The organism is Streptomyces scopuliridis (genome assembly GCF_042790125.1).
Lineage (GTDB): Bacteria > Actinomycetota > Actinomycetes > Streptomycetales > Streptomycetaceae > Streptomyces > Streptomyces scopuliridis_A.
On the sequence record NZ_JBHTZS010000005.1, the window covers coordinates 55,958 to 109,542 of the forward strand.

The 53,585-nt window shown below is 69.1% G+C and carries 59 protein-coding genes and 7 pseudogenes (2 of these 66 running past the window's edge); 38 read left to right on the forward strand and 28 right to left on the reverse strand.

Translation table 11 applies throughout. The features are described 5' to 3' along the window. Nucleotides 1-718, forward strand: partial view of a hypothetical protein gene (locus ACFRKB_RS09310; RefSeq protein WP_383104613.1) — the 3' portion only. It extends 98 nt beyond the left edge of the window; the window shows 718 of its 816 coding nt (coding positions 99-816); the start codon falls outside the window, past its left edge; the stop codon is at nt 716-718. Between the two features lie 126 nt (nt 719-844). Here the strand turns inward: ACFRKB_RS09310 and ACFRKB_RS09315 are convergent, their stop codons facing one another. Together ACFRKB_RS09315 and ACFRKB_RS09320 are read right to left on the reverse strand one after the other, a co-directional pair. After that, a complete protein-coding gene (locus tag ACFRKB_RS09315) occupies nt 845-1,069 on the reverse strand; it encodes a hypothetical protein (RefSeq protein WP_383104615.1) in 225 nt (74 codons plus the stop codon). Between the two features lie 166 nt (nt 1,070-1,235). Then, the gene (locus ACFRKB_RS09320; RefSeq protein WP_383104617.1) at nt 1,236-1,703 is read right to left on the reverse strand and encodes a MarR family winged helix-turn-helix transcriptional regulator; all 468 of its coding nucleotides are present in this window, start codon (nt 1,701-1,703) and stop codon (nt 1,236-1,238) included. A gap of 77 nt (nt 1,704-1,780) precedes the next feature. Between ACFRKB_RS09320 and ACFRKB_RS09325 the strand changes: the two genes are divergently transcribed. Beyond that, a complete protein-coding gene (locus ACFRKB_RS09325; protein WP_383104618.1) occupies nt 1,781-2,107 on the forward strand; it encodes an HGxxPAAW family protein in 327 nt (108 codons plus the stop codon). Between the two features lie 122 nt (nt 2,108-2,229). Here the strand turns inward: ACFRKB_RS09325 and ACFRKB_RS09330 are convergent, their stop codons facing one another. The 3 genes from ACFRKB_RS09330 to ACFRKB_RS09340 all read right to left on the reverse strand — a co-directional run bounded on the left by ACFRKB_RS09330 (nt 2,230) and on the right by ACFRKB_RS09340 (nt 4,407). Next, a complete protein-coding gene (locus tag ACFRKB_RS09330; protein WP_383104619.1) occupies nt 2,230-3,045 on the reverse strand; it encodes a hypothetical protein in 816 nt (271 codons plus the stop codon). A 253-nt stretch (nt 3,046-3,298) separates the two neighbouring features. Next, nucleotides 3,299-3,682 carry a VOC family protein gene (locus ACFRKB_RS09335; RefSeq protein ID WP_383105111.1) on the reverse strand — a complete coding sequence of 128 codons (384 nt, stop codon included), beginning with the start codon at nt 3,680-3,682 and terminating at the stop codon, nt 3,299-3,301. 419 nt (nt 3,683-4,101) lie between these two features. Beyond that, complete coding sequence (locus ACFRKB_RS09340) at nt 4,102-4,407, reverse strand: NUDIX domain-containing protein (RefSeq protein WP_383104621.1); 306 nt, start codon at nt 4,405-4,407, stop codon at nt 4,102-4,104. A 649-nt stretch (nt 4,408-5,056) separates the two neighbouring features. Between ACFRKB_RS09340 and ACFRKB_RS09345 the strand changes: the two genes are divergently transcribed. The 14 genes from ACFRKB_RS09345 to ACFRKB_RS09410 all read left to right on the forward strand — a co-directional run bounded on the left by ACFRKB_RS09345 (nt 5,057) and on the right by ACFRKB_RS09410 (nt 14,931). Further along, nucleotides 5,057-5,836, forward strand: a complete 780-nt coding sequence (locus ACFRKB_RS09345; protein ID WP_383104622.1) for a DNA-formamidopyrimidine glycosylase family protein — start codon at nt 5,057-5,059, stop codon at nt 5,834-5,836. A 461-nt stretch (nt 5,837-6,297) separates the two neighbouring features. Further along, nucleotides 6,298-6,813, forward strand: coding sequence for an SRPBCC family protein (locus ACFRKB_RS09350; RefSeq protein ID WP_383104623.1), 516 nt, complete (start codon nt 6,298-6,300; stop codon nt 6,811-6,813). Continuing rightward, a complete protein-coding gene (locus ACFRKB_RS09355) occupies nt 6,810-8,444 on the forward strand; it encodes a phytoene desaturase family protein (protein WP_383104624.1) in 1,635 nt (544 codons plus the stop codon). Before ACFRKB_RS09350 ends, ACFRKB_RS09355 begins: the two co-directional genes overlap by 4 nt. A 365-nt stretch (nt 8,445-8,809) precedes the next feature. Continuing rightward, nucleotides 8,810-9,190 (forward strand): gas vesicle protein GvpO, encoded by a 381-nt coding sequence (locus ACFRKB_RS09360; RefSeq protein ID WP_383104625.1) that lies wholly within the window; start codon nt 8,810-8,812, stop codon nt 9,188-9,190. A 36-nt stretch (nt 9,191-9,226) separates the two neighbouring features. Then, on the forward strand, nt 9,227-9,676 hold the full coding sequence (locus ACFRKB_RS09365) for a gas vesicle structural protein GvpA (protein ID WP_383104627.1): 450 nt from the start codon (nt 9,227-9,229) through the stop codon (nt 9,674-9,676). A 3-nt stretch (nt 9,677-9,679) separates the two neighbouring features. Then, nucleotides 9,680-10,393, forward strand: coding sequence for a GvpL/GvpF family gas vesicle protein (locus tag ACFRKB_RS09370; protein ID WP_383104628.1), 714 nt, complete (start codon nt 9,680-9,682; stop codon nt 10,391-10,393). A 15-nt stretch (nt 10,394-10,408) separates the two neighbouring features. Beyond that, nucleotides 10,409-10,720 carry a gas vesicle protein GvpG gene (locus ACFRKB_RS09375; RefSeq protein ID WP_383104630.1) on the forward strand — a complete coding sequence of 104 codons (312 nt, stop codon included), beginning with the start codon at nt 10,409-10,411 and terminating at the stop codon, nt 10,718-10,720. After that, entirely contained in the window at nt 10,707-11,255 is a 549-nt protein-coding gene (locus tag ACFRKB_RS09380; protein WP_383104632.1) for a hypothetical protein, read from the forward strand. The genes ACFRKB_RS09375 and ACFRKB_RS09380 overlap by 14 nt, the downstream gene beginning before the upstream one ends. Beyond that, nucleotides 11,248-12,192 (forward strand): SRPBCC family protein, encoded by a 945-nt coding sequence (locus ACFRKB_RS09385; RefSeq protein ID WP_383104634.1) that lies wholly within the window; start codon nt 11,248-11,250, stop codon nt 12,190-12,192. Before ACFRKB_RS09380 ends, ACFRKB_RS09385 begins: the two co-directional genes overlap by 8 nt. 27 nt (nt 12,193-12,219) lie before the next feature. Beyond that, nucleotides 12,220-12,672, forward strand: a complete 453-nt coding sequence (gvpJ, locus tag ACFRKB_RS09390) for a gas vesicle protein GvpJ (protein ID WP_383104635.1) — start codon at nt 12,220-12,222, stop codon at nt 12,670-12,672. 8 nt (nt 12,673-12,680) lie between these two features. Further along, on the forward strand, nt 12,681-13,523 hold the full coding sequence (locus ACFRKB_RS09395; protein ID WP_383104636.1) for a GvpL/GvpF family gas vesicle protein: 843 nt from the start codon (nt 12,681-12,683) through the stop codon (nt 13,521-13,523). After that, on the forward strand, nt 13,520-13,807 hold the full coding sequence (locus ACFRKB_RS09400) for a gas vesicle protein (RefSeq protein WP_383104638.1): 288 nt from the start codon (nt 13,520-13,522) through the stop codon (nt 13,805-13,807). The genes ACFRKB_RS09395 and ACFRKB_RS09400 overlap by 4 nt, the downstream gene beginning before the upstream one ends. Continuing rightward, nucleotides 13,804-14,214 (forward strand): gas vesicle protein K, encoded by a 411-nt coding sequence (locus ACFRKB_RS09405; protein WP_383104640.1) that lies wholly within the window; start codon nt 13,804-13,806, stop codon nt 14,212-14,214. The genes ACFRKB_RS09400 and ACFRKB_RS09405 overlap by 4 nt, the downstream gene beginning before the upstream one ends. 318 nt (nt 14,215-14,532) lie before the next feature. After that, on the forward strand, nt 14,533-14,931 hold the full coding sequence (locus tag ACFRKB_RS09410) for a VOC family protein (RefSeq protein WP_383104641.1): 399 nt from the start codon (nt 14,533-14,535) through the stop codon (nt 14,929-14,931). Between the two features lie 342 nt (nt 14,932-15,273). Here ACFRKB_RS09410 and ACFRKB_RS09415 read toward each other — a convergent pair whose 3' ends face one another. The 3 genes from ACFRKB_RS09415 to ACFRKB_RS09425 are packed head-to-tail and all read right to left on the reverse strand — an operon-like array spanning nt 15,274 to nt 16,924. Further along, nucleotides 15,274-15,705 (reverse strand): hypothetical protein, encoded by a 432-nt coding sequence (locus tag ACFRKB_RS09415; protein ID WP_383104643.1) that lies wholly within the window; start codon nt 15,703-15,705, stop codon nt 15,274-15,276. Beyond that, on the reverse strand, nt 15,702-16,367 hold the full coding sequence (locus ACFRKB_RS09420; protein ID WP_383104645.1) for a hypothetical protein: 666 nt from the start codon (nt 16,365-16,367) through the stop codon (nt 15,702-15,704). The genes ACFRKB_RS09415 and ACFRKB_RS09420 overlap by 4 nt, the downstream gene beginning before the upstream one ends. Then, nucleotides 16,358-16,924 (reverse strand): RNA polymerase sigma factor, encoded by a 567-nt coding sequence (locus ACFRKB_RS09425; RefSeq protein ID WP_383105112.1) that lies wholly within the window; start codon nt 16,922-16,924, stop codon nt 16,358-16,360. Before ACFRKB_RS09425 ends, ACFRKB_RS09420 begins: the two co-directional genes overlap by 10 nt. Nucleotides 16,925-17,170: 246 nt before the next feature. On the opposite strand from ACFRKB_RS09425, the gene ACFRKB_RS09430 reads away from it, so the two are divergent. From ACFRKB_RS09430 to ACFRKB_RS09445, 4 genes are all read left to right on the forward strand, one after another. Continuing rightward, nucleotides 17,171-17,647, forward strand: coding sequence for an Asp23/Gls24 family envelope stress response protein (locus ACFRKB_RS09430; RefSeq protein WP_383104647.1), 477 nt, complete (start codon nt 17,171-17,173; stop codon nt 17,645-17,647). An 81-nt stretch (nt 17,648-17,728) separates the two neighbouring features. Next, the gene (locus ACFRKB_RS09435) at nt 17,729-18,010 is read left to right on the forward strand and encodes a hypothetical protein (RefSeq protein ID WP_383104649.1); all 282 of its coding nucleotides are present in this window, start codon (nt 17,729-17,731) and stop codon (nt 18,008-18,010) included. Between the two features lie 630 nt (nt 18,011-18,640). Next, complete coding sequence (locus ACFRKB_RS09440; RefSeq protein ID WP_383104651.1) at nt 18,641-19,159, forward strand: DUF6286 domain-containing protein; 519 nt, start codon at nt 18,641-18,643, stop codon at nt 19,157-19,159. A 42-nt stretch (nt 19,160-19,201) separates the two neighbouring features. Beyond that, a complete protein-coding gene (locus ACFRKB_RS09445; protein WP_383104653.1) occupies nt 19,202-19,801 on the forward strand; it encodes an alkaline shock response membrane anchor protein AmaP in 600 nt (199 codons plus the stop codon). A gap of 473 nt (nt 19,802-20,274) precedes the next feature. On the opposite strand, the gene ACFRKB_RS09450 is transcribed toward ACFRKB_RS09445, so the two are convergent. The 3 genes from ACFRKB_RS09450 to ACFRKB_RS09460 all read right to left on the reverse strand — a co-directional run bounded on the left by ACFRKB_RS09450 (nt 20,275) and on the right by ACFRKB_RS09460 (nt 21,459). Next, the gene (locus tag ACFRKB_RS09450) at nt 20,275-20,604 is read right to left on the reverse strand and encodes a DUF6479 family protein (protein WP_383104654.1); all 330 of its coding nucleotides are present in this window, start codon (nt 20,602-20,604) and stop codon (nt 20,275-20,277) included. A gap of 90 nt (nt 20,605-20,694) precedes the next feature. Then, nucleotides 20,695-20,865, reverse strand: coding sequence for a hydrophobic protein (locus ACFRKB_RS09455; RefSeq protein ID WP_383104656.1), 171 nt, complete (start codon nt 20,863-20,865; stop codon nt 20,695-20,697). A 135-nt stretch (nt 20,866-21,000) separates the two neighbouring features. Further along, on the reverse strand, nt 21,001-21,459 hold the full coding sequence (locus ACFRKB_RS09460) for an SRPBCC family protein (RefSeq protein ID WP_383104657.1): 459 nt from the start codon (nt 21,457-21,459) through the stop codon (nt 21,001-21,003). A 509-nt stretch (nt 21,460-21,968) separates the two neighbouring features. On the opposite strand from ACFRKB_RS09460, the pseudogene ACFRKB_RS09465 reads away from it, so the two are divergent. Beyond that, nucleotides 21,969-22,925: pseudogene (locus ACFRKB_RS09465) on the forward strand (TIGR03557 family F420-dependent LLM class oxidoreductase). A 4-nt stretch (nt 22,926-22,929) separates the two neighbouring features. Here ACFRKB_RS09465 and ACFRKB_RS09470 read toward each other — a convergent pair. The 4 genes and pseudogenes from ACFRKB_RS09470 to ACFRKB_RS09485 form a co-directional block, all read right to left on the reverse strand. Further along, a pseudogene (locus ACFRKB_RS09470) lies at nt 22,930-23,086 on the reverse strand (iron-containing redox enzyme family protein); the annotation flags it as partial. Between the two features lie 179 nt (nt 23,087-23,265). Continuing rightward, nucleotides 23,266-24,368, reverse strand: a pseudogene (locus ACFRKB_RS09475) (pectate lyase family protein); the annotation flags it as partial. Between the two features lie 447 nt (nt 24,369-24,815). After that, nucleotides 24,816-25,472 (reverse strand): hypothetical protein, encoded by a 657-nt coding sequence (locus tag ACFRKB_RS09480; protein WP_383104659.1) that lies wholly within the window; start codon nt 25,470-25,472, stop codon nt 24,816-24,818. Between the two features lie 132 nt (nt 25,473-25,604). Next, nucleotides 25,605-25,856: pseudogene (locus ACFRKB_RS09485) on the reverse strand (hypothetical protein); the annotation flags it as partial. On the opposite strand from ACFRKB_RS09485, the gene ACFRKB_RS09490 reads away from it, so the two are divergent. After that, nucleotides 25,855-26,292: a glutaredoxin domain-containing protein gene (locus ACFRKB_RS09490; RefSeq protein ID WP_383104661.1), complete on the forward strand. Its 438-nt coding sequence runs from the start codon at nt 25,855-25,857 to the stop codon at nt 26,290-26,292. The pseudogene ACFRKB_RS09485 and the gene ACFRKB_RS09490 sit on opposite strands and share 2 nt — an antisense overlap. A gap of 197 nt (nt 26,293-26,489) precedes the next feature. Then, on the forward strand, nt 26,490-27,104 hold the full coding sequence (locus tag ACFRKB_RS09495; protein WP_383104662.1) for a dihydrofolate reductase family protein: 615 nt from the start codon (nt 26,490-26,492) through the stop codon (nt 27,102-27,104). Nucleotides 27,105-27,193: 89 nt separating this feature from the next. On the opposite strand, the gene ACFRKB_RS09500 is transcribed toward ACFRKB_RS09495, so the two are convergent. Then, complete coding sequence (locus ACFRKB_RS09500; protein WP_383104664.1) at nt 27,194-28,048, reverse strand: nucleotidyltransferase domain-containing protein; 855 nt, start codon at nt 28,046-28,048, stop codon at nt 27,194-27,196. A 64-nt stretch (nt 28,049-28,112) separates the two neighbouring features. Continuing rightward, the gene (locus ACFRKB_RS09505) at nt 28,113-29,561 is read right to left on the reverse strand and encodes an aldehyde dehydrogenase family protein (protein WP_383104665.1); all 1,449 of its coding nucleotides are present in this window, start codon (nt 29,559-29,561) and stop codon (nt 28,113-28,115) included. A 329-nt stretch (nt 29,562-29,890) separates the two neighbouring features. On the opposite strand from ACFRKB_RS09505, the gene ACFRKB_RS09510 reads away from it, so the two are divergent. After that, nucleotides 29,891-31,333 (forward strand): APC family permease, encoded by a 1,443-nt coding sequence (locus ACFRKB_RS09510; protein ID WP_383104667.1) that lies wholly within the window; start codon nt 29,891-29,893, stop codon nt 31,331-31,333. A gap of 331 nt (nt 31,334-31,664) precedes the next feature. Next, nucleotides 31,665-31,859 (forward strand): annotated as a pseudogene (locus ACFRKB_RS09515) (IS5/IS1182 family transposase); the annotation flags it as partial. An 89-nt stretch (nt 31,860-31,948) separates the two neighbouring features. Here the strand turns inward: ACFRKB_RS09515 and ACFRKB_RS09520 are convergent. Next, entirely contained in the window at nt 31,949-32,974 is a 1,026-nt protein-coding gene (locus ACFRKB_RS09520; RefSeq protein ID WP_383104669.1) for an SGNH/GDSL hydrolase family protein, read from the reverse strand. A gap of 191 nt (nt 32,975-33,165) precedes the next feature. On the opposite strand from ACFRKB_RS09520, the pseudogene ACFRKB_RS09525 reads away from it, so the two are divergent. Together ACFRKB_RS09525 and ACFRKB_RS09530 are read left to right on the forward strand one after the other, a co-directional pair. Then, nucleotides 33,166-33,401: pseudogene (locus tag ACFRKB_RS09525) on the forward strand (IS5/IS1182 family transposase); the annotation flags it as partial. Then, nucleotides 33,384-33,910, forward strand: a pseudogene (locus tag ACFRKB_RS09530) (glycoside hydrolase). The pseudogenes ACFRKB_RS09525 and ACFRKB_RS09530, both read left to right, overlap by 18 nt. On the opposite strand, the gene ACFRKB_RS09535 reads toward ACFRKB_RS09530, so the two are convergent. Both ACFRKB_RS09535 and sigJ read right to left on the reverse strand, forming a co-directional pair. After that, entirely contained in the window at nt 33,890-34,099 is a 210-nt protein-coding gene (locus ACFRKB_RS09535; protein WP_383104670.1) for a hypothetical protein, read from the reverse strand. The pseudogene ACFRKB_RS09530 and the gene ACFRKB_RS09535 sit on opposite strands and share 21 nt — an antisense overlap. A gap of 75 nt (nt 34,100-34,174) precedes the next feature. Beyond that, nucleotides 34,175-35,107 (reverse strand): RNA polymerase sigma factor SigJ, encoded by a 933-nt coding sequence (sigJ, locus tag ACFRKB_RS09540; protein ID WP_383104672.1) that lies wholly within the window; start codon nt 35,105-35,107, stop codon nt 34,175-34,177. Between the two features lie 183 nt (nt 35,108-35,290). On the opposite strand from sigJ, the gene ACFRKB_RS09545 reads away from it, so the two are divergent. The 3 genes from ACFRKB_RS09545 (at nt 35,291) to ACFRKB_RS09555 (ending at nt 37,002) form a co-directional block, all read left to right on the forward strand. Then, nucleotides 35,291-35,701, forward strand: coding sequence for a hypothetical protein (locus ACFRKB_RS09545; RefSeq protein ID WP_383104674.1), 411 nt, complete (start codon nt 35,291-35,293; stop codon nt 35,699-35,701). Nucleotides 35,702-35,786: 85 nt separating this feature from the next. Continuing rightward, the gene (locus ACFRKB_RS09550; RefSeq protein WP_383104676.1) at nt 35,787-36,500 is read left to right on the forward strand and encodes an SDR family NAD(P)-dependent oxidoreductase; all 714 of its coding nucleotides are present in this window, start codon (nt 35,787-35,789) and stop codon (nt 36,498-36,500) included. A gap of 85 nt (nt 36,501-36,585) precedes the next feature. Next, nucleotides 36,586-37,002, forward strand: a complete 417-nt coding sequence (locus tag ACFRKB_RS09555) for a YybH family protein (protein WP_383104677.1) — start codon at nt 36,586-36,588, stop codon at nt 37,000-37,002. 27 nt (nt 37,003-37,029) lie between these two features. On the opposite strand, the gene ACFRKB_RS09560 is transcribed toward ACFRKB_RS09555, so the two are convergent. After that, on the reverse strand, nt 37,030-37,725 hold the full coding sequence (locus tag ACFRKB_RS09560; protein WP_383104679.1) for a type 1 glutamine amidotransferase domain-containing protein: 696 nt from the start codon (nt 37,723-37,725) through the stop codon (nt 37,030-37,032). Nucleotides 37,726-38,200: 475 nt separating this feature from the next. On the opposite strand from ACFRKB_RS09560, the gene ACFRKB_RS09565 reads away from it, so the two are divergent. Continuing rightward, on the forward strand, nt 38,201-38,350 hold the full coding sequence (locus ACFRKB_RS09565; protein WP_383105114.1) for a VOC family protein: 150 nt from the start codon (nt 38,201-38,203) through the stop codon (nt 38,348-38,350). Here ACFRKB_RS09565 and ACFRKB_RS09570 read toward each other — a convergent pair. Beyond that, nucleotides 38,340-38,693 (reverse strand): DUF1330 domain-containing protein, encoded by a 354-nt coding sequence (locus ACFRKB_RS09570; protein ID WP_383104681.1) that lies wholly within the window; start codon nt 38,691-38,693, stop codon nt 38,340-38,342. The two genes, ACFRKB_RS09565 and ACFRKB_RS09570, sit on opposite strands and share 11 nt — an antisense overlap. A gap of 91 nt (nt 38,694-38,784) precedes the next feature. Next, nucleotides 38,785-39,828, reverse strand: coding sequence for an NAD(P)-dependent alcohol dehydrogenase (locus tag ACFRKB_RS09575; RefSeq protein ID WP_383104683.1), 1,044 nt, complete (start codon nt 39,826-39,828; stop codon nt 38,785-38,787). A gap of 117 nt (nt 39,829-39,945) precedes the next feature. Between ACFRKB_RS09575 and ACFRKB_RS09580 the strand changes: the two genes are divergently transcribed. Further along, nucleotides 39,946-40,869, forward strand: coding sequence for a helix-turn-helix domain-containing protein (locus tag ACFRKB_RS09580; RefSeq protein ID WP_383104685.1), 924 nt, complete (start codon nt 39,946-39,948; stop codon nt 40,867-40,869). 70 nt (nt 40,870-40,939) lie between these two features. On the opposite strand, the gene ACFRKB_RS09585 is transcribed toward ACFRKB_RS09580, so the two are convergent. Next, nucleotides 40,940-41,704: a S1 family peptidase gene (locus ACFRKB_RS09585; RefSeq protein ID WP_383104687.1), complete on the reverse strand. Its 765-nt coding sequence runs from the start codon at nt 41,702-41,704 to the stop codon at nt 40,940-40,942. 358 nt (nt 41,705-42,062) lie between these two features. Here ACFRKB_RS09585 and ACFRKB_RS09590 point away from each other — a divergent pair, with 358 nt between their 5' ends. Further along, complete coding sequence (locus ACFRKB_RS09590) at nt 42,063-44,843, forward strand: ATP-binding protein (protein ID WP_383104689.1); 2,781 nt, start codon at nt 42,063-42,065, stop codon at nt 44,841-44,843. Between the two features lie 55 nt (nt 44,844-44,898). On the opposite strand, the gene ACFRKB_RS09595 is transcribed toward ACFRKB_RS09590, so the two are convergent. The 4 genes from ACFRKB_RS09595 to ACFRKB_RS09610 form a co-directional block, all read right to left on the reverse strand. Beyond that, complete coding sequence (locus ACFRKB_RS09595; RefSeq protein ID WP_383104691.1) at nt 44,899-45,318, reverse strand: ATP-binding protein; 420 nt, start codon at nt 45,316-45,318, stop codon at nt 44,899-44,901. 329 nt (nt 45,319-45,647) lie between these two features. After that, entirely contained in the window at nt 45,648-46,031 is a 384-nt protein-coding gene (locus tag ACFRKB_RS09600) for an SLOG family protein (RefSeq protein WP_383104693.1), read from the reverse strand. A 164-nt stretch (nt 46,032-46,195) separates the two neighbouring features. After that, nucleotides 46,196-47,062, reverse strand: coding sequence for a GNAT family N-acetyltransferase (locus ACFRKB_RS09605; protein ID WP_383104694.1), 867 nt, complete (start codon nt 47,060-47,062; stop codon nt 46,196-46,198). A gap of 80 nt (nt 47,063-47,142) precedes the next feature. After that, nucleotides 47,143-47,328 (reverse strand): hypothetical protein, encoded by a 186-nt coding sequence (locus ACFRKB_RS09610; RefSeq protein WP_383104696.1) that lies wholly within the window; start codon nt 47,326-47,328, stop codon nt 47,143-47,145. Between the two features lie 259 nt (nt 47,329-47,587). On the opposite strand from ACFRKB_RS09610, the gene ACFRKB_RS09615 reads away from it, so the two are divergent. The 5 genes from ACFRKB_RS09615 to ACFRKB_RS09635 form a co-directional block, all read left to right on the forward strand. Next, the gene (locus ACFRKB_RS09615) at nt 47,588-48,661 is read left to right on the forward strand and encodes a PP2C family protein-serine/threonine phosphatase (RefSeq protein ID WP_383104698.1); all 1,074 of its coding nucleotides are present in this window, start codon (nt 47,588-47,590) and stop codon (nt 48,659-48,661) included. A 268-nt stretch (nt 48,662-48,929) separates the two neighbouring features. Further along, the gene (locus tag ACFRKB_RS09620; RefSeq protein ID WP_383104699.1) at nt 48,930-50,441 is read left to right on the forward strand and encodes an aldehyde dehydrogenase family protein; all 1,512 of its coding nucleotides are present in this window, start codon (nt 48,930-48,932) and stop codon (nt 50,439-50,441) included. A gap of 220 nt (nt 50,442-50,661) precedes the next feature. Continuing rightward, nucleotides 50,662-52,335, forward strand: a complete 1,674-nt coding sequence (locus ACFRKB_RS09625) for an ABC transporter substrate-binding protein (protein WP_383104701.1) — start codon at nt 50,662-50,664, stop codon at nt 52,333-52,335. Then, a complete protein-coding gene (locus ACFRKB_RS09630; protein ID WP_383104702.1) occupies nt 52,332-53,276 on the forward strand; it encodes an ABC transporter permease in 945 nt (314 codons plus the stop codon). Before ACFRKB_RS09625 ends, ACFRKB_RS09630 begins: the two co-directional genes overlap by 4 nt. Next, nucleotides 53,261-53,585 carry the beginning of an ABC transporter permease gene (locus ACFRKB_RS09635; RefSeq protein ID WP_383104703.1) on the forward strand. Its footprint extends 596 nt past the window's final position, so the window shows 325 of its 921 coding nt (coding positions 1-325); it begins with the start codon at nt 53,261-53,263; the stop codon falls past the right edge of the window. Before ACFRKB_RS09630 ends, ACFRKB_RS09635 begins: the two co-directional genes overlap by 16 nt.

Here is a 53,585-nt window from a genome sequence, read left to right on the forward strand (position 1 = left end):
CAACGCGCAGGAGATGAAAGAGCTACTGGCCGAGTCGTCCCCGCCCAGTTCCAGCTCAACCCCCTATGAGCCTTCAGAGACTGTCGACACACCAGACACCCCTGAGACCAGCGATGCGGACACAAGCGATTCGGATTCGTACGACGACTCCAGCGGCGGATCCGACGAACCCGAGTCCGAAACATCGTCACCCACTCCGGATCCCACCGAAGAGTCATTCACGGCTGTCTCGGCGGGCGACTGCCTGGAGATCTACGACACCGGCCGCCGCGCCGACAGCATCGAATGGAGCGCCGACGTTCCGCCGGACCCCGTGCCGTGCAACAGCCAGCGGGCGGGCCTCGTCCAAGTCACAAGCACCACGGACACCAACTGTCCCAGCGGTGCGGGGAAGGCATCGTGGATGTACACGTCTGCCGTCTCGGGCAGAACCACGAAGCTCTGTGTCACCCGCATCTACCAGAAATACTACTGTGTGCTCGGCAAGCAGGTTGGCGACAAGACCGAGTTGGGATCGATGACGGCCGTGGACTGCAAGGCGCGGCAGATTCCCGCCGCGTACAACCGGATCATCCACATCATCGGCGTCTATCAGGCCCCGGCGAACGCGAGCTCCCGCAACTGTGTGGAGGGGCCGGACGACAGGACGCAGTACCTGGCCTGGTTGATGAACGACGACAGGACACTGCTCTGCGGGACGATCTATAACGGCGGCTGACAGCCGGCAAAGCGCGAAGGCGCCGGGGTCGGGGCCCGAGGAACGCGCGGGTCACAACGTGCGCCTGCGTCGAGGGCCGACGCCATGCCCCCGAGCACGGCGAACGGAACGGTCGCGTTCCCCGCGTTACTCTCGGCGCGCATCGAGCGCATCGGCCGGGACGCGCTGGCCGGTATCGCCGACCGCATCACCTGCCCGACATTCGTCCTCGACGCCGAGAACGACCAGTTCTTCAAGGGCCAGCCGCAGCGCCTGATCGGCGAGCTGACCTGCCAGAAGGAACTGATCCTCTTCCGTGAGGACGAAGGTGCCGGCGAATACTGCCACGAGGGCGCGCTCTCCCTGTTCCACCAGCGCACCTTCGACTGGCTCGACACCCTGCCGGCCACCCGGAACTCGACTCTGGAGAGGCCCCGTTGGGACGCGTCCGTCGGGCGGGCGCTGGCCGCGAACCGCGGCTCGCGTCACTCACGTCGGCTCCGGACGAAGCCTCACACTACGCGGCCGCCCTCACGCCCTAACACGACTCCTCCAAGTAGGTACGCACCAGCGCCCCGGCGCGTGTGAGCCAGTCGGTGAGTACGGCGATCTCGTCCGGCGAGTATTCCGTGCAGAGCTCGGTGAGCAACGTGTAGTACGGCCCGTATGCGGCCTGCACACGCTCGGCGGCGGCCGGGACCGCGGTGACGCGCACCCGGCGCCGGTCGGCGGGGTCCGGGCGACGGACCACGAAGCCGCCGCGCTCCAGGCGGTTGAGGATGCCGGTCACCGCACCCGTCGTGACGTGCACGCGCCCGGCCAGCTCCCCTGCGGTGACCGGGGCGCCCTCGGCCTTCAGGACGTGCGCGAGACAGACGAGGTCCTTGACGCTCAGCCCCAGAATCCGGGCGAACTCCTGACGGCCGACGAGGTTCGTCGCGACGAGATCGTCCAACGCGTCGATCGCCTCCGCAGCGGAGGCGGTGGGGCGTGGTGTGCCCTCCATGGACATTCCTTAGTACATAAGATAAATTCCTCACTTGCTAAGACATCATAACGCCGTAGGTGTGAGGGGGCAGGTACGTGAGTGGAAGCCACGACGAGGGGCACACCATCGCGGGATGGGTCGGCTCCGCCGTCACCATGGTCGGGTCCCTGGCCGTCGGCCTGGGCGTCATCGGCTGGCGCCCGGGAATATGGTTGGGGCTGATAACCGTGGTGGCGGCGGCGCTGATCACGTGGGGCCTGCATCTCGCGGGCTGGGGCAAGCCGCCCAACCCGCGAAGCGCCGATCAGCAGCGACTCACGGTACGGGACCACTCCGCGCGTGAGGGGCACACGAACTGCCGCGGGTGCCGACTGGCAGGACGGCGCGGCGGGCGGCCGTTGGACATGCATGGTGATTCCTGAGCACGGACGTCATGACGCTACGTCACCGAGACCGGACCCCACAGAGCGTCTTCACGGAATGCGCGCCTGATCCCCTCATGGGTCCTGGCTGGCCATCTCTGGAGCGCACAGTGTGAGTGCCTTCAGGCGTGGCAGTGGAGCCGGACGAGGATGGTGTCGCCGGGAAGGCCCGCGAGGTACGCCTCGCTGCCTGGCCACACGGTGGGCCTCGGAGGGTCGTGACGGCAGAGGTCAGGCTCGCAGAAGGCGTGGACGGCGTTGGTGCCGCCCTCCAACCACCAGCCGTCCAGGGTGAGCACATCCGTATCCGGCGGGTTTGACCACGTGAGATCACGGATGTACGCGGCACGGGTTCCGTCGTAGCTGATGACGGGGTGTTCCTCGGGATCGCGAGGGCCCAGGAAGCCCAGATACCCCCTGTCGAGGCTGAAGGGGTGGTCGAGGTATGCCCCGATCAGCGGCTGGGCCCGGTAGGCGGAGAGCATCTCGTCTCCCCACCGGTCACCGGGAAACGCGTCCGGATCGTTTCGCCAACGGTCCACGAAGTCCGCCAGGGGAATGGCCGGAGGGTGCACGGCGGACAGGCTGTGCCACAGGTCCCAGGAAGCGGCGACCGCACGCTCGGAAGCAAGGTGCGGCTGCGAGAAATCGAGCAGGGCGCGCGGTCCGCCGGCGCAGACGCCCGGCGCGCTGGGGCATGGCGCGCCGCCGTATCCAGGGTCGTCGTGGATGAGTCTCGGATCGTCCGTGTATCCGGGGGCGACCGCAAAACCCATGCCGTTACTGCCGCCATGGATGCGGCGTTTGTCCCACATGCCACGGTCCACGGGGTTGTCACCCGTGTCCAGGCAGAAAGGCGCGAGGGCCTCCGCAAGCGCCCCTTCGATATCACCCGCGGCCTCGGCCGGCAGACAGACCGTCACCCATACGCCGGCCATCCACCCCTCCCTTGCCGTGTCGGCGAACAGCATGATCGCACGCGCGCGGTTACGCGCCACAGGTCAGCCTGGAGTTCTCCTCTGTCATCAGCGTGGACTTCACCGCGTGCGGGGCGCACCAGCCAGGCGGCGTCCAGACGGCGCCGGCCGACTACTGGCTCGGCCGCTCGCGCGGCGGGCCGACCACCAAGCCGCACCTGGCCGTCGGGCAGCCGGGACTTCGGACTTACTCGTCCAGGACGGCGCCTGAGCGTCAGGAGTTCGTGCCGGCTCGGTCGGACTCACTGCGCAGGACGCAGAACTCGTTGCCTTCGGGATCGGCGAGAATCGCCCAGCCTGAGCCATCGGGATTCCGGTGATCGGCGACAAAGGTGGCACCGAGACCCAGCAGCCTGTCCACCTCCTGATCGCGCGAGGTCTCAGGGCGCAGACACAGATGGATCCGGTTCTTGACCGTCTTGCCCTCGGGCACCTGGTTGAAGTACAGCACTGGGCCTTCCGCCAGCAGCACCTGAGCCTCCCGGGCGCCCGGTCCGTCCTCCGGATCCAGCGGACGGCCGGTCACACCGCTCCAGAACCGAGCGAGCTCGTAGGCATCCGCACAGTCGATCGCCACATTCTGCAATACCGAGACCATGCGCACGAGCCTTCCTGATCTCCACGCCAAACGCCACCGGGTTACGCTCATTCCTCGCGCGCAGAGCCAAGGCTCCTGGGAGCACTTTCGATCCACGCCCCGGCTTGATCTTCAAGGAACACACACGTCCAGCATGAAGGCCGTGAGGATGCGTCTGCTGCGTCACGGTGTCCGGCGAGAGCCGTTGGCGGAACCATCACGCAAAGCCCAGCAACCCCCGTCCCCGGTCGGCCGTACTCGGTCCACCTCCCCTTCCTGCTGAAGGACTTGCTGCGCTACCCCGGCCCGGACACCACGGTGAAGAACTACAAGAGCGAACCGGCGGGCGACGGACAGTCGCGGCAAGGTGTTCGGGGGCTGAGCCAAGCACCCGGCCGATGCGTCCCTGGGGGCTCCCTGTGAGGTCGATCCCGAGAGAGTTATCGCCTTGGCGACGTAGATGCCGCGGTGGCGTTCTGGTCGGCCAGGAGCAGGGCCATTGGTCCGGCTGGCAGGAGGAAGCGGCCGTCTTCCGCGGCCGTGAGCGCATCGCCGATGGGCCACCACGTGAGCCTGAAGTCGGCTTCGGTGGGGGTGAGTTCCTGGGATCCGCAGGTGAGATCGCGGGCCTCGAACAGGTGGATGCGGGCGGTGGAGCCCAGAGTCATGGCATACGAGCCGAGCAAATGCCACGTCTCGGCGGTGACGCCGGCTTCCTCACGCAGTTCACGGTGTGCGCACTCCAAGGGGGTTTCGCCGTCTTCGCGGCGTCCGCCGGGCAGGAAAGGTACTCGCCTCCGTGGGCGGGAAGGTGGGCGCTCAGCAGGGCGACCAGACCGTCCGCGTCACACGCCACGACCACGGAGGCATCGCGCATCACTCCATCGCTCATGGGAGCGATGTTAGCGGCCAGCCCTGCGCCCAGGACCCGTATGGCACGTTGCACACGGCGGCGTGGGCGGTGCCCCGGCGGCCTACGAGGCCGTGGCGTGCGTGCTGCTGTCGAGGTAGTGCCCGTGCGGCACGTGGTAGTCCAAGGGCTCGCCGACGCGTACGACTCCGTGACAGCGGGGCAGCTCCGACAAGAACAACCGCAACCCACCCCTGGCGACCTGGACGAACGTGCGAAGCCACGACAGGGCGAACGTTGCTTGATGCGGCGCTAGCCACAACCCGGTCACGGGCGGGAGACAGAGCACGACAACCGGACTCACCCTTCACCGGGCTGCCGCGGCCTCCGCCCGAGAGCAGGTCCGGGCGCGCTCGGCCGAGCCGTAACACGGCGGGACATCGGCAGTGATGCGCACCGGGCGCCTCGACCGTTCGGATGGGCCACCCGGCCGAAGAACTCCCCCGTAGTGGCGACGGAAGCACTGCGCCGGGGAAGAGTGACGCATGCCCGAGCTGCCCGATGTCGAAGCGTTTCGCTCCTGTCTCGCGTCCTGTGCCCAGGGGCGGACGATCGAGCGCGTCGAAGTGTACGACGCCGGTGTACTGCACGGTGTGAGTGCGCGGCGGCTCCGTCGCGAACTGGAGGGGCGGAGCTTCGCCGAGCCCGAGCGGCGGGGGAAGTGGCTGCTCGCCCGGACCGACGGGCCCACCGTGCTTCTGCACTTCGGCATGACCGGACTGCTCGTGTGCTGCCGCCCGGCCGAAGAACTCCACACGCATGACCGCGTCGCGTTCACAGTGGGACACGACCGGCAGCTGCGCTTTCGCGACCAGCGCAAACTCAAGGGCCTCTGGCTGGCGGAGGAGTCCGGCGTCGCCCGGATTCTGAGCGGTCAGGGGCCGGACGCGACAGAGATCGCCCGTGGAGACTTCGACAAACTCCTCAGCGGACGGCGCGGAAGCGTCAAACCGCTCCTCATCGACCAGTCCCTGCTGGCAGGGCTCGGCAATCTGCTGGCCGACGAAATTCTGTGGCGGGCCCGGCTGAATCCGGCTCACCGTGCCGACACGCTCACGGAAGAGCAGCGTGGCCGGCTCTACTCGGACATGCGGCGCACTCTCCGGTCCGCGGCGCGCGCCGGCCGTGTACCACCGCGCGATTCCTGGCTCACCGGGCATCGGGACCGTACCGGCGCATCGTGCCCGCGCTGCGGCGAGTCCCTGCGCCGGGGGCGCGTCGCGGGGCGGGGAACGGTGTGGTGCCCCCGGTGCCAGCCGGACTGATCACGGGGCTGGTGCGTCGCGGCCCGTGGATGGCCAACGCGGGAGACCGGCCGGGCTCGGCCCGTCACGACCGACTGGGCCGCGTGGCTGCCGCCCGTACGGCCCTCCGCTCTCGCGGAAGAGGGCCACCGGACGTCCAGTAGAACCCGGGAAGCGATGACCGGCGGTCGAGGCGAGGGCGGTGGTTCTGTTGGTACGCGATTCCACGACCTCGTCATGGGAATGCCGGACGCGGCTACAGCCGCCTCGGACACCTGCCGATCCGGACCGTATGCCCGTGACAACGCGGCCCGGACGCGCGCACGGCATATGGCGCGAGCCCGGGCCGCCAAATCGTCCATATGGTGCTTTCATCGACGTACGGCGGCTCACGCACCCCGCCCGAAGGGTTTCCGCCTTCCGGGACTCGGACCCGCACTCATCACAGCTCACAGCTCACAGCGATTCGCCAGGGAGGGCACATGGCCGTACGGCACCAGCTCATCGCCCGTGAACCGGCCGCTGTCTGGAGGGTCCTCTCGGACCCGGCGCGATATGCCGACTGGGTGGTCGGCACGGCACGCTCCTTCCCCGGGGAGGGGAGCTGGCCCGAGGTCGGCTCCTCCCTCACGTACACGGTGCGGCTGGGCACCAAGGAGTTCCGGGGGCGTACCGTCGTCCGACGTCATGAGCCCCCGCAGTGGCTGGAGTTGGAGGCGCACAGCGGGCCGCTCGGCACCGCGCGCATCGCCTTCGACATCCGGTCCTGGGGTGACGAAACGCTGGTGATCGTCGACGAGCACCCACTGCGCGGCTTCGCCGGTGCGGCCCACAACCTTGTTCTGGACGCGTTCCTCCAGATCCGGCACCGCGACATGCTCGGCCGGCTCGCGAAGGCGGTGGAACACAACAGCCCCGCGTCGCCCGGCTCTTCCGAGGCCGCCACGTCCGCCCCGCACGGAGGAAGCACGGCAGCAGGAGAGGGGACGGAGCGATGACCGACGCCGTGGTGATCGGAGCGGGGCCCAACGGCCTCGTGGCGGCCAACCTGCTCGCCGATGCCGGCTGGAGTGTCGAGGTACTGGAGGCACAGAACGTGCCCGGCGGCGCCGTACGCAGCGACCGCGGAGTCCATCCCGACTACGTGAGCGATGTGTTCAGCGCCTTCTACCCGATGGCCGCGGCCTCACCCGTACTGGCCGGGCTCGACCTGTGCGCGGAGGGGCTGCGCTGGAGCCATGCCCCTCATGTCGTGGCGCACCCCCTGCGGGACGGCCGCTGCGCGCTTCTCGACCGCGACCGCCGGGTGACGGCGGCCGCACTGGACACGTTCGCGCCTGGCGACGGCCGGGCCTGGAGCGACCTCTGCCGGATCTGGGACCGGCTGCGGGAGGACCTCCTGCGCGCGCTCTTCACCCCCTTCCCACCCGTACGGGCAACGGTCGGGCTCGCAGCCCGGCTGCGCGGGGCGGGCGGGCTGCGGTTCGCACGCAGCATGCTCCTGCCGGTGCGGCGCCTCGGCGAGGAGGAGTTCGCCGGCGAGGGCGGCCGACTGCTGCTCGCGGGCAACGCGCTGCACGCCGACCTGGCGCCGGAGTCCGCGGTCAGCGGCGGGTTCGGCTGGCTGATGTCCATGCTCGGCCAGACGTACGGGTTTCCGGTGCCGGTCGGTGGATCGGGTGAGCTGACGGCGGCGCTGGTAAGCCGCCTGCGCCGGCGCGGTGTCGTCGTCCGCTGTGGGGAGCGGGTGACGCGGGTCGTCGTACGGGGTGGCCGGGCGGTGGGGGTGCACACTGCCACGGGCGAGGCCGTCCCCGTACGCAGAGCCGTCCTGGCGGACGTATCGGCGCCGGATCTGTACCGCGAACTCGTCGGCGCCGACCATCTGCCGTCCCGGGTCTGGGACGATCTGCGCCGCTTCCAATGGGACTGGGCCACCTTCAAGGTCGACTGGGCCCTTGGCGGTGCCGTGCCCTGGACGGCGCTGGAGGCGGCCTCGGCCGGTACGGTGCATCTCGCCGACGGGGTGGACGACCTCACCCGGTTCGCGGCGCAGCTCGCCATGGGCCGGATCCCCGACCGTCCGTTCACACTCCTGGGCCAGATGACGACGTCCGACGCGACCCGCTCACCCGCCGGCACCGAGTCGGCGTGGGCGTACACCCATGTCCCGCACAGCGTCAGGGGAGATGCCGGTCCCGACGGCCTGAAGGGACGGTGGGACCGCGGCGAACGGGAAGCCATGGCCGACCGTATCGAGGAACAGGTCGAGCGGTACGCCCCCGGGTTCCGCCAACGCATCCTGGCCCGCCGCGTCCTCGCGCCGCCCACACTCCAGGCCGCCGACAGCAATCTGCGCGACGGAGCGGTCAACGGCGGTACGACCGCACTCCACCAGCAGGCGGTGTTCCGGCCGCTCCCCGGGACGGGTCGTCCCGAGACGCCCGTGCGCGGCCTCTACCTCGCCTCCGCATCCGCCCACCCCGGCGGCTCGGTGCACGGCGCGCCCGGTGCCAACGCGGCCCGCGCCGCACTCCGCGCCCATGGCGCAGGCCGGCCGCTCACCATGGCACAGCGTGCACTGGCACGCCGGGGCCGCGGAGGCGAGACCGACGGCGACGGCGCGTAACGCCGCGCACCGCGCCGAACGAGTAGAGCCAGTGGGGATGGCTCCGAGGCCGTCTTCGCTATGCCGTAGACGTGGCAGAACAGCCGCGCCGACGAGCGCGGCGCGTCCGCCCCGCTCCCCCGCATCGCCGGTATCGGCCAGGACTTCTCCGTGTTCGCTGCGGCGCTTGAGCAATTCCGCGGTGGAGCCGCGGGCAGCGGCGGCCGGCGCGAGGGACCGACCCGCGGCCGCGTGGCCCCGCGCTTCGCCACCTCCCGCGTTGCCCGCCGCATGCCACGAGTGCTTCACTGGACATATCGCGGCTTTTTTGGACAAGAGTCTCAAATTGCGCAAATTGCACATGAATGATGTGGAGCGGGAACAACATGGCCGGCAGCGAGCGGAGGGACATCGACGGCACGGGACGTCCGAAGACATCCGACAGCCGCCGCAGGGCAGCGCGTGCGGGCCGGGGCGGGGGGGAGGAGAAGAGGGATCGCCAGTTCCGCCCCTTGGCGATGGGCGGGGCGATGCACGAGGCCACGGAGCAGCTCGCGGGGCTTCTGGGGAAGCAGCCCGAATCGGTGTCGGCGGTCAAGCGCACGGAGGACGGGTGGCAGGCCGATGTGGAGGTGCTCGAAATCTCGCGGGTGCCGGACACCACGAGTGTGATGGCGAGCTACCGGGTGCGGCTGGACGAAGAAGGCCGGCTCACGGAATACGAGCGCCGTCGGCGATACGCACGGGGTCAGATCGATCGCAGGTGACCGTCGGCAGCGGCGGGGTCACTGAAGGGAGTCGTTGTGACTGTAGTGCCGCAGCAAAGCGGTCAGATCGCCGCAGGTGGCGGTGGAAACCTCTATGACGTCCTGGAGCTGATCCTGGATCGCGGCCTCGTCATCGACGCCTTCGTCCGCGTATCCCTGGTCGGTATCGAGCTTCTCAAGATCGACGCGCGCATTGTCGTCGCGAGCGTCGATACGTATCTCCGCTTCGCCGAGGAGTGCAACCGCCTCGACCTGGAGGCCGGTCGCAAAGCACCTGAAACGCTGACGGACATGGTCGGTGAAGTGACCGAGGGCGGAGCGCGGGGCAAGAGCAAAGGTGCCCTGACCGGGGCGGTCGAAGCGATCACCGACTCCTTCCAGGGTGACAGGACCGACGAGACCGCTGAGGACGAGGAAGAACCGGAGCCGGAACCGAGGCGGCACAGTGCGAGGAAGCACCCGGTCAGACACCGTGAGGAGGAGTAGCCGATGTCCGTATACGTCTACGCCATCACCTCCTCCGAGTGCCATCCACAGCTGGATGACCTGCACGGTGTGGGAGAAGAGACTCCTCCGCTGCGTACCGTCACCGAAGGAGCACTGCAGGCGGTCGTCAGTGACGCCCCCGAGGATTTGCGGGCCAAGCGCAGGGATCTCAGCGCCCATCACGAGGTGCAGGAGCGGCTGTTGTCCGAGCGTGCGGTTCTGCCCATGCGCTTCGGTCTCACCGCCGCGGACGACGACGCGGTCCGAGCGGCGCTCAGCGAGCATGCGGATTTGTACAGCGAGCGGCTCGCGGAGCTGGAGGGGCGGGTGGAGTTCAATCTCAAGGCGTCGGAGGACGAGGGAGCGCTGCTGCGGCAGGTGATCGAGGAGTCCGACGAGGTACGCCGGCTGAACGAGGCCACGCGGGGCGGCGGCGGAACGTACGAGGAGCGGCTGGCGCTGGGCGAGTTGGTCGCCCAGGAGGTGGGGGCGCGGCAGGACAGCCTGGCGGCGGAGGTGACCGAGGCACTGCGCCCGTGCGCCAGTGCCGAGTCGGAGGGCGGCGCGACGTCCGAGTACTTCCTCAACGTGTCGTTTCTCGTGGAACGGGGCCGGGTGCTGGAGTTCACCTCGGCCGCGGAAAAACTGGCCGAGCGCTACGGGCCGGACATCGGACTGCGCCTCAGAGGGCCGTTGCCGCCCTACAGCTTCGTATGACGTGAGGAGCCCGCGATGGGCCTGCTGACTCAGATCCTGACCGTTCCGCTGGCACCGGTACGAGGCGTCGGATGGGTGGTGAAGCGGGTGGCCGAGGTCGCCGAGCAAGAGGCGTACGACACCACTCCCATCGAGCACAAGCTCGCGGAACTGGAGCGGGAACTGCTGGAAGGCCGCATCAGCGAGCGGGAGTTCGACCGGCGAGAGGACGAACTCCTCGACCGGCTCGAAGCCATCCAGCGTGCGCGCGTCGGCGACGCCCCAGAGCCGCGGGGAGAGGAACGAACCGGGGAAGCAGAGGAAGGAGCGGGACATGACGGCCAATAGCAGGATCTGCGCGGCGATGTTGGGCGGTTACGCACTCGGCCGGGCGAAGAAGGGCAAGCTCGCCATCGGCCTCGGCCTGTGGCTGATGGGGAAGAGGATCGGCATCGATCCGAAGCAACTCGGTACGACAATCGCACGCTCCCCCGTCCTCGGCGGGTTGAGTGGACAGGCCCGGGAGAACCTGCTTGAGGCGGGCAAGGCTGCGGCCGGCACGGTGCTGGCCGCGCGTGCGGACAGCCTCGCCGACACCCTCCACGAACGCACACGCGAGCTGGAGAGGCTCGACGAGCAGGACACGGATGACGAAGAAGCGCCCGGCGCGGGGGACGTCGAGGACACGGAGGAGGGCGAGGGGCGACGCCGTCAGGCACGCAGGAAGGCGCCCGCTCCGGCCCGGAGCAAGGCGACCTCGAGTCCGGGCCGCGGGTCGAAGGCGAAGGCACCGAAATCCAGCGCGTCCGCCGCCAGGAGGTCCGCCGTGCGTGACAAGGCCAGGAAGACGGGAAGCGGTAGCAGGAGGTCGGAGAATGACTGACAGCGCATCGTCCAAGGAAAGCGCCGACCGTCTGGTGGAGGAACTCCAGAACTATCTGCGGGTCCGCGCCGAACATGCCCTGGTGGACGTGGGCGAGCGGCTCGGTGATACGGCCGCACGCCTGGCCGAGCCGGGCACGGGTCTCGGTTCGATGTTGGGGAGCGCGGCCAAGGGCGGTGTCTCCTCGGGCGGGGCACTCGTCAAGGACCTCCTGAAGCAGCAGTTCAAGAAGGTCACCGGCAAGCTCACCGGCGGAAGCGAGGACGGCAAGAAGAGCGGCGGCAAGGGGAAGACCACGACCGTGGTCGAAGACATCGACATCGGGGTACCGGTGAGCGATGTCTACAACCAGTGGACGCGGTTCAACGAATTCGAATCCTTCACCAAGGGCGTCACGGGCGTCGACCAGCGCGACGAGACGACCAGCGACTGGCATGTGAAGGTGGCCAGGTCGCACCGGAGCTGGAAGGCCCACGTGGAGGAGCAGGTTCCGGACGAGCGCATCGTCTGGACATCCGAGGCTCCCAAGGGCTCGACCCGTGGCGTTGTCACTTTCCACCCACTCGGCGACAGCCTCACCAAAGTCCTGCTGGTTCTCGAATACACCCCGCAGGGTCCGGTGGAGAAGATCGGCAACCTCTGGCGGGCGCAGGGACGCCGGGCGCGGCTCGACCTGAAGCTGTTCCGCGCGTACATGATGACCCAGGGCGAACAGCCCGAAGGCTGGCGCGGCGAGATCCGTGAAGGCGAGGTCGTCAGCGAACAGCCGGAGGACGAGGAGTACGAAGCAGAGGAGGAGGACGAGGCGGAGGACGGCGCAGAGAACGAAGCAGAGGAAGGCGAGGAGTACGAGGACGAACAGTACGAGGAGGACGAGGAAGAAGGAGAGGACACCCGGGAGCGCGGGCGGCGCCACCGTACCCCCGCCGCGCACTGAGCGAAAAGGATGGAGGCCTGATGCATCGTGACGGATCCGGCATTCGCCCGACGGCCCGTCCCGCGGCCCGCGCAGACCGTGTCGCCGTACGGGCAGGGATCGTCCGCGAACCTCGCCGACATTCTTGAGCGGGTTCTCGACAAGGGCATCGTCATCGCCGGGGATATCCAGATCAACCTCCTCGACATCGAACTGCTCACCATCAAGCTCCGGCTGCTCGTGGCCTCCGTCGACAAGGCCAAGGAGATGGGCATTGACTGGTGGGAACACGACCCGTCGCTCTCGTCCCGGGCCAGAGAGGACAGCGGAAGGCCGTCCCTGGCGGAGGAGAACCGCCGGTTGCGCGCCGAGGTGGAAAACCTGCGCAGACGCTCTCTGGCCCCCGCCGACAGCCCTGCTTCCCGGGACGAGGAGGCTGTGCGGCGCGAGGAGAGCGACCCGGATCAGGGCACTCGCCGACGCGGGAGCGATGACCGATGAGCGTGTATATGAGCTATAGCTACGCGGTGGCCCGCGCGGACGCCTCGCTGGAGGAAAGCCTGTCCCGGACGCGAGGAGTGGCGGGAGGACCGGTTCGCCTGGTGCGCGCGCAGGGGCTGGCCGTGGTGGTGTCCTCCGTACCGGAGAGCGACTTCGGGGAAACCGCGTTGAAGGCCCGGCTTGAGGATCTGGACTGGCTGGAGTCGGTGGCACGAGCCCATCACGCCGTCGTCGAGACCCTCTTCGCCCATACCGCCGTGCTCCCCCTACGGCTGGCCACGCTCCACCTCGATGACAACCGCGTACACGACATGCTGGGCCGGCGCGCGGACGAGTTCGCCTGGTTGCTGGATCAGCTCGCCGGCCATGTGGAGTGGGGAGTCAAGGTCTACGCGCTGCCCCCCGCTCCCGGATCACCGGCCCCGGCCGCCGTGCCGGGCTCGGCCGACACGAGTCCGGGCCGCGACTACCTGCGCAGCCGTCAGCGCCAGCGCAGGTCTGGCGAGGACGCTTGGCGGGCGGCTCAAGACGCGGTCCTGAGCATCGACGCCGCCGCCCGTGGCCTTGCCGTCGACCGGGTTCAGCACCGCCCCCAGGAGGGGGAGCTCGCCACGGGCCCGGGCTTCAACGTTTCCAACAACGCCTATCTCCTGCCCCGGGAAAGCGGCGAGGAGTTCCAGGCACGGCTCCTTGGCGCCGCCGAGGGTCTGCACGGCATCCGTGTGGACATCACCGGACCGTGGGCTCCCTACTCGTTCACCGCCTCGGACGAGACCGACGAGGCCGAGGAGACCCACCGCGAAGGTGGCGCCGAAGCCGAAGCGACGGAACGGAAGGCGGGAACCCAGTGACCCACAGCGCCCGCCCCGCGGCACCGCCTGTCGATGGTCCGCCATGGGCCGACGACGACGCACACCCTCTTGCCGGCCGGCAGATCGCGCTGATCGATCTCCTCGACCGGCTGCTCACCGGAGGTGTGGTGCTGACGGGCGACCTGACGCTCTCCATCGCGGACGTCGATCTCGTACGGATCTCTCTGCGCGCCCTCATTGTCTCCATCCGCGCGGAACAGCGATCGCTGGAGACCTCCACTGCGGGCCGTCGTCCCGGGCAGATGACGGGGGGAGCGCCATGAACCGCCGCGATCGGGAGCACGAATCGCCGATTCATGACCTGGATGAGGTCACCCAGGCGGCCTCCGACGTCTTCCGCCTGCTGCCCGCGAGCCCGGACGATCTCCCTGCCCCCGAGGAGCGGGCCCAACGGCTGTCCCGGCGACTTCATACCGACCGGGACACCGTCGAACGTGACCTGGTGAAACTGGTGCTCACCATCGTCGAGTTGCTACGGCAGTTGATGGAGCGGCAAGCCCTTCACCGGGTCGACCAAGGTGACCTGACCGAGGCTCAGGAAGAGCGCATCGGGATGACTCTCATGCTGCTCCATGACCGCATGACGGAACTGTGTGAACGCTACGACCTCACGATGGAAGACCTCAATCTGGACCTCGGCCCGCTGGGCACCCTGCTGCCCCCGCCATGAACCGGGCCGTCGCGGCCTTTGTGATCCTCGCTGCGTCGTTTGCCCGGCCCCGCCGAGGTGTATTTGAAGTGCTTCACCGCGTTGGTGAGGTACGTCTCTCTACGGTCTGCGTCGCGCCCGCGTAGAGCGGGCAGCCTTCGCAGCTGGCCGCGCTCGAAGCAGAGGCCGGATCGAGCGGCTCGCTCGTTGTGCTCTCCGGCCGCTCATCAGACCACCGATGGCAAGGGCCCAGACAGACCCTTGCCATCGGTCATCGCATCTCACGGGTGCGGGGTGCCCCGATCAGAGGGTCCAGTGAAACAGCGTACGCTCGTCCTCATGCTGAGGCTCGGAATCCCTGTCATCGGTGTCACGGACGTTCCCCGCGCAGTGGCCTTCTGGACCGCGGCGTTGAACCTGGTTGCTACTGAGGAGCGGAAGAGCGAAACGTGGCGGACGCTCAATCACCCCGATGGCTCCGGCCGGGCCCTTGGCCTGCTGCACAGTACATCCCCGGCCGAGCCGCGCCCCCGTCTCCACCTGGACCTCTTCACCGATACGGCCGAGGAACAACAGGCGGAGGTGCGGCGACTGGTCGGTCTCGGTGCGCGAACAGTCGACTGGGACCTCTACCCGCCTGAACCCGACTTTGTTGTTCTCGCCGACCCGGACGGCAACCTCTTCTGCGTTGTGGACCTGAGCCATGCGCCCAGCGACGGTTACGAGTCGGCACCCTGACAGGCCGTGCGTTCCCCCGCCGAATCGCGGCGCTTCCCGACCTCGCACCCGGAAGCGAGCTGATTCTGGCCCAGCTGGGGGCCCTGGTGTTGTCGTCTGTTGTGCTGTCCGAACCTTCACCGCATGCGTGTATGCCCTCCTCGGCCTGCCACACGGATCCGTCTGGCTCTGGGTGTCCTGCTGATGGCGCAAGGCTACGTCGGACCACTGATGGCCGCCGCCGTGCCCAGCGGTGTCCGGGCCGGCCACCGCAGTGGACGCGACGCTGCGCTGAACGGCTTGCAGGCGCGCATACCCGCGGGGCCGGACGGCACTGGACCGCCGCCCTTAATGCACGGCTGCTCACACGGGGCTGACGGGCGTCCCCGTCGGTGTTACGGGCCGGTGGTCCCAGGGTTGGAGTGACGGGCGGTGTCCGGTGATACGTGTGACGGTAACGACGACGATTACGGGTTCCGGTACGCCGTCACGGGTTACCTGTGAACCGACCGCCGAACGGACGCTGTCGCGGACATCGCGTGCGGTGTCCAGAGCGCGGCGGTCGTCGGTGAGTACGCAACGGACTTCGACGTGCCAGGCACGGGTTCCGGGGGTGTGTTCGACGTGGATGCCGGCCTCGGTGGACAGCGCCGGGGAGCCGATGGCCTCCCGGACTCGGGTGGCGGCGCCGGCCAGGGCCTGGCGGAGGCTGGGCTGTAGTTCGGCCACGCCGGGGACCGCCAGCGCCGCCCGGGCGGCGGTGCGCGCGATGCGTGTTGTGTTTCCGGTAGTCACGGTCCGCTCCTCCTCCGTTCCGCGGGTTCGGCAGAGGCTGTGGGCGTCAGGGGTTCCAGTACGGACACGATTCTCAGGTCGATGCCACTGACGGCGAGACCGAGCCCTTGTGCAGCGGCGTAGGCGACGGCCCGGCGCACCGCGGTGGCCCGCCCGGGGAGGGGCTGGTCGAGGGTCATGGCGAGGGTCATGGTGATGGTCACCTTTGTGCCGCTGTCGTCGGGGCTGAGGCGACAGCTCGCTGCGCGCACTCCGGGGATCCGGTCGGCGGCCCCGCGCAAGGCCTGCGCCGCCGCCGTCTCCGCGATCCGCAGTTCTTGTGCGGGATCGTCCAAGGGCAGCAGTCGACCGAGCCGCACCTCTGCGCGTACCGCGCGCATGACCCGCCGCGCGACGGTGTGAACGCTGAGGTGTTCAGCACGGAGTGTGCGGGTGGTGTGGTCCAGGGCTGTCAGCCCCTCGACCGCCTGTCGGCAGAACACGCAGTCGGCCGTGTGGGGGTCGTTCTGGTCGATGGGGGCGCGGGCCTGCCGCCAGACGTGGCTTACCAGTCGCCCGCAGGGCAGCCGCTCGTCCCCGACGAGATTCGCGGCGTCGACGTCCTGGCGCAAGGCGGTCGACTTGTCGCACGGGCGTGTGGCACGCGGGTCGTCTAGCGCCATGAGGACATCTCCTTCATGAGGGTGCGGCGTGCCCGGAAGAGCCTGCCGCGCACGGTCTGTTCGCTCTCGCCCAGGACTTGTGCGACCTCCTCGTACGACAGTCCGTGCAGTTCCCGCAGGATCCAGCAGGCGCGCTGGCCGGGCTGGAGGTCATGGAGCGCCTGGGCCAACGCGGCCGTGGCAGCCGCGTTTTCGGCGGCACGGGCGGGTTCACCACCGGCGTCATGAGCCGTCGGTTCGGGAACGGCGTCCAAGGACACAGAAGGGGCTTGCTCGCGCAGGACGTTGAGACATCGGTTGGTGACGATCCGATACATCCACGTGCGGAAGGTGGCGTCTCCCCGGAACTCCGGGAGGCGCCGCCACGCACTGATGAAGGCGTCCTGCACGGCCTCTTCGGCGTCCGAGAGGTTACCCAGCATGTGGTACGCCAGTGCCAGCAGCGGTGCGCTGTGGCGGTGGACCAGGACGGCGAACGCGTCGTCGTCGCCTTCCGCGGCCCGGGTGACCAAGAGTCCGTTGTCCAGGCCGCCGAGGTCGTCGCCGGGATCACCGATCCGCTCGGTCGCAGGCGCATCCGGTCCGGTGGCCGGGCTCGGGGCCGCACGCCGGGGTAGTGAGAGTTTTCCCTGCTTCGCATCCACTGTTCGCTTCTCAGGCGATTGCGATCGTGGGCCGCGTGACCGCCTTATGTTTTGAGCTTACGCGATACACGACACAGAAAAGTGTGACGATTTCGTTTTTTATGTGTCCAACCTTATGACGGGCACTGACCGAGTGTCCGTATCCCCCAGGAGAATGCCATGACGGACACGACACACCGCCCGGCCGCTGAGGCGCGCTGGGCTGCCGACGAGGCATCGACACAACAAGGCCCGAAGGGCAGCCTCCGCCCGCCGGAGAGCCGCGGGCGGACCACGATCGCGGACAGCGTCGCGGAGAAGATCGTCGGGATGGCGACCCGCGAGGTTACGGGCATTCACAACCTCGGTTCCGGAATGGCGCGGACCATCGGGGGCGTCCGTGAGCGGGTGCCCGGCGCGCAGCCCAGCGTTACCCGCGGTGTGCACGTAGAGGTGGGCGAGCGCCAGGCGGCTGTGGACGTTGACGTGGTCGTCGACTACGGCTTCCCCATCGTCGACGTCGCCGCGGATGTCCGCGTCAATGTCATCTCGGCCATGGAACGCATGACCGGACTGGAGGTCGTCGAGGTGAACGTCGCCGTCGACGACATTGATCTGCCCGGGGCCGAGGACGAACGAGACGACCGGTTGGAGTGATCCACAGATCCGCCCTCTCCCCCTGGCGTGCGGCCGGGAGCTGTGCGCGGGAAGAGGTCCCGAGTGAGAAGGGTGCATACGATGAACACGACTGTGGTGGGGCTCATGACCGGCCTGGCACTGGGTTTCGCCGGCTACTTCGGCGGCTTCGGGGCTTTCATTGTGGTGGCGGTCCTGGGCCTGGTGGGCCTGATCGTCGGCTACCTGGCGCGAGGCGACGTGCATGTCGCCGACTACGTACCCACCCGAAGCGGTGATGGACGCCGGGAGACAAGCGGTGAGAGACGCCGCGAGACCTTCGAACATCGTCGGTCCGCATACGGAACCGCCCCCGGCACCGAGTACAGGACGCGGGTGCGGTGAGCGACCGGGCCCCGTCGCCTCCCCTCCTGGGCGGTCCGGGGGGCACAAGCAGGGAGACTCCGTCCCTCCCGGCTCCCGCCCTGCGCGGTGCGACCCTGATACCCGGCACCGTGGTGGCCCGTATCGCGGTCCAAGCGGCGCGTGAAGCTCTCAGACACCAAGGAGGCAGTGAGCCTCCCGCCCGCGTCGGCCTGGGAACCCCCCGTTCCACAGTCGCCGTCCACGACGGCTCGGCCCGTCTCGGAATCTTCCTGGACCTGCCCTATCCCATCGATATCGCCCGCGCCTGCGGCGAGATCCGCCGCTATGTCGCCGAACGGGTGGCTCATCTGACCGGCATGCGTATCGATGACATCAGAGTGTCCGTCCAGCGACTTGTCCCCGGCGAGAGCCTGCGGCGACGAAGGGTCCAATGACCTGACGGCACATGACGCCGACGACAGGATGATCATGATTTCCCGTAACCCGAGCGCCCCACCGGAGCGCGGCAGACAGCCACCGCGACCGCGTCCGTACACCACCGCGGCAGCGGCAGGGAACACACCGAAACACGATTCGTCACCCGTTGAAACGCCGCGTCGACACATGCCGGCGCAAGTACGCACCCGCCGTCCTTGGGGAGAACGCAGGTTGCCGGCCGCCGCAGCCGCTTCGCTGATCCTGCTCGCAGCGGGCGCGCTGCTCTTCGAAGCCGTCTGGGTACGCACCGGACATCCCGCCACGGCATGGTGGACCCGGCTGGCCGACGAACTCGCCACCCGTCCGGTAGACGATGTCTGGATCCTTACCGGCGCCGCCGTCGCAGCCGCTCTGGGTATATGGCTGATTGTCCTTGCCCTCACCCCCGGTCTGCGACGCCAACTGCCGTTGCGGGTCCCCGCCGACAGTCCTGGAAGGATGTGCGCGGTGCTTGACCGCAAGAGCGCGGGCCTGCTCCTGCGCGACGCGGCCATGCGGGTCCCAGGGGTCAGCGCAGCTCGAGTCCGGGTGCGTCGACGCAAGGTCACGGTCCGTGCCGACGCGCGGTTCCGCGACACAGCCGACGTCAAGGACGAACTCGTCGACACCATCCGGCGCGAAGAACGCGAACAACTCACCCTGGCCCGCCCACCGCAGCCCAAGGTCCTCGTACGCCGGAGCCCGACCTGATGGTCCAAGGACCGGGTACCCGGACAAGCACGGGAGAAGACGATGAGGGAATACACCAAGACCAACCGCGTTCTTTTGGCCCTGGTCGGACTGGTGCTCCTGGGCGGCGGACTCCTGACACTCGCCGCCGGCGCAGACCTCTACCGGCGCTGGGGCCTCACACCGCCCGCCGACTGGCCGTTGACCACTCCGCAAAACGTTCTCATCCCTCGTGCCGACCAGGCGCGGTGGTCCGGTCAGGGCTGGTGGTGGCCGACCGTCATCGCGGCCCTGGCCCTGCTCATGCTGCTCGCACTGACGTGGCTGCTGTCCCAGCACCGACGGTGGCGCCCCCGACAACTGCCCGTCCCAGACACCCCCCGGAAAGCCGTGTCGGTCAAGGACCACGCGCTGAACGACGCCCTCACCACAGACCTCACCACGCTGCCCGGCGCCCGGCGCACCAGGGCACGCGTCTCCGGGCCGCCCGCTCACCCCCAGGCCCTCATCGCTCTCACGCTCGCCCCCGGCACCACACCGGGGCACGTACTCGAAGACGTGAGCACCGCCGTGGACCAGGTCCGCCAGTCCGCCGGCTGGGACCAACTGCCCTCGCGTGTCCGCCTGGACGTCGCCCGCCACGGCCCACACCGAGCCGAATGACATCGGCATCACGGTCGCGGAGATCGCGTCCCAGGTCCGGGGAGGATGTGGTGCGTGCCGTGTGACCTACCACCGCCCCCGTACTGCTGGCACATCAGGTCCCCGTCGATCGTCTTGGCCGACGGCACCGGCGCCAGGTGCGGCCAGGTGTCGTCCTCCACGGCCATCGACCAGCACCACGTGGCTGAAGCCCACATTCTTCAGCCTGGGGAGCAGGTTGAAGCCCGCGCGTGGGCGAAACACCAACCCAACGATGGACGGACGCGCCCGTGAAGGCCGGTGACGGTGATCACCGTCGACTGGCGACCGCGCATCCGGCCCGCAGAGAACGGACACACCGATGAGCGACGCCGATGGGAACGGCGGATGCGATCCGGCTCACCGTTCGTGAGCAGATGTCGGGTCCACGGGACCAGCGCGGCACGCGCGGCGGGAGCACTGCACAGAGGAAGTGGCCCCGGGCAGGCCCTCCCTCAGCCGGCCCGACCTTCAAGGCGAGGAACCTCGTGACGACATCGACAGATGCCGAATGAGCGTCCGCGCCGCCGGTGGTGCCTGCCGAGCCCGACGCGTCGGGGGACGGGACCATCCGCGGGGAGATGAGGCTGCTCTTCCGGTCGTGGGGGCGGGAGTTCCCTCGCACGGATTCGGCGTCCCCAGACGAAGGGGGCGACAAGCACGGCAGCCGCAACAACTCCGACCAGGAGCATGGGCATGGCCGAGACAGGTGAGGCAGAGAGCTGCCATCTCAAAGCTTCCATTCGACTCGCGTACCCGCAGGTCAAGCTTCCGTACCACCGCATAAGGAATTCATGGCCACAGTGGGCGCCGACGTCAGCGAAAGGGCGGCGGAATGTTCCGCCGCCCTTTCTGACCGGCCGTTATCGCTACGTCTACCACCGGTACCAGCGTGACCTGCCCCCGCTGGGGCCGGTGCCGCGTGCGATAAAACCGAGTAGCCACAGAACGAGCGCGGCCAGGGCGATCCACCAGAGAATCTTCACCGCGAAACCCGCCCCGAAAAGAATCAGGACGATAAGCAGTACCAAGAGCAGCGGGACCATTTCAGTACCTCCTGATGAATCGGCTTCCCCTGATTCCCGGTGCTACACGGATCGGTTTCCCGGTCAGGTGCCGGAACGCCCCTGCCGCCTCGCCGATCACAGCTTGTTCCGGGGCCGTACGACTGCCCGCCCGGGTCAGACCGGGGGGATCCGGCCGCGCCAGGCACCGCTCTCGCCGCCGCGCTCCTCGATGAACTGCTTGAAGCGCCGCAGGTCGCCCTTGGCTCGGTGATCGATGATGCCGACCATGTCGGCGGCTTTCTCCGCCATACCCGTGGGCTCGACAATCATTGCGAGATGGACCCGTGTGTGGGTGTCGTCCAGCCGTTGGAAGGTGACGACGCCCTCCTGCTTCACCTCCCCGGACACGGTGCGCCAGGCGACCCGTTCGTCCGGGAGTTGATCGACGATTTCCGTGTCGAACTCCCTGCGGGCACCCGCGACACTTGTGATCCAGTGGTTGTGGCGGCTGTCGATCTGAGTGATCTGCTCCACGCCCTCCATAAAATTCGGGAATTCCTCGAATTGCGTCCACTGATTGTACGCGGTATGGACCGGGACCTCGACGTCCACAGAATCCGTGATCGTGCTCATCAGATGTCTCCTTTCGAGAGAAGGGTGCGTGAATCGGCTTTCCGTTCTGCGGGGGATAAAACACCGGCCGTCGGGCGCAGGTCAGCGCCCCCAGCGTCCACGGCGACGGCCCCGCGTCGGCGCGCCACCGCCCTCACCGTGAGCCACGCCGTGTAGTCCCACCGAACGCCTCCGCGACCGGGGCCAGGAGCACCGTGAGGATGGTGGTGGCCAGGCTGAGGGCCGCCAGGCGGCCAGGGAAGCACATGAGCCACGATGACGTGACCGGCGTCCGTTTCCCGCCCGCGGACCTGGAGCCCGGCGGGCTCCGTGCGTCCCACAGGCGGTGAGCACGGCGCCGGCCGCGCCGACGGCGGACTCCGACCCGCGTCGCCGGCAGTCCGCCAGGAGCGTCGCGACGACCGGCCGTGCGGCCGGCACCCACAGCCTTCGAAGCCCATTGCGCGCCATTTGCGCGTCCGTTCGCAACGGGAGGTTTCCGAACCGAGAAGGTCGGCTAAACGCCCCGCATGGCGCAATTCGGGTACACGACGATGACGGAGCAGGCGGGCCCGCGCGCTTGTGGAGCATGTGGCCGGTGCCGAGCGAGCCGGGTTCGATTTCTCCGTGGCCTCGGACCACTACTCACCCTGGCTCGGCTCCAAGGGCACTCCCCCTACGCCTGGAGTGTCCCGGGAGCAGCGGCCTACGCCACCTCGCGCATCCCGCTGATGACGTACGTGACCTGCCCGGCGGTACCACCCGGCGATGATCGCGCAGAAGGCCGCGACGATGCAGTTGCTGGTCGAAGGCCGGTTCCGCCTTGGGCTGGGCTCGGGTGAACAGCTCAACGAGCATGTGGTCGGCGGTGGCTGGCCCTCCGCGCGGACCAGGATCGGGATGCTCGAAGAAGCCGTCGAGATCATCCGTGCCCTGTTCGCCGGCGGCGCCGTGAACCACCGGGGCACCCACTTCCAGGTGGACAACGCCAAACTGTGGGACCTCCCGGACGAGCCGCCGCCCCTCGGCATCGCGGTCTCGGGGAAACGCTCCTGCTCACTCGCCGGACGGCTGGCCGATCTGGTGATCGCCACCGAGCCCAAGGCGAACTGCTCAACGCGTTCGACGCACACGGCGGTACGGGAAAACCGAAGATCGGCCAGTTACCGGTCTGCTACGACACCGACGAAGCGGCGGCCGCCGCCCGCGCCCACGACCAGTTCCGCGGGTCCGTGGGGCCGTGGCCGGTGAACTCGGAGCTGCCGAACCCTGCGGCGTTCGCCGGAGCCACCGGCCATGTGCGCCTGGAGGACATCGCCGAGGCCATTCCGTGCGGCAGCGATCCGAATGTGTTCGCCGAGGCGGTGAGGCCGTACATCGAGGCGGACTTCACGGAGATCGCTCTGATCCAGATCGGCGGCGAGCACCAGGAACCGTTCCTCGACTGGTCACAGAAGACACTGCTGCCCGCCCTGCGCGAACTCTGACGGTGGACGGTGGCGTCCGCTCCGAAGGCCACGCCCGACTCCAGGCGCGGCTCGTCGGCGAGTAGGGCCCCGATCACCTCCCGGCGTGCGACCTGCTCGTGTACGGCGTCCGCCTCGACGTACTCCGCATGGAAACCCTCGGCCGCAGGGCCGGCGCCGGTGACACTGCTCAAAGGGCGAAGATGCGGGTGCTACGCCTGGCCGCCCTGCTCCCGGTCGGTTGGCGTCCCCGTCGTACGCCGACACGCGGATGGTCCGGCAGGTGACGCCGGCCCTGGCGGGCCGGGAAGGGCCCCCAGTGCCGGTCGTCGCGAGCCGGTGCACCTTTCCGGTCACATCATGAGCAGTTGCCGTTCGACACCTGCAGTCCCTTTCCGGCGCCCGCCGTCCGGCTGACGATGTCCGGCACGCAGCCGGCCCCGTCGAGGCTGTAGGAGTAAGGGATACTGACGGTGGTGTTGGACTGCGGGTTGGGCCCGGCGGGGTTGTTCTCGCCACTGGGGCTGGACCAGGTCACGTTGTCGAACGTGTTGCCGCTGACCTGCCAGTACCCGGCCGCGTCGGTGTAGAAGGTGCCGAGAACGTCCTTGGAGTCCTTGAAGTAGTTGTTGTCCACTTTGGCCCGGGCCCCGGCTCGGGAGTTGATGCCGGACTCGTTGAGCTTCACGTAGTAGTTGTTGTAGATGTGCGCTATGCCGCCCCGCAGCAAGGGCGCCCGGGAGTCGATGTTCTCGTACAGGTTGTGGTGGTACGTGATGAAGCCGTTCGAGAGATCGCTCTCACTGGACCCGACGAGTCCCCCACGGCCGGAGTTGCGCAGAATGCTGTAGGAGAGCGTGACGTACTGGGTGTTGTCCTTCATGTCGAAGAGGCCGTCGAACCCTTCCGACTCCCCGCCCGACGCCTCCAGGGTGGTGTGATCGACCCATACGTTGCGGACGTCCCGCTCCATGCCGATGGCGTCGCCCCCGTTGGACGTGGGCGAGCCGGACTTCTTGACGTTCCGGACAGTCACGTTCTGGATGATGATGTTGCTGGACTCGCGGATGTGGATGCCCAGTTGATCGAAGACGGCTCCGCTGCCGACGCCTAAGATCGTGACGTTGCTGATCTGCTTCAGCTCGATCACTCCGGCGGCGGTGTTGCAGCTGTCCCCGACACCTTGCTGGTGTTGCCGTGGTTGATGGTCCCCTCGACCTCAATGGTGATCGGCGTGCTGCTACTGGCACGGCCGCACAGGGCCGCATGGATCGCGGTCCCGGTAGTGGCGCGCACGGTCTGGCCGCCCGCCCCGCCGGTGGTCCCACCGTTCTGGGTCGCGTAGCCGGTGGCACTACCGGCTGCGGCCGATGCCGAGGGCGTGGACACCATCGCACCGGTCGCGGCCGCGAGGGCCGCCGTGGCCAGCGCCGCGTAGAGTCGCAGAGCGACAGGTTTCTTCATGTCCGTTTCTCCTCATTCGTCATTCGTCATTCGTCTTCGAATACCGGGAGCGACATGGCGTGACCATGTCATTTCGCGTACTGGAGCCCGCCAACTCGCGCCAGGCAAGCCTTGATTGGCTGGGCGAGGGATGCTCTCCCTTGGTGCGGTCGGACCGGCCGTTCAACTGGAGCCCGGACCCGGGCGACCGGAACGAGGTCCACAGAGAGGGAAAGCGCTTTCTGGCCGTTCTGGTCGTGAGAATAGGGCGGCTCCTGCTGGGCTGGCAAGGTCTCGGATGTGGCTGCACTGGACGCAGCTGATATCAGCCCCCGGTACAGCGAACACGTCGGTGAGCCCCGCGGGCCGCACGTTCTCGCCGAACCCGTGGCCGGTGCGGTACGGACATGGTCAGCCGGATGAAGCCGGTCGGGCCGGCACGGGATTCCGGGCCGGAGCAGATGCGCGTCAGCCGACCGGATCGGTCGGTTCCGGCGGCGGGTTGGGCGAGGGCGGCGGAATCACGGGCGACGGTGCCGTCGGGGCCGGGAGAGTCGGCTGCTGAATCGTCGGTGCCGTGCCCGTCGGCGGCTGGGCCGCAGGCAGGGGAGACGCCTGATACGTCGGCGCCGGGACGCCCACCGGCGCCTGCTGCTCGGCCAGGATCAGGGCGCTGGACGGGACGGCGAGCCGCAGTTCGTGCAGGCCCAGGAGGGCGGTGTGCAGATGCTGGGGGCTCTCGTAGGCGTCGTAGGCCAGGACGAGCCGGGCGCGCGTCTCCAGATTCTGCCAGGCGTACCGTCGGCGAAGGTTCGTCATGTGGCGGGCGTCCGCCCGCAGGAAGGTCGAGCCGGCCGAGAACCCGGCGGCCAGGAGGGCCAGGATGGCCGCGGGCACCCGCGCCCCGGCGGAGGCCAGACCCGCCGCGCCGGAGATGCCGGCGAGGACCGCCGCGGGGAAACCCAGGCTGAGATAGGCCGCGTGCCAGAGCTTGGCGCGGCGCTGCGCCCGCCGCGCACCGATCCGGGCCTCGGCGATGAGCTTCTCGACTTCGGCACGCAGCGCGAGCAGCCGTGCGTCGCCGGCGGCACCTTGCGCGGCTCCGGCGGAGGTGCTGTCGGGCACGAATCCCCCTGATCGGAAAGGGAGTTGGAGATCTCAAACCGGAGTGTAGGGGCTGCGCCCGGATTGGCGACAGGGAACGCACCCGTGTCACCCGTACGGAATCAGCAGTCAACGGTGGCGCACGGACAACGCCAGAATCCGGTCGTCGTCGATCCGCACCGTCTTCGCGTCCGCGTCCACCGCTGTCACCCAGCCGCGCACGAAGCGCGCACTCGTACCGTCCAGCAGTTGCGGGATGCTCAGCTCGGCGGACTGCTGCCCGGTCGCCGTCATGTGCAGCCGCAGCCGCTCGGTGAGCCGCTCCCGCGCGGTCCCACGCCTCGATGTCCAGGTGAGCGGTCTGGTTCGAGGCGCGGTTCGACTCACCGATAACCTCGTCATCATGACGCGCGCCTGGATATTGCCGATGCTGGTTCTGCTCTGCGGCTCAGTCGTTGCGACTGGGCTGGTCTTCCAGGGGCGCCCGTACGCAGCCGCAATACTCCTGCTGGTGTTTGTGCTGCTGGCGGCCTCCAACTCGCGGCTGATCTTCCCGAGGTCAGTCGGTGCACTGGAGGCACAACGCCGCAGCGCGGCCGATGGCCGGCCGATCGTCTTCTGGCGGCCGGGGTGCACGTACTGCTTGCGACTGCGCATCCGGTTGGGCCGCAGCGCCCACACGTTGCATTGGGTCGACATCTGGCGTGACCCGGCTAGAGCAGCAGCGGTGAGAGCGGTCAACGATGGCAATGAGACCGTGCCGACTGTCTTCTTGGCGGGTCAGCCACACGTCAACCCAGATCCTGAATGGGTGCGCGAGCAGCTCTCCCGTTCCGCGTGATCGGCGCGATGCCACATCAGAAGGGCGCCCGCAGGTCCGACACATAGTTCAGTCAGGTTGCCAGGCACCCCGACATCGTCCGTCTCCTCCAGGACCCGGTCACCGAGAGCATCCCGCGCTATCGAAGGCGGGCTCCCATCCTGCACACGAACCACGCGTAAGCGATGAGTTCGGGCGGCGCATCGAGTCTGCCCCTCATGAATCGAATCATCGCTGACATCTCGGTGTCCCTCGACGGCTTCGTCACCGGGCCCAACCCCGGCCCGGACAACGGTCTGGGCACCGGCGGCGAGGCCCTGCACACCTGGGCGTTTTCCGACGACCCCGAGGACCGCGGGGTCCTGCGGGAAGCGACCGCCCGCTCGGGCGCCGTCGTCCTCGGCCGTCGGCTCTTCGACGTGGTCGACGGACCGCACGGCTGGGGCGAGACGTCCGGCTACGGCGCCGGTGAGGTCGGCAGGCCCGCGTTCGTCGTCGTGACGAGTTCGCCGCCGGAGTCGGTGCGGCTCACCGACCTCGACTGGACGTTCGTCACCACCGGTCTGCCCGACGCCGTCGCTGCCGCACGCGAGCGCGCCGAGGCGGCGGCGTCGGGCAGCGGCAAGGACCTCGACGTCGTCCTCATGGGCGGCGGCGCCACGATCGGCTCGGCGCTCGCCGCCGGACTGGTCGACACGCTGACGCTGCACCTCGCGCCGGTCGTGCTGGGTGCCGGGACGCCATTGTTCACCGGCGGAGCGCCGCGCACGCTGGTGCGTCGGAGCGTGACGCCGACATCCACCTCGACGCACCTGACCTACGACGTCCTCTGACGACCTCGTTGCGGACCAAGGCCACGGTCCGGGACGACGGTCCACACGGCCTCGTTGACACCGTAACTGTGCGCGCCGAGGCGGCTCGGTCAGCTCGCCCGGTCAATCACATCCTGGAGGTACCGCATGGCGAGCTTTTCGGCGTGGTGATGGCGTGCGATCTCCGCTTGGGCTTCGTCGCGCCACCGGCGGTAGAGCTGGACGGTGGCGAGGAGCGCCTGACCGGCGTCGTGGCGGTCGTAGCCGCACAGGGTTGCCTGCAGGTCGTGCGCCTCATTCGGTGCGATGGATTCGAGGTGGCGCACGCCTCGGGGGGCTGCGCCGGCCCGGCGAGCGGCCAGCGGGCCCAGCACGGTCTCGCGCAGGTAGTTGAGAAAGGCGATGGTCTCGAACAGTTCACCGCGGCCGAGTTTCGTCGCACCGTAGTGGACCCAGATCCAGAACCGGTCCTCGATCCACTGGAGGTCGAGCGACGGAGCCGTCGGCGGATGCCCCGCGAGCGTTGTGGCCAGTCGGCCGTCTCGGTCCCACAAGATCTCCGGGTCCTCAGCACGCTCGGCGAAGTCGGAGGTACGCACGAACTTGAAGTCGACATGCAGGAGGGGCGGCCCGACGAGCGTGATGATCAGACGGGGCTCGCCGACGTGCTCGCCGGTGAACCCCGCCACCAGAGCGGCCCATGTGCCGATCAGCGTGAGCCGATCCTTCATGACCGCGTCGAACGCCTCGTCGTCGACGACAACGATCAGGTCCACGTCCGAGTAGATATCGGGGTGTCCCCCCGCGATCGATCCCGTGACGGCAACACCGGCCACTCGCGCGTCCTGCCGGATACGGGGAAGCACACTGCTGAGGAACTGGCTGTGCGGCGAGGGGGCATCCACGGCATTCCTTCCGATGGGAACAAAGTCCGGCAACGTAACACGCCGCCAGGCCGGATGCACAAGGAATTACTGCGCGCTGGTGCCATATCGCCAGTGCTGTGCTGTGCTGTGCTGTGCTGTGCTGTCAGAGGCTGATGACGCCGGTCCGCAGATCGGTCATGGCCAGCAGGGTGTGTTTTCCGCCGATCCGGCCCCAGCCGGTGGACCGGCCGCCGGCGCCGCCGAAGGGCATGTTGATGTCCCAGAAGCAGGTGGAGTCGTTGACAACGACCTGGCCGACGGCCATCTCCTCGACGAAGCGGTGCGCTGCCGTCATGTTCTGGGTGAACACCGCGCCCTGCAGGCCGAGTTTGTCGTCGTTGGCGATGCGCAGGAGGTCGTCGTCATCGGTCCCGGTGATGATGGGCACGACCGGTCCGAAGGACTCCTCACGGGACAGGAGACTGTCCTCGGGTACGGCGTCGACGACGGTGAACTCGTAGTAGAGATCGGTCGGCGCGTCCTTGCGGCGGTGTCCGCCGAGCAGGATCTCGGCGCCTCGCTCACGCGCGTCGGCCATGTGCCGGTCCATCTTCGCCGCGACACCCTCGTTGTTGACGGGACCGAGGTTGGTGGTGTCGGCGAAGGGGTCACCGAGCACGACGTCCTGGGCAGCACGGAGGACCGCGGCGACGAAGTCGTCGTGGACGTCCCGGTGGACGATCGCCCGCTCCGTGGCGCAGCACACCTGCCCCGCGCACAAGTACGCCCCGTAGACGGCGGCTTGGGCCGCCGCCTCCAGGTCGGCGTCGGCGAGGACGACAAGGGGGCCGTTGCCGGAGCACTCCATGACCGAGCGCTTCAGACCCGCCGCAGACTGGATCTTCGCGCCGGTGACGGAGGACCCGATGAAACCGATCGCGTCGGTACCGGCGTGACGTACGAGCGCGTCACCGGTGGCGCCCTCCCCCGGCAGGATGTTGACCAGCCCGCCGGGAACTCCGGCCGCGGCGAAGGCTTCCATCGCCTTGAGTACCGTCAGTGGGGTGTTGGCCGGGGGCTTGACGACATGGGCGTTACCGGTGGCCAGGCCGGGGGCGACGAACTCGGCGAGCATCAGCAGCGGGAAGTTCCAGGGGGTGATGATCGCCCATGTGCCCACCGGGCGGTAGAAGGTCCACATCCGCTTTCGGCTGTCGTTCGAGGGGAACGTCTCGCCGTGGAGGCGTATGGCGTCCTCCGCGTGCAGATGGAAGAGCTGGGCGGCCTCCTCGACGTCGGCGACCGACTCGGCGAGCGGCTTGCCCTGCTCCAGGGTCTGCAGCCGGGCCAGTTCATCGACCCGCTTGGTGAGTTCGTCCCCGACACGGTGACAGATCTGCGCGCGCTGCCAGACGTTGACGCCCGCCCATGCCCGTTGGGCGGCGTTCGCGGCGGCGACAGCGGCATCGACGTCGGCCGAGGCGGGCAGCGGAATGGTGCCGACCAGTTTTCCGGTGGCGGGGCTGATCACGTCGTAGGTGTCGGGGCCTGCCGCGTCGACGTACTGACCATTGACGAAGAACTGCTGGCGGATGGGACTGACGGTGCTCACGAGAGACCCCTTCTGTCCTGGACCACTGACGAAGGCTCATGCTCCACTCGGCAAGAATTCACTGTCAAGACGCCCAAATCGACAAGAATGATCGTTTTGATCCTGCGCATTCGACAGATTGTCAAGTGCAGAAGCGCAGGATGCGCCGGCTGAGTTCCGGCCGGAAACGGAACGACGATTTCGCGGTTCGGCTCAGCCGTGAGGATTGACAGCCCCTCGTCGGCGCTTCTATAACCAGTCGGCAGCACCGCTGCTGTGAGCGACACCCTGTCCGGAACTGCCGCACGGCGCCGCCTCCCCCACCTCAGCCAGGAACCGAGGGGACAGCCATGTCCAGCACTCCCGTACCCCAAGCCGACAGCTCTCCGGTTCTCGCCAGGAAGATGCGCTGGTACGACGGCCTCGCGATGTCGCTGACCATGCCGGCCGCACTCATCGCCAGCCTCGGCGCCTCCATCGGCGGGCTCGGCGCCTGGGGCGCCATCGCCCTGTGGGCCGCCTCCATGGTGCTCGCCACCGTCACCAACTGGATCTACACCGAACTGGCCGCGATGTTCCCCGACTCCTCCGGGGGCATAGCCCATTACGCGGCCGAGGGCTGGAAGAGCCGCGCTCCCGTCGTCGGGCCGCTCGCCGCGATCGGCTACTGGTTCCCGTGGACCACGGCGCTGGCGGTCTACGCGGGAATCATCGGCTCCCTCGTACAGGCGCAGTGGTTCCCCGGCCAGGACTGGACCCTGTCCCTGGGCCCCGGCGAACTGTCCTTCCCCATCGTCGTCGGCCTCGCGGTCATCGTGCTGCTCTTCGCCGCCGCCATGATCGGTCTGCGCGTCGCCATGTGGGTCGTCTACGTCACCGGTGGTCTGCTGCTGATCCCCCTCGTCATCTTCATGACGGTGCCGTTCTTCAGCGGGGACTGGAGCGCGAGCGGACTGCACTGGAACCTGCACGGCATCGGCGGCCTGCGCGAAGCCCTGGTGTGGATCTACATCATGGCCTGGACGTCGTTCGGCGTCGAAGTCTGCGCCACCTTCGCCCCCGAGTACAAGGACACCGTCAAGGACACGTCCCGCGCCCTGCGTGCCGGGGTGCTGTTCTGCCTGGGCGTGTTCATCGTCCTGCCGCTCGCCCTGTCCGGATACCTGGGCGAGAAGCGGATCGGACAGGACCCGACCACCTTCTACGTCGGAGCCTTCCAGGACCTGGTGGGCGGCGCCGCCGACCTCATGATCCTCTTCATCATCGCCTCGCTCCTGCTCATCATGATCACCGGGCTCGCGGACGGTTCCCGTGTGCTGTACGCCATGGGACAGGAGCGCCTGACCATCCGTCAGGTCGGTGTGCTCAACCGGCGCGGCGTCCCCGCTCGCGCGCTGGTGGTGGCCCTCGTCATCAACGTCCTGGTGCTGGTCTTCCTCAAGACGCCGCTGGCCATCATCGTCACGGGAAACCTGGGGTACATCCTCACCCATGTACTCGCCCTCTCGGCGTTCGCGCTGCTGCGCAAGGACCGGCCGGACCTTCCGCGCCCGATCCGCCTCCCGGACTTCTTCGTCCCCCTGTCCTGGGGCGTGGCCGCGTTCATCACCGTGGTGCTGGTGGTCGGAGCCACCGGCTTCTCCATCACCGGGTACGGCGGCTACAAGGAGCTGGCCGTCGCGGCCGTCGTGCTGCTCGTGGCGGTACTGCTGTGGCTGTACCGGCACCGGGTCCAGGACAGGAACACCGCCCCGGCCGAGCCGCCGGCCCCCGCGCCCGAACGCCCCGCCTGAAGGTTCTCCTCGCCGTAGATGGGGTGCGGGCAGGAGCTGCGCGGGATTGCCGGTGACGTCCTGGTCGTCCCAGCCATCGGCGGAGAGGTGGGCTTGGACCGGGTCGTGGGCCGGCGCGTGGTCGACAGTGTGCTACAGCGGCCCGTACCGCGGTCGCGTCTTCAGGGCGACGACGACGGCCAAGACGACGGCGAGTCTGTCCCCTGTCTCGGAATCGAGCTGGGCAAGGGCACCGGCGGGGACTTCGATCGGCGCGGCAACGTGACGTGTAAGAAGCTCTCTTATTCCTGCCGACTACAAAATCCTCACGCGTATCGTCACGTCACCGCTCCAGGGCCGCCGCGGCGGGCATCGTCCGGGGCAACCTCGTGGAGACACCGAAGCGTACAAGCAGCGCAACGCGGTGGAACACTGCATCAGTCGGCTCAAGCGGTGGCGCGGCCTGGCCAGGAGAACCGGCAAGCTCGCCATCGCCTGCCAGGCCGCACTCCATCTTGCTGCCATCCTCATCTGGGGCCGCAGATGACCGAGGGTCCAGACTTCGGTCCACCACCTGCGCCTCGTCGGCATGCAGACCTCCGCCCCCTTGGACGGCCGGCGGGGCCGCGTGCCCTCCTACCGGTTGAGGATCTGCTCGACCTTGTCGGCCACCTGCTTGGCCTGGATGTCGCGGCCCTTGTCATTGGGGTGCGCGTACCAGGGGAGCTTGGCGCCGAGATCGAGCTGGGAGTCTTCCAGCAGGCCGCCGATGCCCCGGCCGGCGCCGTCACATGCCGTGTTGCCGCCGGTGTGGGCGTAGAGGTCGACGAAGTCGGCGCCGCCTTCGGCGTCAGCGACGGCCTTCTTCATGGTGTCGTTCAGCCGCTTCTGGATCTGGTCCAGGACCGGAAGGGCGTCCTTGGGAATGTCGGCGAACGGCAGCTGCGTCTGACCGGGCGCCGCGGTCAGGCACTTGGTGGTGTCCTCGGGCACGAGCCGGGGGTAGCCGACCAGGACGCGCTTCGCGTCGGGAGCGAAGTAGCCGATGCGGTCGAGCAGCTCCTCCAGGTCCCACCCGACCTGCTCGAACTGACCGTCCAGCCACTTCTTTCCGTCCCCGGTCTCGAAGAACTCACCGCACTTGGAGGCGGGCTCATCCCCGTCCACCGGCTCTCCCGGCAGCAGAGGGTGGCCCCGGAGTTCGCCGGAACACTGCTTCAGGATGCGGTTGAAGCCCAGCGTGTTGCCGCCCAGGCTTCCCACGGTCAGCTGGGTGTCCTGCTTGAGCGCGTCCTGCTGCGGCGGGACCTTCATGCCGGGCAGCAGCAGCTCCTGTTCTTGCCAGAAGTGGTGGACGAGGGCGCCACCGCAGGAGACGTCCGACTGGACGTCGAGTGTGATGCCCTTGTCCGCGAGGCGCTGGGTGGCGACGGTGGGATAGTTCTCCTTCGCCTGGAAGCAGAAGTCCCTCTTGCCGTCCTGGTTGAAGGGAGCGATGCCGTAGTTGGCGGTGTAGGAGTCGCCGAAGAAGACGGTCGGTACGGGGTCGGCGGGCGCCGCACCGGCGCTTCCCGCCGGCCCGACGAGCGCCAGGCAGCTGCCCAGCGCGACGGCTGCGGCAGCCAGCCGCCGCACCACCGGAGATTTCGTCGTCCTACGCATGGCCGAAGACATGGATGTGCCCTGTCGTCAAGGCCCACGAGAAGGGGCCAGTCAGCTGGAACGGTAAGTGATCATTCATGCGCGAAGGGTGACTAGTCAAATGAGCGGTGCGGCACCCGGCGTTTCCGGCAGCCCCTCACATGCGTCCATCCCTTCCTGGTCAGCGGGGCGTCAAGGAGGCACGGCCTGGAGCCGGTGTGTGCGGCCGGCTGCGTCAGAAGGTTCTCCAGCTCCTGGACGAACAGGACTTGATCGACCTGTCCCGGGCAGTCCTGGACTCCGTGCACGTCCGCGCTAAAAAAGAGGCGAACTTGCAGGTCCGAGCCCCGTGGACCGGGGTAAGCCAGAATCCAGGATGCACATCCTGTCCGACGCGGACGGACTGCCTATGCGGGTCGACTCCGCCGGCCTGGTTCTCGGCTCGGAGTCCGCCGGCGGCTGGGCCAACCAGGGACTCGCCTTCGACCACGGCTCCGGCACCCCGGTGGCCGACGGGTACTGGGGCGCGCAGACGGACAAGGAGACATGGGGCGGCTACGTCTCCGCCAACGCACCGGCCCTCTTCTTCAAGCCCGCCAAGCTCCCCGAGAACGTGGCCAAGGCCAGTACGACCGGGCCTACCGCGTCCCGCTGTACGAGACCGCCCTCCACGACTTGCTGGTCAACACCGAACGCTGGGAACTGCCCTACGACAAGCTGCCCGAGCAGAAGACCGCCGACGCCCTGCTCGCCATGCTCTACAACACACCGCTCCCCTTCGTCCTCGACGGAACGTCGCTCAAGGAACGCGGCGACGAGCTCGCCACGCTCCAGAAGTACTTCGCACCGCTGCACCGCCCGGCCGGCACAGTACTCAAGGACGCCCCGAAGCCTCGCCGCCTCTGCCCCGGCACGCGGGATGACAGAGTCTGTCGCCTACCGTCGGCGCCATCCTGAAAGCCGGTCCCCGGCCCCTGGGACCGCTGTCAAGGGAATGTTCGGCAGTTCCTGCACCGGCACCCCGACCGCGTCCGCGATCTCCATCGCCGGATACCGCTCAGGCTCACCCGCGTCCGCCGCATCCGCCACCACCTCGGCCTCACTGCCCACCAGGAGCAGCACCCTCACATTCACGCGCTCATCCACCGTCGTCTCCCTTCGAAGCGTCTTATCGTTCTCATCGGTCTCATGCGTGCCGCGCACGCCTTCGCCGTCAGCGGTTCACCCGTTCCAGGTCCGGAGCTTCTCCGGGTTGCGTACGGCCCAGATGTGCGTGATCAGGTCGTTCGCGACGCCGAAGGCGGCCACCGTCACGGTGCTGCCACCATGCTGGGCCACCAGGCCGGGCCGGCCGTTGACCGAACGCTCCAGGAGTGTCAGGCCGGGCGCCCTGTCGCCGATTTCGAGGATGTAGCGGGCGATCCGCTCCGCGCCCGCGACCGGGCGGAGCGCCGCACCGGCCCGGCCGCCGCCATCGGCGGTCATCGTGGCGCCCGGGTTGAGCAGGCCGACGAGGGCGGCGATGTCCTTGTCCTCCCACGCCTGCTTGAAGTTCCTGATGACGCGGGCCTGCTGGGCCGTCGGGGCCTCCGGAGCCCGCGCCTCGCGGAGCCGGCGGCGGGCCGACGACGCCAGCTGCCGGCATGCCGCCGGCGTACGCCCGACGATCGTGGCCACTTCGGCGAAGGGGTACCGGAAGACGTCGTGCAGGATGAACGCGACCCGTTCGGCCGGGGTCATCGATTCGAGCACGACGAGGAAGGCCATGTCGACCGACTCGTCCAGGGTGACCTGGTCGGCCGGGTCACCCCCGCCGTCGCCCGGCCGTCCGTTCATCCACTCCGTACCGTCGGGCAGCGGCTCCGGGATCCATTCGCCCACGTAGCTCTCGCGCCGCGCCCGCGCCGAGCCGAGTATGTCGAGACAGATGCGACTGGCCACTGTCGTCAGCCAGGCGCCGGGGGACTCGATGGCCTCCCGCTGCTGCCGGGACATGGCGTACCAGCGGGCGTAGGTCTCCTGTACGGCATCCTCGGCCTCGGCCAGGGAGCCGAGGAGCCGGTAGGCGAGATTGACCAACTGCCGGCGCTCGCTCGTGATCGCACTGAGGCTCGGACCGGGCCGGCCGTGTCCGGTCTCGGATCGGATGGTCATGGTCGTGACGGCTCCCTCGTTCATGTCTGCCCTCCCATGATCGACGGGACCGCGTACGGGCGGCGAGGCGGGTGCGCCGTCTCACATTTCCGGTGGCTGCGTCGTCGGAGTGGTGAGAGGCCGGGGCGCCGGCCGTGAACCCCTGCCGAGAAGCAGAGTTGAGATCAGAAGGGAAGGGTCGCCATGCCCTCACGGACGACGGCACAGCAGCGCAGCCCCAGGTTCTTGGTGTTCCTGCGGGCCGCGATCGCCTTGCAGACCGTGGCCATCTTCTTCCAGGCGGCCACCGCCGGACTGTTGTTGTCCTCGCGGTACGGAGAGACGCTGCACAGTGCCGGTGCCCGCGGGATGTACGCCGCGTCCATGGTGTACGTGCTCGCCGCCATCCTGGTGTGGCGACCGGGCGGCGGCTCGCCCAGGCCCATCCTGTACGCGAGCGGGTTCCTGGTTCTCGCGTCGGTGCAGGTGGTCCTGGGCATCGCGCATGTGACGAGCCTGCACGTTCCCCTGGGCACCCTGATGTTCGGCCTGAGCACCCTTCAGCTGGGCCTGGCGCTGGCCGGCCGCCGCGTACGCGCGGGTGCCGTGGCATGACGTTCGGCGCCTCGCGGGGACGATCAGCGGACGACACACCTCCCGTGCTCACACCGACTGGAGCGAATACGGCGAAAATCCCCTCATGGACACCACGCAGAAGGTCGCCGTCGTCACGGGAGCCTCACGGGGAATCGGGGCAGCCGTGGTCAGGGCCTACCGCGGGCTCGGTTACGCGGTCACCGCGACCGCCCGCTCCATCCAGCCGTCGAGCGACCCTGAGGTACTGGCCGTGCCGGGCGATGTCGCCGAGCCGGGTACCGGCGCGCGGATCGCCGAGGCGACCATGGACCGGTTCGGCCGCATCGACACACTGGTCAACTCCGCCGGGGTCTTCGTCGCCAAACCGTTCATCGAATACACGGACGGCGACTACGAGTTGGCGGCCGGAGCGAATCTGTACGGCACCTTCAGCGTGTCGCGCAGTGTGATCAGCGCGATGCTCTCCCGCGACGGCGGTGGGCACGTTGTGAACATCTCCACCAGCCTGGTCGACAACGCCGACGCCCGGGTGACCGGGGCGCTGGCGTCCCTGACCAAGGGCGGACTGAACGCGCTCACCAAGTCGCTGGCGATCGAGTACGCCACCCGCGGGATCCGGGTGAACACCGTCGCTCTCGGTGTCATCCGGTCCTCGATGCACCCGACGGACCCGGGCGGCGCCCAGGCCGCGCTCCACCCGGTCAACCGGATGGGCGAGGTCGACGACGTCGTGCGGGCCATCCTCTACCTGGAGCAGGCCCCGTTCGTCACCGGCGAGATCTCGCACGTCGACGGCGGCCAGAGCGCGGGGCACTGACCGTGCGCCTGTTTCCGGGCTCCCCCGGAGCCACTGGGCGTGGACCCCGGCGCAGAGACCGCATCCGACCGGCAGGAGAAGCGTGATGACCAGCACGACAGACAGCGAAGCGATCCTGCGCGGCGTCCTCGACCGGTGGAAGGCAGCCGTCGACGCCCACGAACCCGAGCGGGTCGCCGCCTGTTTCACCGAGGACGCGATCTTCCAGGGGCTGCGCCCTTACAGCGTGGGACGCCAGGGTGTCGCGGAGTATTACGAGTCCCAGCCTTTGGGGTTGACCGCGCGGTACGAGATCCTGGAGACGCGCGGGCTCGCCGACGACCTCGTACTCGGCTATCACCGTGTCGAGTTCGACTTCACCGACCGGCCGCCGCGGACGGTCAATCTCAGCCTCCTGGTGAAGCGCTCGGCGAGCGGCTGGTACATCGCCCTCTACCAGGTCTCGCTCCTGCCCGACGCCCACCGTCGCACTCCGGAGAATCCCGAACCGCGACCGCGCTGAACCGGCGGGGGAAGACCCGCTGGGGAATCACGCGAGGATCTCCAGCAGCCGATTCGCCAGAACCGCGGCGGAAGCGGGATTCTGCCCGGTGATGAGGTTGCGCTCCTCCACCATGTACGGCTTCCAGGTCTCGCCGCGACTGTAGGCGACGCCTACCTTGTCCTTCAGTTCGTCCTCCAGCAGCCACGTCACCCTGGAGGCCAGCCCCACACCCGCCTCCTCGTCGTTGGTGAAGCCCGTGACCTCGCAGCCTCTGAAGGGCGACTCACCGTGAATCCTGGTGGCCAGCATCGCCGCGGGCGCGTGACAGACGATCGCCAGCGGCTTGCCCGAGGCGAGTTGCGCCGTCAGCAGCCGGCCCGCGTCGGCATCGAACGCCAGGTCCGCCATCGGACCGTGCCCGCCCGGCAGATACACCGCGTCGTAGTCTTCGAGGCGGACGTCCGACAGCTTGAGCGGCCGCCGCATCACCTCCGCGTCACGGATGATGGCCTCCAGTTCGAGGGCTCCCTGTTCTCCGCCTGCCATGGCCGGGCGCAGGCTCATCATGTCGACGTTCGGGGTCACACCGCCGGGTGTCGCGACCACGACCTCATGACCGGCGTCCGTGATCGCCTTGTACGGCTTCGCGAACTCCTCGGCCCAGTAGCCTGTCGCGTACCTCGTGCCGTCCTTGAGCACCCAGTACGTCGCTCCGCTCACTATGAACAGCACCTTCGCCATCACACATCTCCTCATCACATACGAGGAAATCCCGTCATTCCACCCTAAACACGCGTGCGATCAGACGCATACGGACGGCGGCGCAGCCAAGCCGCAGGCCGCCGGGTGGTGCCTTCGGACGCGTGCACGCCCTGAACGTACGACGCGGCCGGCTCGCTGGTGATGAAGCCGGTCAGGCAGGCGGTGGCCGGGCCGCTCACGGTCGTCGCGGAGGCCGTGCCGCTGCTGTCCGTGTCCGCGGCCATGGCGCCCGTCGCCTGCCTGCGACCTGCTGCTGGAGATCCCGGCCGTGCGCGGCCTGAAGAGCGTGGAGCGGCAGAACACCCGTGCCGCGACCGGGTCTCGCGCACAGCCGGGGTGACGGTGGGGCGGCTGACCTGGTACAGCGCGGCGAGCACCGCGTGCGGCTGCCGCGGACGCGACACGGCGAGAGCGGCCGGAACCCGGTCGGTGAAGACCGGCTGGTGGTCCGGCCCTGCCCCGGCGGCCCGCTCGCGCTCCGCACCGAGCCGCGCGCGCAGAGCTGGGCGCGGCCCGGGTCGGCGCGACGGTCACCGACGACCAGGGGGCCTTCCAGTCCATGCTCGATCCCGAAGGCAACGAGTTCTGCTTCGTCAGCGCCTGACCACGCGAACCTCCCGCATGGCCGTCGCCGTGCGTGACGCGTCGTAGTCGGCCGGTACGCCCTCCACGAAGACCAGTTCGCCGGGGATGTGGTCGGCGCGCAGCGGCAGGATCTCCTGATAGGCGGGGGACGCGTACCAGTCGTGGGCGTGCGCCAGGTCGGGGAACTCGGCCACGACCACGTCGCCGAGCCTCTCCCCCTCCATCCACTCGCCGGGCTTGCCGTGCGAGAGGAAGCGCCCACCATACGGCTCGAAGGTGCCCTGCACGCGCTCGATGTACTCCAGGACGTCGGCGTGCACCGGGAGCGTGGGACGCAGAACGGCGATGACGTAGGCGGTCATGGGCAAGCCCTCCTCGGGATCCGGTGGATGTGGTCGATCCTGCCGGAGCCCGGGGAGGGCGTCGATTACCCGCTCGGTAATGCCGTACGGCTCAGATCGTCGCCGTGTCGATCACGAAGCGGTAGCGCACGTCCGAGGCAAGCACACGCTCGTACGCCTCGTTGATCCGGCTCGCCTCGATCAGCTCGATCTCGGCGCCGAGGCCGTGCTCGGCACAGAAGTCGAGCATCTCCTGCGTCTCGGCGATGCCGCCGATCGCCGAACCGGCGAGGGTCTTGTTGCCGCCGATCAAGGAGAACAAGTTCAGGGCGACGGGCTCCTCGGGGGCGCCGACGTTCACCAGGGCGCCGCCCGTCTTCAGCAGGTTCAGGTACGCGCCGAAGTCCAGGGGCGCCGACACCGTGGAGAGGATGATGTCGAAGGTGCCGGCCAGGTTCTCGAAGGTGGCCGGGTCGCTGGTGGCGTAGTAGTGGTCGGCACCCAGCTTCAGGCCGTCGTCCTTCTTGCGCAGCGACTGGGAAAGGACCGTGACCTCGGCACCGAGGGCGTGCGCGATCTTGACAGCCATGTGGCCGAGGCCGCCCAGGCCGATCACGGCGACCTTCTTGCCGGGGGCCGCGCCCCAGTGCCTGAGCGGGGAGTACGTGGTGATGCCGGCGCAGAGCAGCGGCGCGGCCACGTCCAGAGACAGCCCGTCCGGGATGCGGACGGTGAAGTTCTCGTCGACGACGACCTTCTGCGAGTAGCCGCCGTAGGTGGGCTCGCCGTCGTGGCCGATGCCGTTGTACGTGGCGACGTTCCCGCGCACGCAGTGCTGCTCCTGCCCGGCCTTGCAGTTCTCGCACTCACGGCAGGAGTCGACCATGCAGCCGACGCCGACCCGGTCGCCGGCCTTGAACTTCGTCACGCCGGAGCCGACCTCGGCGACGACACCGGCGATCTCGTGACCGGGCACCATCGGGAAGATGGCCTCGCCCCAGCCCTCGCTGGCCTGGTGGATGTCGGAGTGGCAGATGCCGGCGAACTTGATATCGATCAGAACGTCGAACTCGCCGACCGTACGGCGTTCAATGGTGGTGCGCTCCAGCGGGGCCTTGGCGCTGGGGGCGGCGTATGCGGCAACAGTCGTGGTCATGTCCCCAGAGTGCCTCCCCACAGCGTGTTCACCCAGGTCACCGCTTTGCGTACGTCCAGTGGTCCTACTACTGACGGGGTCAGGCTCCTGGTCGTACGACCGGGAATACTGGAAGACATGAACGACACCCCCGCCACGGACGACGGACAGGCAGCCCTCCCCGACGGCCTCGACCGCAGGGCCGAGCTCAGCGAATTCCTGCGCACCCGGCGGGCTCGGCTCAAGCCGGAGGACGTGGGAATCCCCTCGCACGGGCGGCACCGGCGGGTGCCGGGACTGCGGCGCGAGGAGCTGGCACAGCTGGCCGGGGTCTCGGTGGCGTACTTCACGCGCCTGGAGCAGGGAAACGGGCGCAATGTGTCGGCGGAGGTGCTCGACTCGATCGCGCGCGCTCTGCGTCTGACCGACGTCGAGCATGCGCACCTCATCCACCTCGCCAGGCCGAAGCAGCAGCGCAGGAAGTACCGGGCGCCCAGGCGCCAGCAGGTGCGAGTGGCGCTGCAGCAGCTGCTCGACTCGATGGAGGGCGTGCCCGCGTATGTCGGCGGGGCGCGCTCGGAGATCCTCGGCTGGAACCGGATGGCGGCGGCGCTGTTCGGCGACTGGGGCAAGCTGCCGCCCGCGGAGCGCAACTGGGCGCGGCTGACCTTCCTCTCCCCCGACTACCGCGAGCTGTTCCTGGACTGGGACTCCAAGGCGTCCGACATGGTCAGCTATCTGCGGCTGTACGCGGGCCAGCACCCGCAGGACCCGGACCTGTCGGCGCTCGTGGGTGAACTCTCCGTCAAGAGCGAGGAGTTCAGGCGGCTGTGGGCCACGCACGACGTGAAGGAGAAGGGTCACGGCGTGAAGCGGATGCGGCATCCGCTGGTCGGTGACCTCACCCTCGCGTACGAGACGCTGCATCTCCCGGACGACGACGAGCAGTTTCTGTGCGTGTACCACGCGGAGCCGGGCTCCGCGTCGGCGGAGGCTCTGCGCCTCCTGGCGAGCTGGGGCACGGACACGGTCCGGGCGGGCAGCCGGACGCCACACCACTGAAGCCCGGCGGCAACGACGGGGGTTGCCCGTAACCACCGCCGGGTGCGTCCGTCCCTGCGTCTCGATGGGGCTACCTGGTGTGTGTGACGACTTTGTCGATCCAGTCCCGGTAGCCGGCCACGTCGACGAAGTTGCTGAGCATGTGGTCCTCACGCGTTCCGTTGGTCGAGGTAACGCCGGCGAGCCGCCATTTCCCCTTCTTCTTGACCACGAGCGGACCTCCGGAATCTCCCGGGCCCACCCCCCGGAACTCGCGGTCCTTGAGAACGAGCAGATTGTCCTTCTTCTCGCTCACCGGAAGGGTGATCTCCTGGAGGTGTTCCGGCACACACATTGCGTCCCGGCATGTGTTTCCCCAGCCCAGGGCGCGCACGGCGGTACCGGTCCGCGGGCTGACGGTGTTCAGGCGAACGGGCTTGTGACGGACCGGCCGGTCGAGCTTGAGCAGCACCAGATCGGGCCCGGAGAACTGTCCATCGGTGAACGAGGCATCCGGGTGCTTGACCATCTCCTTGACCTTGGCAAGGGTCCCGCCCTCACTGGTACTGCGGCTGCCGATCCGTATCCGCAGGTCCTTGATATCCCTCTTGCCACTCCCCACGCAGTGGAAGGCCGTCAGGACCCACTTCCTGTCGATCAGGGTGCCGCCGCAGAACGCCGAGCCGTCCACCTGCACGGATGCCATCCAGGACTCGGCGGTGGGCGCCGGGCTTCCGCCGATCACGGCGTGCCCCGGAGTCGCTGTCGCGACGATTCCCGCGAGCGCCGCGAAACTGCCGACCACTGCTCTCCGGCGGATGCGGGAACCGCGGGCCGATGGCGCGATAAATGGCATGAATGCCTCCTGTGGCTGTTCGATGGAGACTCGCGCGGTCACTGTGGCACCAGTCGGTGTTTCACTTCTGTTACAGCCCCCGACCCCTCCCGTTCGTTGAGTTCGCGGCCTCGCGGGCCGGGGCCGGCGCCGGGCGCGGGCGAGGCCGACGGGGCTAAAGTTGTGGTCGAGAGAGAACGATGGCGCTGGTCGTAACATGAGGGGGTTGTCGCCTTGACGCCGCAAGCCCCCCGGAGGACTGTCGCTCCGCTCCGCGACGCCGGGCTCGTCAGGTGGTGGTCTCCGGAATGAAGCTACCGGTCACGGCCCGTGTCCCTGCCGCTTACGTGTGTCATCCTCCCGGCCGGGGATGCGTACGATGACGGCCACCGCGGGCGACACCGCGTTCGTGGGACGCACCGCTGAGCTGGACCGCATGGATCAGTGTCTGCGGACAGCACGGTCCGGCAAGGCGTCGAGTGTGCTTGTCCAAGGGGCTGCGGGTATCGGAAAGAGCGCACTGGTTCGCCGCTGGCTGGCAGGGCTTTCGTCCGAGAACCTCCCCGTGCTCCGGGCCGCCTGCGACACATCAGAGGAGGACCTGGCATTCGGTGTGATCCGGCAGCTGACTTCCCGCGTACCAGCGGCTCTCCTCAACCGGTTTCCGCTGCTCGCGGGAGCGGTGCCGACGGCGGAACCCTTCCAGGTGGGTAGCGAACTGCTGGAACTGCTCGGCGAGTTGCAGAGCGACGGGCCGGTGCTGATCGTCGTCGACGACGTCCAGTGGGCCGATCGGCCCTCGGCGCAGGTTCTGGGCTTCGTACTGCGCCGCCTGGAAGCCGATGCGGTGCTCACCGTCCTGCTCTCGCGCAGCGGCACGGAGCCCGGCGAGGCCGGAGGTCTGGACCTGCATCGTCTGGTCGCGGGCATGCCGCACAGCTGCGAGCTGACCCTGACCGGGCTCGGGGTCACCGAAGTGGGCGAACTGGCCACGCTGGTATACGGCCGTCCCGTCGGCCGCGGAACGGCCGAGCGGCTCCGGAACCACACCGACGGCCACGCCCTGTACCTCCGGACGCTGCTCGCAGAGGTCGCGTGGGATTCGGTGGCTCACGGGCGGGACGCCCTGCCGGTACCGACGTCCCTGGTGCAGGCCCTACGGCGCCAGCTGGACGGTCTGCCCGGTCCGGCGCGGAGCCTGGTCGAGGGCATCGCCGTACTGGGCGGCCCGGCGCCCCTCGCCACGGCTGCCCGCGTCGCCTCCGTAACAGAATCCGACGCGGCGCTCGAACCCCTGCTGGCGCAAGGAATCGTGCGGTGGTGGCCCAACCAGCCGTACACCCCGGTCGCGATAGCCCACGAGCTCCAGCGCGAGGCGATCGTGACCGCCACCTCGCCCCGCCGGCTGCGGGCACTGCACGCCGCCGCGGCCACCCTCGTCGACCGTGCCGCCTCCTGGTCGCACAGGGTCGCGGCCACGCAGGGTACGGATACCCAGCTCGCCCGGGAACTCGAACTGGCCGCCGACGGGTACCACGCGACCGGAGAGCCCGTACGGGCCGCCACCCTTCTGTTGTGGGCATCGGAGGTGGCGCTCCCGCGCAGCGAGCGGGAACGCCTGCTGCTCACGGCGGCCGCACGCCTTCTGTGGGCTCAGCGGTACGTGCGCGTGGAGCCGCTCCTGGCCAGGATAGAAGCCGCCGAACCGTGCCCGCTGCGAAGCCTGGTACTGGGCGGCTACGGAACGCCCCGAGGCGCTCCTGAGGCCACGGGCCTGCTCACCGAGGCGCTGGAGGACCGCCGGGCCGAGGCCGGAGCGCGGTTCGTACCGGCCATGGCCGGCACCTGGCTCGGTATCCAGCACATCGTGGGCGGCCACAGCGCGAAGGCCGTACCACTGCTCCGGGACGTGCTGGCGATCGACGATCTGGAGCCACAGCTCGCGCCATGGGCGGCCGGCAGCCTGGGGCTGGCCCGCAGTTACTGCGCCGGCGCACGCGCGGCCTTGCGCGAGTACGACACCCTCGCCCCCGCGGGCAGTCCGCGCTCTGTCGCGGAGCAGGCCATCCAGCGCGCCTACCGCGGGATGCTCCAGATGTGGGCCGGGGATCTCACCGACGCGGAGAACGAACTCGCCGTCGCCCTGGACACGGCCCGCACCAACGGCTGCCCCGTGACCGCGGAGTTCACCTACGCCAACCTCGCGGCCTCACAGTACTTCCTGGGCCGCTGGGACGAGGCCGCGATCAGCGCCGACCACGCTCTGGTCATCGCCGAGGCCGAGGAGAAGCCCTGGGCGTTCTCCTACGCCTGTTCCATCGCGTCATGGGTGCGGGCGGGCCGCGGACAGTGGCAGCGAGCCCAGGAACTGGTCCAGCAGTCCTACCAATGGTCCGGCGCGATCTCGCCGGCCCACGGCCTGCCGCCCGCGGCCGTCGGGGCGGCGGTGCTGGCACAGGCTCGGGGCGACTATCCCGCCATGCTCGGCGCGCTGCGGACCATTCTTCGGGCCCGCCCCGACTCGGGACCACTGGCCTTCCAGACGTGGTGGCGCCCCCTGTACGTCGAGGCCTTGATCGCCGACGGTGACCTGGACGGCGCCGATACGGCCTTGGCCCACCTGATGGCCCTGAGGGAGGACGCTCCCTTTCTCCGCATGGCCGTGATGTGGCTCTCGGGTCGGCTGTCGCAGGCACGCGGAGAGGGCAAGCGAGCCCGTGACCTGTTCGAAGAGGGCCTCAGCCTTCCCGCCTCCGCCGACGATCCGCCGCTGCACCTGGCGATGCTCGCGCACAGCCACGGCAGGCTGCTGGCCCAGGCAGGAGAGCACCACCGGGCAGCCGCACACTTCACCCGGGCCCGCGACCTCTTCGCGGCACTGGGAGCCCAGCCGTTCCTCACGCGCTACCGCGACGACTTCGCGGACCGGCCCTCCGGCCGCCCGGCCGGGCTGCCTCTCTCGGAGCTGACCGACCGCGAGCGCGACATATCCCTGCTCATCGGCCGCGGACTCACGAACAGGGAGATCGCCGCCAGGCTGTTCATCAGCAGCAAGACGGTCGAGTACCACCTCAGCCACGTCTACCAGAAGCTGTCGCTCTCCGGGCGCCGCCAGCTCCGGAACATGGTGCAGCAGGACAGCCCGCTGAGCAGCACCTGAACCCGGAGCCGGGGCCGCCTGCCCCCGCCGCCGCATCGCCGCCGCCGCCCACATGTCACCGCCCCATCGGAAGCGTCACCCGTATCGTCTTGCCCCGGGCGCTGGTCACCACCGCCCAGTCGTCGATCAGTTCCGCGACGAGGCCGAGCCCGAACCCGCCGGAGGCCCCCCGATGCTCGGGCGGCACCAGGTGCGGGACCCGCCTGCTCCTGTCCCCCACTTCGAGCAGAAGACATCCGCCTTTGAGGGCCATCCCCAGAAAACGAGGGCCCGCCGTGTGCCGGCAGGCGTTGGTCACCAGCTCGGACACCACCAGCAGGGCGTCCTCCGCCTGCTCGCGCGGTTCTCCGTCCGGTCCCTTCAGGAGCCCTCGGTGGCCGAGGAACTGTGTCAGGACACGGCGGGCGCAGCGGGCAGCCTGGCGGCGGCCGGCCAGAGAGATGGTGCGGCCGGTGACCGTACGGACAGATTCCACTGTCGTGCAATTCGCCATCATTGCCTTGACTCGCTTCCTCAAGCAGCGGTTGGTGGCCGTGGGTGGCCGATCAATCCTCGGAGGAGCGCTCGCTTTCCACAGTGGCAGGACGCGGTCGGATGGTCTTCAGGGAATTTCCCTATGATGAACCCCAAACCCTCCCATTACGGTACGAAATCACGCCGTGACTCTGCGCGGCAGCCGCGCGAAACCGCCGCACCGGCCCCCTGTGCGACAGGGGCGGGCATGCCGCGTGTCATGGGGTGGTCAGGCGTCAGTCACAAGGACTGCGGCGATGCCGAGCCGGGCGAGAACCAGCACGACGGTAATCACGCCGTCCACCGCCTCGTCGGGATCCCCGCACCCTCAGCGAGGTCGGCGCAAACGGCCGCGCTCCGGGAGCCGTTGCGGATGAACGCCAGGCACATGTCGGCGCCGAGCCGGACCATCAGCCGATTGCGCATCGGTCCTGCCGCGCGACCGTGGGTCTTCCAGTCGGCCGGATGCTGCTCCTCGGTGGCCAGGCCTATCTGCGTGACGGCGACGTCGTCGACCCAGCCGCCGGCGATCCAGTCGGCGCCGGTCGGGCGCGCGCCGTGGACAACGACGAACGGTCGGTTGACAAGCAGCCAGATACGGGTGATCTGGTGGCGGATCAGTTCTTCGTCTTCCCAGTTGCGGGAGCCGGTGACGAGGACTCGGTAGGGGTTCACGGTGGGGGGACTCTTCCCGTTCGTTGGGGCGGGTGATCGTTAGGCGTGCTGGGCGGCTTTGTGGTTCCGCTGAATTTGGCGGGGTGGCGTGGCCGTCCCGCGAGAGCACGACGACAACGCGGAGAGTCAGCGGTGGCGGTTCGTCCCGGTCGAGCCGAAAGGCCCTAGACGTTCCGGTACTGGTCCCTGACCTCGGGGCGTCGCCGGAAGCCGGCTGACTCGTACGTGGCGACGGCGCCGACGTTGGAGCTCGGGGTGCAGACGATCGCGCTCGACGAGCCCAGCTCCTGGAGTGCGGCCGCCGCGGCGACGGTGATCGCCTTGCCGTAACCGTGGCGGCGATGTTCCCGATGTACGCCCATCGGTTCGAGCAAACCGGGCCTACCCGGACCGGCCGACCACACCGTCACCGCCGCCACCGCGGTGCCGTGGTCGTCGTACGCGACCAGACACCGGGCGTCGGCGTACGGCAACCCGGCCGCCATCGCGTGCCAGCGCTCGTCCGTGAACCTCGACCCGTCCCACGCTGCCCGATGTACGGCGGCGAACACGTGCGCCCGCCCCGGCCCGACCACCTCGATCCGTACGCCTGGGTCCTTCACCGGCTCCGCGAGGTCGCGGCGCAGCGGTGTCCACGGGTCGTCGGTCTTCCAGCCGTCCTCGGACAGCAGATCTTGGACCAGTGCGCCCATCGGCGCCTCGATGTTCACCTTCCCCCGGGGCAGTACGCCGCGCTCCGGCTCGGTCACGTCCTCGGCCAATCGCCGCGCCAACTCCTCGTCCCGATGAGCGTCCGGCGCGATCGTCAGGCGCAACAGCCCGGGACCGTCCAGCAGACCGACGGCGAGAATCTGTCCGTACCGGTTCCACGTCCTGACCGCCGCGGCGGTCGCTTCCGTGCCCGACCGCCAGAACCAGCCCAGGTCCCCCGGATGCAGTTGCATCGGCGCCCCGTCGTTCTGCCACTCCCGCAGCACGCTCACGGCCCTGCTCAGCCCGTCGACTCCCGGCCGGCCCAACGCAATCGTCATGCCTTCGATCACACACCAGCGCGCCGACAGGCCGCACCCGGATTTCGACCGGCCGGCATGGTGCGGGTTTGGGACAGGCCCTAAATCACCAGTGTCAGCGGCAGTCGTCCCGCCGGAGGCAATGGCGGGATGGCCGGCTCGGCCCGCATGCCCTGGATCAGCGGCGCGGCGAAACGCCGGGAGGCGGCCACCGCCGCGGCCGGCGATGGGGTCCGGATGCCACCGTTGGCCATGAGCACCATGACCAGGTCTTCCAGGACGAACACGTAGCTCGGGCTGGACAATCGGGGCTGGACGTAATGAGCAGACCGACCAGGGATAAACCCTAGGGACAAATCAGGTCACATCTGGAAGTTTGAGGGCGAGGATTCCTCAGCACCGTCAGGGAGACCACCAATGACCCAGGGCCGCGTAGCGCAGCAGTCCCGGCCGTCGCGCTCCCCCCTCCGGCACCGCACCCTCCGCGATCGCACCCGGCGCCCCTGGCTGGAACGGGCGAGTGAGGGAGGGAAGGCCCGAGGAGCGATGCGTGTGCTGCCCACGCTGCTGATCGTCTTCGGGCTGGCCGTCGACCTGGCGATGCCGCCCGGCTACAGCGCGGCCCCCCTCTTCGCGGCCGCCGCGCTGGTCGCCGCACCCCTGTCCTCACTGCGCGTGACCATCTGGACGGGTGTGGCCGCCTGCCTGGCCATGCTCCCGGTCCAAGTGCTCCAGGGCTCCGGTGGCCCGATCGAGGCTGCCACCGAGAAGGCCACGGTACTGACCGTCGCCGGGCTGGCGGTGCTGATCAACCGGGTCGTCGTGCTCGGGGACAGGCGGCTCGCGTCGGCACGCGGCATCGCGGAGGCCGCCCAGCGGGCGGTGCTGCCCTTCCCGGCGCCACGGGCCGGCAGGCTCGGGGTCGCGGCACGGTACATGGCGGCGCAGGCCGATGCCCGCATCGGCGGGGACCTCTTCGCCGTTCAGAACACCCCTTACGGTGTGCGGTTGGTGATCGGTGACGTACGTGGCAAGGGGACGGATGCCATCGATTCGGTCGTGGTGGTCCTCGGGGCGTTCCGGGAGGCCGCCGAGCAGGAACCGGATCTCGAAGGCGTCGCGCGGCGACTCGACCGCGCGCTGTCGAGGGAGGGGGCACGGCGCGGCATCGACGCCGTCGAGGGGTTCGCCACGGCCGTGCTCGCCGAGATCTCCGACGGGGGAGAGAAGCTGCGGCTGGTCAACCGGGGCCATCCGGATCCCCTGTTGCTGTGCCCCGGGCAGTCGCCGCGCCTGCTGGAGCCCGGCGGGCGCGCTCTGCCCCTGGGGCTGATCCGGCTCCATCCCGGGGATTCCGGGGATTCCGGGCCGCCGGACGAGTCGGGCCGGTCCTACGCGGCGGAGTTCCCGCCCGGGGCGACGCTCCTCTTCTACACGGACGGTCTGTCGGAAGCCCGCGACGCGTACGGAGTCTTCCTCGACCCGGTGGAGCAGCTGCGTGACCGTCCGTTCACAGGCCCCGACGATCTCCTGGACCTCGTGATCGACACCATCGGCCGGCACACGGGGAGCGAGACGGCGGACGACACCGCGCTCCTGGCGGTCACCAGGCCAGTGTGACCCCGGGCGGGCCTGTGTGAACGCCGGGCGCCCGGGACGGCGGACAGACGTCGGGACACCTTCGGTTCCGGGCCGCTGGCCTGCCGAGCCGGTCGCCCGGGACGGCGGACGGTCAGATATTGATTCAAGAGTCAGCAATTACGGGGGACTCTATTGACTCTCGAATCAGTAGCAACCTACCGTTCGGAACCAGCCAAGCGCGGCTGCCCCGGCGGCCCCGCCACGCTGTCGTCCACCGAATCCCCAGTCGCCCTTGAGGAGCACGACCATGGGTCATCCGGTCACCCACATCACCAGGAGCCGCCTCGACACGGAACGCTCGCACTTCCGAGTGGGCGGCGCGTGGCAGGCCCCCTTCGGCGGGCTCGGCGGGCCGCACACCGTCGTGACCGATCCCACCGGCCGCGGTGCGGTCGGCCAGGTGCCGAAGGGGACGCGGGAGGATGTGTCCCTCGCGGTGGCCGCGGCCCGCGCCGCGTTCCCTGCCTGGGCCGCGGCGGACATCGCCACCCGCCGGGCGCTGCTCGCGGCGGTCTCCGCCGGAATCCTGGTACGCGAGGCGGACTTCGCCGAGGTGATCAGCGCGGAGATGGGCGCCCCGCTCGACAACGCCCTTCATATGCAGACACGGCTCGCGGCCGAGGTGTTCCGTTCCTACGCCGACATCCTGGCCGGCCACGAATGGGAGGAGCGCGTCGGGTCCTCCCAGATCGTCCAGGAGCCGGTGGGCGTCGTCGCCGCCATCACACCGTGGAACTACCCCCTCTACCTGGCCGCGGCCAAGGTCGCCGCGGCACTCGCCGCGGGCTGCACGGTCGTCCTCAAACCGAGCTGCGACGCGCCGCTGAACGCGTTCCTGCTGGCCGAGGTCTTCGCCGACGCGTGCCCCGCGGTCGGCGCGCCCGGCGGGGTGTTCAACCTCATCACGGGATCGGGCGCGGTGGTCGGCGATGCCCTCGCCTCCCATCCCGACGTCGACGCGGTCTCCTTCACCGGGTCCACCGCGGCGGGCCGCTCCGTCGCCGCGGCGGCCGCCGGAACCGTCAAGCGCGTGGGACTGGAACTCGGCGGGAAGTCCGCCCGGGTAATCCTCGCCGACGAACAGGACGGCGGGACGGTCAAGGACCTGGACCGGGCCGTACGGGTGGCACTCGCCGACGCCTTCTACAACTCCGGGCAGACGTGCACCGCGTGCACCCGCGTACTGCTGCCCGACGCGGTGTACGACGAGGCGGTCGCGCTGGCCGCCGAGGAGGCCCGCCGCTGGCGGCTCGGCGACCCGGCCGTGGCCGGAGAGCACATCGGCCCCGTCGCCACGGCCCGGCAGTACGTCGGCGTGCTGTCCCACATCCAGCAGGGGGTGGCGGAAGGCGCGCGGCTGGTCGCCGGCGGCGGCGCTCCGGAGGACCGGATTCCCGACGGCCTGGACACGGGCCACTGGATCCTCCCGACGGTCTTCGCCGACGTCACCGCCGACATGGCGATAGCGCGGGAGGAGATCTTCGGCCCCGTGGTGTGCCTCATGCGCTACCGGGACGAGGAGGAGGCGGTCCGGATAGCCAACGACTCGATCTACGGGCTCGCGGGCGCGGTGTGGTGTGCCGATCCGCTCCGCGCGGAGCGGATCGCCCGGCGGATCCGGGCCGGACTGGTCACCGTGAACAGCGGTGAGTTCAACGTTCTCGCCCCCACCGGCGGATACAAGCAGTCCGGGATCGGACGGGAACTCGGCGTGCACGGCCTCCTCGAATACACGGAAACCAAAACCATCCAATGGTGACAACGCCGCCCCGGGCGGGGTGGGACGGACCCGGCCGACGCCGGGACCGGTGCCACACGGATCACACCGCCGCCCGGGGAGGCCCGTCGCCAGCCCTCCACGCATCCCCATGCTCCCGATGGCGTGCCCACAGGTGACACGCCCTACCTCACATCCGAGGCCAGGACTTGCCCCGCCGTCCGGTCATTCCGCGCAGCGGCAGCTCCAGGAGAGGACACTCATGGCCGGACCACACCACCATCCGTCCCGACGACAGGTTCTGACCACAGGGGCCGCGGGAGCCGCCGGCGTGCTGCTGAGCGGCTGCGACGCCGGCCCGCCGCACGCGCGCGTCGGCCCCGCGGCCGATGTCGTGGAATGGGCGCCGGGGCCGGGAGACCCGGTCGGCGCGCGGCGCACGGGCAGGGTGATCACGGCCTGGTCGAACGAGGCGCAGTCCTACGACCCGGCCATCGGCTGGGATCTGCACAGCTGGGAGGCCATCTCGACGGTCCTGTACGCCCCGCTGTACCAGTACGCGCGCCAGTACGACGGACCCGCCCCGCACGCGGCGGCCGCCATGCCGCGGATATCCGCGGACCGGACGGTGTACACCGTCCCCCTGCGACGGGACGTACGCTTCCACAACGGCCGGCCGGTGACCGCGCAGGACTACATCTACACATGGACGCGGCTGCTGGATCCCGAACTGGCGTCCTGGGCGGCGAGTTATCTCTTCGGGATCGAAGGGGCCGAGGCGGTCAACCAGCAGAAGGCGGCGAAGGTGAGCGGCCTGCGCGCGCCGGACCCGTACACGCTGCGGATCCAGCTCACCGAGCCGGACGTCCTCCTGCCCGCGCTGCTGTGCCAGCCCTATACCGCCGCCCTGCCCCAGGAGGAGATCCGCCGGCTCGGCTCGGGCTTCGGCCGTACTCCGGTCGGCAACGGCCCGTTCCGTATCACCCGGTACGACAGCAAGGGCCAGCGAGCGCTCTTCACGGCGTTCGACCGGTACTTCTGGCGCGGCACCCCCCTCATCGACACCCTGGAATACCGCTGGGGCATCGGCTATCCCCTTCAGACACTCCAGCTCAGCGGGGGCAGGGTGGATGTGCTCGGCGAAGGACTGGTGGCCAGCCAGGCCGCCAGGTTCACCGCCGACCCCGCCATGCGCGAGCGGTACGTGCAGACCGTCCCGGTGCGCGGAAGCCAGTGGATCTCGGCCAACACCAAGCGCCCGGAACTCCGTGATCCGCGGGTGCGGCAGGCCCTGAACTGGGCGGTCGACCGGGAACAGCTCATGCGTCTCTCCTTCGGCCTGTCGGATCCCTGGGGATGCCCCTTCCCCAAGCAGCTCAGCCGGTACCGGCGTACGGCGAAGCCCTACACCCACGCACCGGAGAGGGCCCGCGGGCTCCTCGAACAAGCGGGGGTACGCAACCTCCGCCTGGACTTCCTGCACGGCACCCGCGATCCCTGGCCGCTGCTGGCGCAGGTCCTCCAACAGCAGCTCAAGGCGGTGGGGGTGGAGATCACCCTGAACGCCATGAGCCAGTCCGCGTTCGAGCTGGCCACGTCGAAGGGCGAGGGGGATCTCTACGGCTCGCAGATGTACATCACGCTGGACAGCGCCCTCGAACTCACGTCGTCCTGCTTCACTTCGTCCGCCGCCCAGAACTACACCGGGTACGCGAACGCGCGGGTGGACGCGCTGACGGCCAGGGCGCGCAAGGCGCCCACCACGGAAGCGGCCAACTCGCTCCTCGCGGAGGCCGAGGAGGAGCTCGTCCGCGACGCCGCCGGGGTCTTCATCGGCAGCATGAACTTCCTCGCCGCACGCGCACCGGGGGTCCGTAACTACCAGATGCGCGGAGAAACCGGCACGTACTACGACCGGTTGTGGGTGAAACGATGAGTGCCGTTCCCGTCACCACACAGACGTCCGCCTCCACCGCGGCGACATCCACCCGGGGGAACGGTCTCCCCGGACCGGCCACCGCCGGGTCCCGGTCCGCGCGGGACAAGGGGTCCCGTCTGTGGCTCGCCGGGCTCTGCCTGCTCGGTGTGCTGGCCCTGCTGGCCCTGCTGGCGCCCCTGGCCGGATCGCCGTACACGATTCACACCGACAGCCTCACCGCCAACGGCCTGCCCGCCGGGATCGGCGCGGACGGCCACCCGCTCGGGACCGACTCCATCGGCCGTGACCTGCTAGCCCGTTCGCTCCACGGACTGCGGGCCACGCTGATCATCGCGCTCGTCGCCAACATCACCTCCGTCGGCCTGGGCGCCGTGGTGGGACTCGTGGCGGGTTTCTACCAGGGCTGGATCGAGCAGTGTCTGATGCGTCTGGTCGATGTGTTCCTGTCCATCCCCACCGTGCTGTCGGGTCTCGCGCTGGCGAGCATCGTGGGCCGTGGCACCACCGGCATCATCGTCGTCGTCACCGCCCTGTACTGGGCCTGGACCGCGCGGCTGGTGCACGGTGAGACGCTGCGGCTGCGCGGCCGCGGATACGTCGAGGCGGCCCTCGCGCACGGTGTGCGCCGCCACACCGCACTGCGCCGCCATGTGCTGCCCCACCTGTCCACCGTCCTGCTCAATGTCGCGGCCCTCAACGGCGCCGCCGTCGTGGTGGTCGGGGCCGGCCTGTCGTACCTCGGGGCGGGGATCCAGCCGCCCACCCCGGAGATCGGCAACATGCTCGCGGACGGTTCCGGCAGCATGACCTATGCCCCGCACACCCTGTTCGTCCCCCTCGTCCTCGTCATCGCGACCGTCCTGGCCTTCGTTCTGATCGCCGAAGGGCTGAACCGCCGCAACCCACTCTCGGAGCGACGCTCATGGCTCGACGCATAGGCATACGCATCCTGCTGGGCCTGTTCACCGTCACCGCGGTGGTCCTGCTCACCTTCGTCCTTCAGTACGTCGTCCCCGGCGACCCGGCCCGCAGCATCGCCGGCCCCAAGGCCACTCCGGAGGTCCTCGCCGAGATCCGCGCGCGGCTCCGCCTCGACGACCCGCTCTGGTCGCAGCTCGGCCACTATCTGAGCTCCGTGGCCTCCGGGGACCTCGGCACCTCCTACTCCCACGACCGTCCCGTGCTCTCGCTGATCCTCGAACGGCTTCCCGCCACCGCCGTCCTCGCGGCGGCCGCCCTCACGGTCG

What these genes read in the sequence shown, in the direction of transcription:
- ACFRKB_RS09320 (WP_383104617.1), bottom strand. Translation starts at nt 1,703, where the DNA reads ATGGAGGGCACACCACGCCCCACCGCCTCCGCTGCGGAGGCGATCGAC.
- ACFRKB_RS09330 (WP_383104619.1), bottom strand. Translation starts at nt 3,045, where the DNA reads ATGGCCGGCGTATGGGTGACGGTCTGTCTGCCGGCCGAGGCCGCGGGT.
- ACFRKB_RS09335 (WP_383105111.1), bottom strand. Translation starts at nt 3,682, where the DNA reads ATGGTCTCGGTATTGCAGAATGTGGCGATCGACTGTGCGGATGCCTAC.
- ACFRKB_RS09345 (WP_383104622.1), top strand. Translation starts at nt 5,057, where the DNA reads ATGCCCGAGCTGCCCGATGTCGAAGCGTTTCGCTCCTGTCTCGCGTCC.
- ACFRKB_RS09350 (WP_383104623.1), top strand. Translation starts at nt 6,298, where the DNA reads ATGGCCGTACGGCACCAGCTCATCGCCCGTGAACCGGCCGCTGTCTGG.
- ACFRKB_RS09355 (WP_383104624.1), top strand. Translation starts at nt 6,810, where the DNA reads ATGACCGACGCCGTGGTGATCGGAGCGGGGCCCAACGGCCTCGTGGCG.
- ACFRKB_RS09360 (WP_383104625.1), top strand. Translation starts at nt 8,810, where the DNA reads ATGGCCGGCAGCGAGCGGAGGGACATCGACGGCACGGGACGTCCGAAG.
- ACFRKB_RS09370 (WP_383104628.1), top strand. Translation starts at nt 9,680, where the DNA reads ATGTCCGTATACGTCTACGCCATCACCTCCTCCGAGTGCCATCCACAG.
- ACFRKB_RS09375 (WP_383104630.1), top strand. Translation starts at nt 10,409, where the DNA reads ATGGGCCTGCTGACTCAGATCCTGACCGTTCCGCTGGCACCGGTACGA.
- ACFRKB_RS09380 (WP_383104632.1), top strand. Translation starts at nt 10,707, where the DNA reads ATGACGGCCAATAGCAGGATCTGCGCGGCGATGTTGGGCGGTTACGCA.
- ACFRKB_RS09385 (WP_383104634.1), top strand. Translation starts at nt 11,248, where the DNA reads ATGACTGACAGCGCATCGTCCAAGGAAAGCGCCGACCGTCTGGTGGAG.
- ACFRKB_RS09395 (WP_383104636.1), top strand. Translation starts at nt 12,681, where the DNA reads ATGAGCTATAGCTACGCGGTGGCCCGCGCGGACGCCTCGCTGGAGGAA.
- ACFRKB_RS09405 (WP_383104640.1), top strand. Translation starts at nt 13,804, where the DNA reads ATGAACCGCCGCGATCGGGAGCACGAATCGCCGATTCATGACCTGGAT.
- ACFRKB_RS09410 (WP_383104641.1), top strand. Translation starts at nt 14,533, where the DNA reads ATGCTGAGGCTCGGAATCCCTGTCATCGGTGTCACGGACGTTCCCCGC.
- ACFRKB_RS09420 (WP_383104645.1), bottom strand. Translation starts at nt 16,367, where the DNA reads ATGGCGCTAGACGACCCGCGTGCCACACGCCCGTGCGACAAGTCGACC.
- ACFRKB_RS09430 (WP_383104647.1), top strand. Translation starts at nt 17,171, where the DNA reads ATGACGGACACGACACACCGCCCGGCCGCTGAGGCGCGCTGGGCTGCC.
- ACFRKB_RS09435 (WP_383104649.1), top strand. Translation starts at nt 17,729, where the DNA reads ATGAACACGACTGTGGTGGGGCTCATGACCGGCCTGGCACTGGGTTTC.
- ACFRKB_RS09445 (WP_383104653.1), top strand. Translation starts at nt 19,202, where the DNA reads ATGAGGGAATACACCAAGACCAACCGCGTTCTTTTGGCCCTGGTCGGA.
- ACFRKB_RS09450 (WP_383104654.1), bottom strand. Translation starts at nt 20,604, where the DNA reads ATGCGGTGGTACGGAAGCTTGACCTGCGGGTACGCGAGTCGAATGGAA.
- ACFRKB_RS09455 (WP_383104656.1), bottom strand. Translation starts at nt 20,865, where the DNA reads ATGGTCCCGCTGCTCTTGGTACTGCTTATCGTCCTGATTCTTTTCGGG.
- ACFRKB_RS09460 (WP_383104657.1), bottom strand. Translation starts at nt 21,459, where the DNA reads ATGAGCACGATCACGGATTCTGTGGACGTCGAGGTCCCGGTCCATACC.
- ACFRKB_RS09490 (WP_383104661.1), top strand. Translation starts at nt 25,855, where the DNA reads ATGACGCGCGCCTGGATATTGCCGATGCTGGTTCTGCTCTGCGGCTCA.
- ACFRKB_RS09495 (WP_383104662.1), top strand. Translation starts at nt 26,490, where the DNA reads ATGAATCGAATCATCGCTGACATCTCGGTGTCCCTCGACGGCTTCGTC.
- ACFRKB_RS09510 (WP_383104667.1), top strand. Translation starts at nt 29,891, where the DNA reads ATGTCCAGCACTCCCGTACCCCAAGCCGACAGCTCTCCGGTTCTCGCC.
- ACFRKB_RS09520 (WP_383104669.1), bottom strand. Translation starts at nt 32,974, where the DNA reads ATGCGTAGGACGACGAAATCTCCGGTGGTGCGGCGGCTGGCTGCCGCA.
- sigJ (WP_383104672.1), bottom strand. Translation starts at nt 35,107, where the DNA reads ATGACCATCCGATCCGAGACCGGACACGGCCGGCCCGGTCCGAGCCTC.
- ACFRKB_RS09545 (WP_383104674.1), top strand. Translation starts at nt 35,291, where the DNA reads ATGCCCTCACGGACGACGGCACAGCAGCGCAGCCCCAGGTTCTTGGTG.
- ACFRKB_RS09550 (WP_383104676.1), top strand. Translation starts at nt 35,787, where the DNA reads ATGGACACCACGCAGAAGGTCGCCGTCGTCACGGGAGCCTCACGGGGA.
- ACFRKB_RS09555 (WP_383104677.1), top strand. Translation starts at nt 36,586, where the DNA reads ATGACCAGCACGACAGACAGCGAAGCGATCCTGCGCGGCGTCCTCGAC.
- ACFRKB_RS09560 (WP_383104679.1), bottom strand. Translation starts at nt 37,725, where the DNA reads ATGGCGAAGGTGCTGTTCATAGTGAGCGGAGCGACGTACTGGGTGCTC.
- ACFRKB_RS09570 (WP_383104681.1), bottom strand. Translation starts at nt 38,693, where the DNA reads ATGACCGCCTACGTCATCGCCGTTCTGCGTCCCACGCTCCCGGTGCAC.
- ACFRKB_RS09575 (WP_383104683.1), bottom strand. Translation starts at nt 39,828, where the DNA reads ATGACCACGACTGTTGCCGCATACGCCGCCCCCAGCGCCAAGGCCCCG.
- ACFRKB_RS09580 (WP_383104685.1), top strand. Translation starts at nt 39,946, where the DNA reads ATGAACGACACCCCCGCCACGGACGACGGACAGGCAGCCCTCCCCGAC.
- ACFRKB_RS09585 (WP_383104687.1), bottom strand. Translation starts at nt 41,704, where the DNA reads ATGCCATTTATCGCGCCATCGGCCCGCGGTTCCCGCATCCGCCGGAGA.
- ACFRKB_RS09590 (WP_383104689.1), top strand. Translation starts at nt 42,063, where the DNA reads ATGACGGCCACCGCGGGCGACACCGCGTTCGTGGGACGCACCGCTGAG.
- ACFRKB_RS09605 (WP_383104694.1), bottom strand. Translation starts at nt 47,062, where the DNA reads ATGACGATTGCGTTGGGCCGGCCGGGAGTCGACGGGCTGAGCAGGGCC.
- ACFRKB_RS09615 (WP_383104698.1), top strand. Translation starts at nt 47,588, where the DNA reads ATGCGTGTGCTGCCCACGCTGCTGATCGTCTTCGGGCTGGCCGTCGAC.
- ACFRKB_RS09620 (WP_383104699.1), top strand. Translation starts at nt 48,930, where the DNA reads ATGGGTCATCCGGTCACCCACATCACCAGGAGCCGCCTCGACACGGAA.
- ACFRKB_RS09625 (WP_383104701.1), top strand. Translation starts at nt 50,662, where the DNA reads ATGGCCGGACCACACCACCATCCGTCCCGACGACAGGTTCTGACCACA.
- ACFRKB_RS09630 (WP_383104702.1), top strand. Translation starts at nt 52,332, where the DNA reads ATGAGTGCCGTTCCCGTCACCACACAGACGTCCGCCTCCACCGCGGCG.